Origin of the sequence: Sphingobacterium yanglingense, assembly GCF_004363245.1 — a bacterium.
Taxonomy (GTDB): Bacteria; Bacteroidota; Bacteroidia; order Sphingobacteriales; family Sphingobacteriaceae; genus Sphingobacterium; species Sphingobacterium yanglingense.
Map to the genome: position 1 here is coordinate 115,344 of NZ_SNYV01000020.1, position 57,671 is coordinate 173,014.

A 57,671-nucleotide genomic window follows, 5' to 3' on the forward strand; every position below is an offset into this window, starting at 1 on the left:
AGGGTATAAATCTGTCGCTGCTGCTCGGGCAGGCTCGATATAGCCTGATCTAAGATGTTTTGGGTTTCTTTTAGAAACAGCCAATCATCGGTAGGGTTTTGTTCGTTGAGGACCAATAGTCTAATCTCGTCTTGAAGACGCTCATCGCGGGCCACCTTACGGTAAAAGTCATAGAGTATATGTTGAGCGATGCGGTAAAGATAGGATTTGAAAGATTGCTCGGGATCGATCAACGCTCTTTTGTCCCATATGCGTACAAATACATCCTGTGTCAGTTCTTCAGCGAGGTGTTTAATACGCACCATCTTGAGCAACTTGCGGTAAATGGGCAGTTTGAAGATGTCATAGAAATAAATAAAGGCGCGCTGGTCTCCGTTCCGAAGTCGGTGCAGGTAGTCTAATTCGCTATCGTTGTCCAGCAGGGTCATTTATCCAGTTCAATGTGCTAAAGAAGGCTATTTATAGGATACTATAAGTAGAATGGTTAGCTGTGAATAAGCAAATATAACATCTGCTGCGGTAAAACCAAAGGAGGGAATAAAAGTAAGGTTTGGGGATGGAAGTAAGTTAAGTAGGGCTAGAAAATGGTTTTGATATCGCGGTGCAATTATATTGCGCATAAAAGTGAATTTATGTAGGTTTGTGATTATCTATTCAGTTATAATATGGCTAAAGCAATGAGCGACCCTTCTTGGATTGAAAGGTTGGCGGCTGGTGATCAGCATGCTTTTGCCGATTTTTATGAATGCTATTGGCAGCAGGTATATAATAAGGTGTACCGTAAAATCCAACAAGTCGAGGCGACAGAGGATATTGTGCACGACCTATTCTTGAGTATATGGAAGAATAGAAGCCGAATCCACGAGGTGCTGAATATGTCTGCTTACCTAATGAGCGGTGCGCGATACCTGACCTTCAAATACCTTGATAAGGAAAAAGGCATCCATATGGATATGGAAAATATCGAGTTGATATTGCCAGACCCCCCACTGGAAGATCGGCTACACTACCGATACATACTCGATCTGGCACATGAAGAAATCGAAAATCTGCCCGAGAAATGCAAACTTATCTTTAAAGAGAGCCGATTCAATCACAAGACTATTGACGAAATAGCGATGGAATATGGCTTGTCTAAAAGCACGGTCGAGAACCAGATCAATAAGGCGATAAAAAGAATTCGATTGAAAACCAGTGGGTTTTATGCTTTTTTGTATTTATATCTCTAATTTTTGTGTTTCCGCGTAGGTGCTGGGTTTAATTTGAGGCACTATATAGTAAGTAACCCATATAATACCTGATATGCCTCTTTCAGAAAAGAATAAAAATATACGAAAGGCCTATTTTGATGGATTTGAAAATCCGGAAGAATTTAAAACGCTGAGCACTTGGTTCGATTCGGTGGAGGGGGAAGTTATACCCGATCCTCTACAACAGGAGCGGAGTAGAGCAAAAATACGTAAACGCTTACTGAAAAGTATAAAAAATGAATCTCCAAAATCTACCGTAACCTATCTAAGGCCACTACTACGTGTTGCAATGGTTATTGGGGTAGTGGGGATCGCTGCTTGGGGCTTCCGTTACTACACAAACAATAGCTATAAGGAACTGGATGCTGATGCTATTGCACAGATCATGCCTGTGCAGGATTCTATCCGATTGACATTTGAAGATGGTAAAGTGGTTCTGCTTTCGCCGGACAGTGGAACTAACCGCACTATAGGCGGTTCTCAGGCCATTATAGACGGGGAGCTGATCTATAATGCTTCATCGGATGCGGTTGTCAATAATATTGTGACTACCCCCAGAGGTAATATATTTAGAATAAACCTTCCTGATGGTACCAGGGTGTGGATGAATGCCAAAAGTGAGCTTTCCTTTCCATCTCGATTTGTGGGACCTGAGCGCAATGTGCGTTTGCAGGGAGAAGCATATTTTGAAGTCGCAGAAGACGATAAGCAACCTTTTGTGGTGGCATTTGCTGATCAGAAGGTGAGGGTGCTAGGGACGCATTTTAATATAGCAGCGTATGGGGATAGAACACAGCGGACGACATTGATGGAAGGTAGCGTACAGCTGGAGCGTGGAGCCGAAAAGATCTCTCTATTGCCTAATGAGCAGGTTATCGTCGTTGGCGATAGGCTGCAAAAGAAAACGGTAGACGCCTCGGAATATAGCGCGTGGAAGGATGGATATTTTGTATTCCATAATGCGACGCCCAACCAGATTATGGAAGAGCTCAGCCTCTGGTACGATTTGAAGATAAAGTCTGATGTAGGGGGCTCTAAAGAGCGCTTTAGTGGTAAGATAAGTCAACGAATGAACCTGGCAGAGATTCTGGAGGTACTCCAGGTGGCTGGAATTCACTTTAAAATAGGAGAGAATAAACTCAAGTATAAAGAAATCGAATTCCAGAAGTAGTCACTCTAAATTATATATTACTAACATAACTAATTAACCTAATGAAAAAGTACACTAAAGCTCGACCAAGAGAATTGGAGTCGACAGAGCCGTTGGCGACGAGGCGGGGACAAGAATGGTATTCGCAAGGGAATTTGTTAGGGGAAATCCAAAAGGTATATCCTGCAAAAGGGAGTTGGAAAACGCGACTTTCTGTTGTTCTGCTATCGACAGCCCTACTCCAAATGCCTATGCCGATTCAGGCTCAAAAGATAACCTTGAATCTCAAAGAGGCGTCTATTAAACAGATTTTCCAACAGATGGAGAAGCAGTCCGGTTACAGCTTTTTTTATAAAGATGTGGATGTGGCCGAATTCAAAAGGAGAGGTGTATCTTTTAACAATACTGACCTCAATCAAGCATTGGAGTCGATCTTGGCTCCGTATGGTCTGGAGTGCGAAATAGTGAATAAGACGGTGGTTATTAAGAGGGCAGCCCCAGTTAATACGGGTGCGGTATATCGTACTTCGCAACATCAACAACAGACCGGTAAGGTTGTTGACGAATCGAGAAATCCTATTCTCGGAGCGGTAGTTACGGTAAAAGGGGGGAAAGCAGTGGTATCGACCACGAGTGGTGGAGCTTTTTCCATCGATGCTAAAGAAGGGGACGAACTGATTATCTCCCATATTTCTTATTTCTCTAAAACCGTTAAAGTGGGAGGTGGAAATTTGAATATTGTATTACAGGCTAATGATAACCTCATTGAGCAGGTTGTTATAACCGGTTATACCGATTATAAAAAAGGTAAAAGCGCAAGTGCTACAGCTTCGGTACAAGCGAAAGATATTGGAGGGGTGCCTATGGGATCTTTGGACCAGGTGCTTCAAGGTAAAGTACCGGGTATGAGTGTGGTGTCGAGTTCTGGGCAACCGGGGCAGAGTGCTGCTGTAGTGATAAGGGGAATAGGGTCTATTCGGGGGACTACAACGCCATTATATGTAATGGATGGGGTGCCTATTGAAGGGAACGCGTTTCAGGCAATCAACCCGGAAGATATTGAAAACGTGAATGTTTTAAAGGATGCTTCGGCCAAAGCGCTCTACGGCTCCCGGGGATCAAATGGTGTGGTGGTAATAACGACGAAAAAGGGAAGAAAAGGAGGATTGAATGTTAACTATAGCTCGCAGTATGGCTTCTCCACATTGACGAGGACGGCTTTTGAAATGATGGATTCCAAAGAACGGCTCCGCTTTGAGGAAGAGGTCGGACTGGAGACAGGCCGGGATATAGGCCCTGGATGGAGACTCTCTCCAAGAAAGCCCAACTATAATACACAGTCTGCAGCATGGCAGAAGGATGCTATGCAAGCGTTGGATAGTTTGCGGATTATGGATACCGATTGGCGGGATTTGTTCTTTCAGGATGGACGTTTTATGGAGCAGCAGCTCAGCTTAAGTGGAGGTAACGAAAATGTGCAGACCTATAATTCGTTGAGCTTGTGGAATGAAGATGGTATTGTCAAAGAGACCGGAATGAACAGGTATACCTTGCGGAGCAATACCAATATGAATTATGGTAGGTTTACTGCTGGGATAAATCTAAGCTTAGGCTATTCGAACTCCCGTGCTACGTATAATGAGGGAGGGACAGGAGTCGGATCGCCTATGGCATCGGTTTATTATGCGCTTCCTTATGAGTATCCATATACGGCTGATGGGGTTTTTTATGCGACCGATACAGACCATCCGTTCTATGATACGCGCGAAGGTAGCAGAGGGGTTGATGTGTTGTATGGGACCTCCGACAAAACGAATCAATTTAAAACGATATTGGGCCTGAATATGGCATATGAAATCATGCCTGGCTTGAAAGTGTCTACCCGTGCGGGTGTTGATTTTAGAAATTCTGAGTTGCAGGGATTCGTTAATCCACTTTCTTATATCGGACAGAATCAATTTGGGAAGAAAGGTTCGTTTGGCGAAGGGTACAATAGGAATTTTAATCTGGTGTCTACGTCTGGTCTGACCTACAACAAAACGATTGATTTGCACGATTTTGAAGTATCGGGATTCTTCGAATATATCCAGAGTAATTATAAAGCATTTGGTTATACAGGCTATGGGTTGGATGATCGTCTTCCGGAATCACCGAAAGCGATTACGGTAAGCCCCGCTTTTCTTCCTGACTTGAATGGAAGTCGGGATGCGACCGCTCTATTATCTTATATGGGGGTCGGGCGTTATACTTATGATAATAAATATACTGTGACAGGAAGCTACCGCTATGATGGAGCTTCTCTGGCTTCCGTGCCGAGTAAAAATCGCTGGCATGGATTTTATTCCTTTGGATCTGCCTGGGATGCAAAACAAGAGGATTTCTTACGTGACAATGAATTCATACCGGTACTAAGGTTGCGGGCCAGCTACGGGCAGACAGCAAGTCCACTAGTCTCTAGTTTTGGCCATATGTCGTTGTTCTCTGTGAATACATCCTACGGAGGTCAACAAGGAATTCGTCCTGCAAATCTGGCAAATCCCGATTCGGATTGGGAATATGTCAATGAGTTTAATACCGGATTTGATATCGGGCTTTTTCGTGGTCAACGATTAAACCTGACGGTCGATTATTATAATAAAATAACCCAGAATATGTTCTTAGATCTGCAACCCTCTGCGACAGCTGGGATGGGTGCAGGGGTTACGATTCCGTTGAGTTCAGGAAGAATGGGAAACAAGGGGATCGAATTTGCGTTGAATGGAGATATTATAAAGAATAAGGACATCACTTGGAATGTAGGCGTAAATGGTGCGTATAACCAGAATAAGATATTGCGGGTTAGTGATGTCTCGGACGTGTTGATGGATGGTGATACCCGAATTATACAGGTCGGACTCCCTTATGGCACGTATTACGGACCGCAATGGGCAGGGGTGAATCCTGAAAATGGAGATGCACAATATTACAATAGGGATGGCTCGATCACGAATGTCTACGATTCGGATGGGCAATCTGTGCCGTTGTCTGCAAGTCGGTTTCCTAAATTTACGGGAGGGATTACAACGAACTTCCGTTGGAAGGATTTAACCCTGAGTGCATTGTTGTCTTTTGTGTCAAATGTTGATCGCTGGAATAATATCGATTTCTATATCGAGAATCAGGCGTACATGACGAGTAATCAGAGTAAACGGATGTTGTACGACCGTTGGAAAAAACCTGGCGATGTTGCAGTACTACAGCGGGTAGATGTTCCTCGTAATTTTACGTCCAAGGATATTCAGGATGCGTCCTTTATGCGTTTGCGGAATCTGCAGTTGAATTATAGCATTCCGGTTTCGTTATTTGGGAAAACTATCTTTAAAACAGCCAATATTTTCGTGCAGGGACAGAATCTCTTTACCTGGACGACATGGCGAGGGCTGGATCCTGAAAATAATCGACAATATGGGCGGTTTGAGTACCCGAATGCCCGAAAGTATACAGCAGGTATCAATGTTAATTTTTAACCGGACTTGAACGAGTTCATGAGATAATTTAGAGCGTTATGAATATCAAAAATATAGTTGTTTTACTCGCATTGTCAGGTACTGTTTTGCAGTCATGTAGCAAGTTGGATCTACCTCCGGTAGATCAGATCGATGCCAGTAAAGCATTCCGTAATCTGGAAGATGTAAATATGGGAGTTTTGGGGGCTTATGCTGTACTAAACTCGGGCTGGATTGATGCAGTCGCTGTTGTGGCTGATGAAGCAATGCTCCCTACAGAGAATACAGTCTCTAATACCTCCTCACACCGATGGATTTATGACTCATCGTCGGGGTCTGTCACGTCTGCTTTTTATGACTTGTATATGCCTGTTGGTAGAGCCAATTTAGTATTAGAAGCCATTCCAAAACTTAGTATTGGCTCGGGCGAACAGAATCTTTTGAATCAATATCAGGCTGAACTACTCGCTTTGAGGGCTTACAGTCATTTTGAACTCCTAAGGGGTTATGCGTCCTCTTATGCACCGGATGGAATGGGTGTCCCTTACATGAAAAAATATGAGGTCACTTATCCCGGAAGGCCTACAGTACAGTCTAATTTTGACGATATTTTTGCCGATCTGAAAGCGGCAAAGGAGCTGATGCCGGATGGATTTAGTGATAATAGCCGTATCACGAAAACGGCAATATCAGCGATTCAGGCACGGGTAGCATTATATGCCAAAAAATGGGACGAAGCATCGAGTTTTGCCACAGAAGTAATTGCGAAGGAACCGTTGGCTCCGAAGAATGATTTTGGGAAGATATGGAAGGATGAAAGCCAAGCAGAACTGGTGTGGAGGTTGCCCCGCTTGATCGGAGAATCCCGGGTTGGCGCTGCTTTTTATCGGGAGACAGGGGATATTGTACTATATGCTCCATCCTTCAAACTAATCAATCTATTTGGAACTACGGTACAGCGTAATGATGATGTCCGCTTTGTGAGCTATATCAAATATGATGCAAATCGGCCTACTGGAAAATCCCAATATTCGGTTGAAAAGTATACCGGAGGTAAGGCGGGTTACCGTGGCCTGGCCGATATCAAGCTCTTTCGCACCGCTGAGATGTATCTAATACGTGCCGAGGCAGAGTTGGAGAAGGGTAATGGTGCGACAGCTCTTTCTGCAGGAGCTAAAGACCTCAATGATCTGCGGGCTGCGCGTATCTATAATTATATAGCTCAGAATTTCGTGGACAAACAAAGCTTGTTAAATGCTATTTATAATGAGCGATTTAAGGAGCTTGCTTTTGAAGGACATCGATTTTTTGATCTGAAGCGAAGAGGTCTTCCTGTAGAGCGTACGGCACAGGATGCTATTAATACGGTGGGAGCGATAAAATTGGAGCCTACGGCTGCTCAATATTGCTTCCCGATCCCAGCAGAGGAGATGAAGGTTAATAAGAGTATGGAACAGAATCCAAATTACGGTGGTAAATAGAAGGGGGATTATGAAAAATATTGGTTTTCTTGTTGTATTTGGTGCAATGTCGCTGTTTACTTCTTGTCGGAAGGACAATACACCTAACCCGTTTGATCCGAATGCACCAAAGCCGACTAAACCTGTGGCGCGCCCAGCTTCTATAGGTATTGTCGGAGATACCGCTGATGTGACTACCTCAACACAAGCGGGAGTCGTCATCATGGGTGGGGGAGCTGATGTGGATGCAGCCCTAAAGTGGATGATCGCCCGTAGTGGTGGTGGGGATGTTGTCGTGATTCGAGCGACAGGTACGGATGCTTATAACGCTTATATTAAGGGATTGGGTACAGTCAATTCGGTGGAAACATTAAAAATAGACTCGCGCAAACTCGCTGATGATGCGGGGGTGGCACATATCATCCGGAATGCGGAGATGCTCTTTATCGCAGGTGGGGATCAGGCGGATTATGTGGGGTACTGGAAAGGAACGAAAACGATGGCGGCTATTAATTATCTGCTGACAGAGAAAAAGGTGCCGGTCGGAGGGACGAGTGCTGGTGCGGCTATTCTAGGTAACTACTATTTCAGTGCGGAAAGAGGTGGTGTGGAATCGGCTGATGCGTTGGTGAATCCTTATGGACCAAGAATTAGTATAGGAAGAGATGATCTGCTGAAAGCTCCTTTCTTACAAAACGTAATCACGGATCAGCATTTTACCCAACGTGACCGGCAAGGACGATCTGCCGTGTTCTTAGGGCGTATCATGAAGGATTGGAATAAGGCACCTTATGGTATTGCGGTAGATGAAAAGACTGCGGTCTGTATTGATGCGAACGGAATGGCTGAAGTGTTAGGTACTAACAGGGCTTTTTTCTTAAAAACTGATGGTAGTAAGAAGGCGGAGGTATTTGAGGATGGTAAGCCAGTAACTTGGAATAATGGAGGAAAGGCCATAGAAGTGACTGCAATCGCTGGAACAGCAACAAATAATAAGTTCAATATGACCACATTTGAACCTGCTAGTACGGCAGGTTGGGAAAAATACTGGTGGTCAGTTGTAAATGGAAACTGGAGTCAGTCGGCTCGTTAAATAATAGGATCTGAGATGAAGAATATTTTTAGAATTTTTTGTTTGGTGGGGGCGGCTAGTGCGGTATTGTCCTGTACTGATCAGGCGGTGAAGACAGACGAAACCAAGTATGTAATGGTGATTCACGGTGGGGCAGGTACAATTGAAAAGCAGCATATGACACCTGAAAAGGAGGCAGCTTATACGGCTGCGCTGACGGAGGCGCTACAAAGTGGTTATGATTTATTAAAAGAAGGTAAATCGTCTATGGATGCGGTGCAGGCTGCTGTCAATGTAATGGAAAACTCGCCCCTCTTTAATGCTGGAAAAGGTGCGGTATTTACCAATGAGGGTAAGAATGAATTGGATGCCTCTATCATGGATGGTAAAACGCTAAAGGCAGGTGCGGTAGCTGGTGTCACGAATATAAAGAATCCGATCAATGCGGCTAGAGCTGTCATGGATAAGTCTGAGCACGTGATGATGGTCGGAAAGGGGGCAGAATTGTTTGCGGCATCCAATGGATGTGACACGGTGCCGGCTTCTTATTTCTTTACGCAAGAACGTTGGGATCAGTTGCAACGGACCAAACGCGAGGAAGAAACGGGGCGGGCAGCTTTTAATGACGCTGACATCCGTAAGAGCCGAATCTCTGGTGTAGCGGATGCGGACAAAAAGTTTGGTACGGTCGGAGCTGTTGCGTTGGATAAAGATGGAAATCTTGCTGCAGGAACGTCTACAGGTGGTATGACCAACAAACGATACGGTCGTGTGGGCGATTCGCCGATTATTGGAGCGGGTACATATTGTAATAACTTGACTGCTGGTATATCCAGTACCGGCTGGGGCGAGTATTATATTCGAGAAGTTGCGGCCAATAGGGTGTCAGCACTTATTGAACTGAAGAAACTGTCGATTGAGGATGCAACAAAGCAAGTGATCGATGAAATCGGTAAAATGGGAGGTGACGGGGGGATCATCGGCCTAGATAAATCGGGTAAGGTGGCTATGACATTTAATACCTCTGGTATGTATCGCGGTACGGTGGATGAAAATGGTAAAATATCGGTTTATATCTATAAGTAATGAAAGGAAATTTTAATATAAAATATAGTATGATGGTTGCTTTCCTGTTGCTGACAGGATGCATCTTTGGACAGTCTAAAGGGAGTCTCTTTATTATTGGAGGAGGGGACCGTTCGGACGCTCTGGTAAATACATTGGTGAAGACGGCTAATCTTAAGGCATCCGATTACATCGTCATCCTGCCTATGGCAACGAGTATTCCGGAAGAGTCTGTGGAGTTCATCAGTGGACAGTTGTTACAGCACTGCCAGAATCCAATTGCAAGTTTCAACTTTACACGGGCAGAAGCGAATGAAAGACAATCTTGGATAGATTCGGTGCAGCACGCACGGTTGATTTATATAACAGGTGGTGACCAAAATAAGTTTATGAATGTGGTCAAAGGGACGAAGCTTTATGATGCGTTGCATAAAGCCTATGCGCAGGGAGCGACTATTTCAGGGACAAGTGCAGGAGCGGCAGTAATGTCTGCGATTATGTTTACCGGAGAGGAGAAAGCCGGTGGAAGTTTTAAGGAGGTCAAAAAAAATAATGCAGAGACGGCTCAAGGGATGGGCTATCTGACGGAGGCAATTATTGATCAGCATTTTATCATAAGGAGCCGCTATAACAGGCTGCTTAGTGTCTTGGCGGATCACCCAGACAAGATGTTGATCGGAATAGATGAAGCGACTGCGATTATTGTGAAGGGGAAAAAAGCGACTGTAGCAGGAGATAGTCAGGTGGTCGTGGTGTCGGCTCCTAAAAAATTGAAGGTATTTGGTAAGGATAAGGTTTCTTTTGAAAACGCAGCATTCTCCCTTTTTTCAGAGGGACAGAGCTTTAATATAAGATAGGATATCACGGTTGAACTAATAATATAACTTAAATATTATGAACATGTTGAAAAGAGTATTGCCTACGCTGTTGGTTGTGCTGGTCACAATGGTAGGCTGTAAAGACAAAAAATACAACTTTGACGATCTAGGAGAGCCAGTGAAAAGTTTTTTTACTGTCAAGGGAACAGAGTTTAAAATTAACGAGGCTATTGAATTTGCTAATGGTTCCGAGAGCGCGGAAACCTATCTTTGGGATTTTGGTGACGGAACGAACTCTACGGAGAAAGCACCTTTAAAGACGTATACGGCTCCGGGAGTATATACTGTTAAATTGAAAGCAGTAGGGGCAGGAGGAACGGGAAACTATTCGGTGGACTTAGCAGTAATTGATCCAGATGCGGTCATCGATACGGATAAGGAACTCTATTTTATAGAATATGGAAGCAAATTGATACGTAAGGTGTCGCTTGTGCCGGGGTCTGCAGCCGAAACGGTTATTAATATGACCGGTAAGGAAGGGCATGGCATGGCTTACGATGCGGTAAATGAAAAAATTTACTACTGTGATTTCCAAAATTCAGGATCGGGCAAGGTGTGGCGTATGAATGCGGATGGCAGCAATGTGGAAGAGCTTCTCTCGGGATTAGGTGCTCCTTATGGGGTGGCGATCAATCTTGCTGATAATAAGATGTATATAGCAGATGGTGCAAATGTGTCACGCGCGAATCTGGATGGTAGTGGATATGAGAAGGAGTTTATCAAAGTAGTGGGTGGATCAATGCGGGCGATTGGTTTCAACAGCAAAACCGGATTTATCTACTATTATGATGTGAATGAAGAAAATCTACATGTAGCGAAGGCTGATGGAACAGGAGGAAGTATACTCATCGCAGGAGCCTATGGCTATGGTATGTATGTCGATGAGATCAATGAAAAGATCTATTATGATGATCGGAATGCAGGAGGGCTTATGCGGGCTGATCTGAATGGCTCAGGCATTGTGAAAATAGCTACATTCTCCGGTAATAGAGGAGGCTCAGGTATGACAGTAGATCATACCGCGAATAAAATATATTGGGCGGAAACGAATAACGGAATTATCAAGAAGGCAAATCTAGACGGTACAGAAATCGAAACGGTGCTGTCGGGAGTCAATAATCCGAGAGGAATGTTTGTTAAATAATAAACGGTCGTAGTGCGTAGGTTTTACGAACGCACGTCACTGTTGATCTAAGGATAACGGAAACCTTTTAGGTTTTTGTTATCCTTATTTTTTTTATCTAGTATCTGTAAAGTCGTCTGTTCTCTGGAGCTGTATTCCTGTGATAGCTATAGAATTGAAATAATATTGTACTTTTGCGTAACTAACAAATACTTACCCTTAAGTTTTTCTCTCGGATGCATTTAGTGGATCGTGATATTGTACAGGACTTAATTGCTGGAAATCGACTAGCGTTTAAAACGGTGTATGATAGATTGGGGGGAGGGGTGTATAGTGTGGCGGTGCAGATTACAAAGGAACCGTTTTTGGCGGAAGAGGTGGTGCAGGAGGTGTTTACAAGATTGTGGCTGCATCGTGATAAAGTTGATGCGGAAGGCAATTTGTGGGTTTTTCTCTATGTTGTTGCCAAACGTCTTAGTATAAATAAATTAAGGTCTGCAAAAAGAGCCAAGATAGCACATGATGGTCTTGCGGAGCAGGTTACGGATGTAGCAGACTCTTTTGAGGAACATATATTTTACCAGGAGCTGGTCAATCTGTTGAATCTGACTATTGCTGATCTGCCTGAAAAGCAGCGGCAGGTTATCGAAATGAGCCGTAATGAGGGATTGACGCACCAACAGATCGCAGAAAGGTTGGGGATCTCTCCAAATACGGTCAATAATCATATAACCCGTGCTTTAAAGCAACTAAAAACGAAGCTTAAAGGAAAGAACGGGGATCTCTATATGGCTTTTGTAACTTTCTTTTTCTAAATATTCTTTTTTCTGCAAAAAAAATCGCGAGGAGTAGTTATGCTCTTTTTTTGCGGTGTTCTTCTAATAAAAGCAATCTGAATTTTGGGTACAACAAGGTTTAAAGAATTATGGGTAAAGTATAATGCGGGAACTCTTCTGGACGAAGAGCGTATTGTATTTGAGGAGTTATTGTTGTCTTTGAGTGAAGCGGAGATCAGTAAGGCGATCGATGAAATGATTGAGGTCGATATGGGAATTCACTATGCAAGTGATGCTGTGTTCGAGCAGATTGAAGCGCGTGTTGGCAAGGAGGAACCGCGGAATACGCGTCGGTTTGCTTGGGTGCGTTATGCTGCTGCGGTCTTAATTGCAGGAGTACTGTCTGTCGGTATTATGAAATTGGATTTTTGGAAAGCGGAAAGTACCCTAGATGTGACGACAATTCCAGTGGATATCACTTTGCCAGATGACAAGGCTTTGGTCAAACTGGGGGATGGCTCTGTATTTGTCGTCAACGATTCGCTAGATAGGCTGGAAACAAAAGATGTCGCTGTACAGCGAATAGGTGAAGGGGTATATCGTTTTGATGTGTTGGCTGAGCCGGGGGCAAAGGAGGAATTTTTATCTTTCTCTACGCCTAAGGGAGTGTCTAACCAAGTTATTCTGTCGGATGGTACAAAAATATGGCTTAATTCATCATCGCAGCTTTTGGTTTCCTCAAATTATAAACGAGGTACACGTAAGGTAAAATTAGTTGGTGAAGCATATTTTGATGTCGCTAAGCAGCCGAATTCTCCTTTTGAAGTGGAGTCAAAAGAAACTAAAATTTGGGTTTTAGGGACGGTGTTTAATATTAGATCTCTTGCAGATCAGTCAGAAACTAAAACGACACTATCTGAGGGTTCTGTTCGGGTGTCGCATAAGAATAAGCAGTTGGTGTTGAAACCTGGGCAGCAGGCTATCACCTTGGAGGCCGACGATAGTATAACCATCTTGCAGGTTGATGTGGATCAGGAAGTGGGATGGAAAGAGGGATATTTCCGTTTTTCTGAACAGCCTCTCGAGGTGATATTGAGCGAGTTAGCGAGATGGTACGATATTGACGAAGTGGTATGGAAAAAACGAGTGCGGTCGAATATTACGTTAAGTTTTGGGCGTACGAGGAGTTTGTCGGATATATTGAAACGAATAGAGCGTGTAGCGAAAGTCCAAATTGAGGTAGAAGAAAGGAGGATCATCGTGAAATAAGGGCCTAAATGATATGAAATAGGTCAGCTCGTTAACAGAAAACGGAAGTGCGCTAACACTTCCGTAAAAAGGGTGTTAATCAGCTGATTGTAGCGAACAATAACTAACTTTTTTAACAACCACATTATTTCAAATGTATAAATTATTGACCACAAATGCGGGCATTATTTTGTCGCGCATGAAGAAATTTATTTTCATCATGAAACTTGTCTTTACGGGATGGCTACTAATGCTTCTCCAGGTTAGTGCATCGACTTATGCACAAAAAGTATCAATCCGAGTCAAGAATGCAAGCTTGAAAGAGGTGCTGAGCCAAATTCAAAAACAGACAAAGTATGATTTTATTTATGATGCCGAGCACATCAAGGCGCTGAAGCCAATTAATATGCAGGTGTCTGATGTAGACTTGAAGGATGTGCTCCATGAGTGTTTGAAAGGACAAGGCTTTGCTTTTTCTTTGGATAACCAGGTTGTAGCTATCGAACGAATAGCGGTGAAACCAGTTCTGGAACAGCAGCAATCGATAAAGGGAATCGTAATGGATGAGTCAGGGAAGCCATTGGCGGGTGTTTCCATACGGTTGAAGGCAACAAATATAAACTTGGCACAAACAAATGCTCAAGGAGAGTTTGAGCTGCCAAGCACTGCTTTTAATCAGGTAGTTGCTTTTAGTTTTTTAGGCTATAAAGTTAAAGTGCAGCGTTTGAGCCCTCGAGCAAATGCATACTCGATTCGAATGGAAACAGATGAGGGGGAACTTGAAGAAGTAGTGATATCTACAGGGATATTTAAAAAAGTCGATAAGAGCTTCACTGGTGCCTCGACTACAGTTACAGCTAAGGAACTACAGCAATTTGGAACTCGAAATCTAGTGACTTCGTTACGTAATATTGATCCTTCCTTCAATATTTTGGAAAGCAATCTTTATGGTTCGGATCCCAATAGGATGCCCGAGATCCAGATCCGTGGAAACTCCAGTATTCCAAATGTAGGGGATCTGCAGAATGAATCGCGGGCAGGGTTGAATACACCATTGGTGGTTTTAGACGGTTTTCAGTCTTCTCTAAAGAAGCTGCTCGATATCAATGAAAATGATGTGGAATCGATCACGATTCTTAAAGACGCTGCAGCGACTGCCATGTACGGATCGCGTGGAGCCAATGGGGTAATTGTGATTACAACAAAACAACCTATCGCAGGTAAGCTTCGGGTTAGTTTTGGTTCTAACTTTAATATCGAAAACCCAGATTTGACAGACTATAACTTGTTAAGTTCGAGAGATAAATTGGCATTAGAGAAGATGGTCGGATATTATGACGTGCCAAACGGACCTGCTGCGGATATCTCTCGAAAAAAATATTATAATTATATTCTTAATGAAGTAAACAGAGGCGTAGAGACAGATTGGTTGTCTATCCCACTACATACAAGTATGGGGCAACGTCACCGCCTAAGGTTGGAAGGGGGGGATAACGAATTACGTTATTCTGCATCGGCTCAATACAATAATATCTCTGGTGTAATGAAGGGTTCCAGCCGGAATATCTTTAATGGAGATATTATGTTATCGTACCAATTGAGCAATTTTAGGTTTAGGAATAATACACAGATTGCACAGGGGAAATCCAAAGAATCTCCTTACGGCAAGTTTGGTGATTATACTAAACTAAATCCCTATTGGACGCCTTATGATCAAAATGGTAAAGTATTAAAACGATTAGGGGATCCGGGAAATGGAACCTATACGGGAATCTGGGCGCAGCTTCCTACAAATCCGTTATATGATGCATCGCTCAATACCTATGATAAAAGTGAGTATTCTGAAATAATTAACAATACATCTGTGGAGTGGGATATTACCTCTGATGTTGTATTACGGACGCAGTTTGGATTGACTAAACGTATTACGCAAAGTGATAAGTTTCGTCCCGCAGATCATACAGCTTTTGCAGATTATGGCCCTGACGACTTATTTAGACGTGGTGATTATACGTATGGTGTAGGTAATAACCTTAACTATGACGGAAGTGTAAATTTAGCTTATAACAAAGTCTTTAATGATAAGCATAATATTTATGCGGCGGGGGATTTTAATATACGTCAGATCCGAACGGTGGATTATAGTGTGTTGGCGGAAGGCTATACGAATGCGCAGCTTGATTTCTTTGGTTCGGCTTTGCAATATGCAAAAGGAAAAGCTCCAGAGGGGTTCGAGGATTTTAATAGGGCTTTGGGCTTTAGTGGTAATATAAGTTATAGCTATAGCGATAAATACTTTACTGATTTCTTATTTCGGAGGGATGGCTCTTCTCAGTTTGGTTCCAAAAGGAGGTTTGCTCCATTTTGGTCTTTTGGACTTGGGTGGAATATTCATGAAGAAAATTTCATGAAAGATATCTCTTGGGTAAATAGGTTGAAAGTTCGAGGTTCTACAGGTATTGTTGGAGCGCAGAACTTTAATGCATACCAAGCGATGACCGCTTATAAATATTATTCGGGGGAAAGTTATTTTTCTTGGCCTGGTGTTTACCTTTTAGGTTTAGGGAATGATGAATTGAGTTGGCAACAAACGAAAAAAGATAACTTTGGTATTGATTTAGAACTATGGAATAGACGTTTAAAAATAAGGACGGATATCTACCAGGAAACTACCGAGGATTTAGTGTCATCAATTGATTTGCCAGCTTCAAATGGCTTCCCGAGTTATGTGGAGAATGTTGGTCGGATGAGAAATCGTGGTTTTGAAAGTCAGTTGACCTTTGTTGTGCTGAATAATACAGATGGGGTTTATTGGTCCGTAACGGGGAATCTCTTACGGAATAAGAATAAGGTGCTAGAGACATCGCAGGCCCTAAAGGATGCATTAACAGCTGTAAAGAACAATTCAACTTTGCCAGGAACGGTATACGAAGAAGGATATTCATCCAATACGATATGGGTAGTACCATCGCTAGGGATAGATCCAAGTAATGGAAAAGAAGTATACCTAGATAGAAATGGAAACCCTACAAACAACTGGGACGGGAATGATGTCGTAGCAGCGGGATCGACGGAGGCAAAGCTCTTTGGGAACTTTAGCACCATGGTCCGCTATAAAAACTTTACGATGAATGCTGTTTTCCGTTATACTTTGGGTGGACAACAGTACAATAGTACGCTGGCCAATAAAGTAGAGGCTTCTGACTATAAATATCAGATGGATGAACGTGTGTTCTTAGACCGTTGGAAACAACCTGGAGATAATGCTTTTTTTAGAGGGGTGCAGGTAACTACGCCAATCTATAAGACTTCTCGGTTTGTGCAAAAAGAAAATACACTGGTTTTATCCAATGTAAACCTGCAATACGATTTTAGGGCGCAGGCGTGGATGAATCGTATGGGACTATCGCATCTGAATATCGCAGGAAATATATCAGAACCGATGTATCTCTCGACGGTAAAAAGAGAGCGTGGAACAAACTATCCATTCTCTAGGCAATTTTCGTTAAGTTTTAGTGCTACATTTTAAAATATAAATAGATGAAAAATTTAATCTATACTCTTCTTATCGCATCTCTTCTATATACGTCGTGTGATAAATACCTGGATGTAGAACCTCGTAGTCAGATTGAACTGGATAAGTTATATAAAGAAGAAAAGGGATTTCAGGATGCCCTCTCAGGAATATATATTCTGATGAAGCATGAGGATTCTTATGGAGCTCGTATGACGCAGACAACGGTTGAAAATCTAATCTCCAACTGGGATGTAACAGCAGGAACGGTGGAACAAAAGTTGGGTCTTTTTTCGTATACGGATGCGGATGTAGACAAGGCCCTTTCTGCTATTTTCTCAAAGCAATATGCTACAATAGCAAGTGTAAATGCTTTGTTGAACAACATTGATGAAAGAAAGTCTGTTTTCAAAACAGAGGGCTTATATAATCTGATAAAAGGAGAAGCCCTCGCAATAAGGGCTTATGTTCACCTCGATATCTTACGGCTCTTTGGTCCTATCCCAACAAGTCCGGCAGAAGGAAGTAGATTGGCTTATGTGACTCAGTTTTCAAAAGCAATCAATGCGCATGTAGAGTTTGAAGAGTACAAAAAGATGCTGTTAAAGGATATAGAAGAGGCTACAGCGCTATTGAAAGAAGTAGACCCTATCCTCCATTACTCGGTCTCCGAACTGAGGGAGCCGAATAGAGTAGGTGGGGGCGGCTATAGAGCAGAGAATGATTTTTTTGCCTATCGTACACTTCGTATGAATTACTATGCGGTAAGAGCACTTGAGGCGAGAGCACAGCTCTGGTTTGGGAATAAAGAACAGGCTTATATCGCTTCAAAAGAGGTGATAGGTGCCGTTAATAACAATAATAGTCCCAAATTCAGACTAGGCAGCAGTTCAGATATGAATGCAGGTGATTATGTCTTGAGAGAGGAACATATTTTCGGATTATATGACAGAGCAATGTTTGACTGGTTTGGAATGCGTTATTCAAATGGCGTATTGAAGAAGGGGACAACCGTGACATTGATTAAGAATACACTATTTGGCAATACAAATACAGATATCAGAGAACAGTCTTTGTGGATTCTCAATACACTCTCTAATGGAGCTAAAGCACATGTCATTAGGAAATATGAAGCCAAGGATCCAAAAACAGTGTCGATGAATACGGACTATAAACAGATCCCGATGTTGCGCATGAGTGAAATGTATTTGATTGCTGCAGAAACAACCTCTTTTACAGAAGGTATTACTTTACTGAAGGAGTTTCGGGATACTCGTAGTCTTAAATTGACCAATCCAAGCAATGATTTAGAACTAAAACGAGAAATCATTAAGGAATATCGGAAAGAATTTTATGCCGAAGGGCAGGGGTTCTTTAACTATAAGCGAAATAATGTAGCAAAGGCCGATTTTCTTTTTATACCCAATGCTGCTACAATAAATTACGTACTTCCGCTACCAAAGGTAGAGCCTGTAAAATAATAATTGTATAAACACTAAAAACATGAAGATGAAAGTCATACAGAATATATTTCTTTTGGGCGTTTTGTGCTCCCTCTTTTCTTGTAAAGAGGCGGAGTTTATGCCCTATAAGGATGTAGATCGCATACAGTTTGGACCGATGGATCCAGCAAAAATTTATTGGAGTGATTATGAGAAAATATGGAAGCTAAGCGATACAGCAAAAGCGTACTCTTTCTATACCGAGGAGGCTACCAAATTAGTGGATACAGTCTATTTTCGTATTTATACCTTGGGTAAGGTACAGAATTATGATAGGGCATTTAAGCTCATGCAGAGTCTAGTAAAAGATGTGGATAATGCGGTGCCAAATAAACACTATCAGGCCTTCGACGATTCGAAGGGAGAGCAGCTTTATGTGGTGAAAGCAGGACAATCGTACATGAGGGTTCCTGTGGTATTATTAAGAGATGCTTCTCTTAAATCTAAGCCTTATACCTTACAGTTTGAAGTGGTAGCGAACGAGCATTTTCAACAAGGAGCTCCAACAAACACATGGCGCAGAGTACTGGTAGGTGATCTTTTGTTACAGCCAGCTGCTTGGGATGACTATGCTACAAAGTACTTCTGGGGAAAATATAGTAGGGTGAAACATGAGTTTATGATCGAGGTTACGGGATTGAAATGGGATCAGGAGATGATGTCTAAGCTGGAGTTTGACCAATCGAAGCACTTTGGTACGGAATTGAAAAAAGAGTTGGCGCTTTATAATAATGCGCATCTAGGCGAACCCAAAGTAGATGAATTCGGAGATTTGATTGTATTTCCATAATAAACTGAAAGTAGACATGAAAAGAATAAATATAATAGGTGCTCTCGTCGTGTTGCTGACGTTTGGGCTAATGGGATGTGATAAAGATACGAACAGCAATGACCTTGCTGAGGCAGAAGTCATCAAAGTAGAAGGACTGCAGTCAAGCTATAGTGTGATTACGGATGTCGATGTGTTGGATATTAAATTGGATGTAACCTCAAACCTTCCTGATGCTCAATTTGAGTATGTATGGGCTATCTACCCCACGAGTGCTGAGGGTGCACTATATCGATTGGACACGATTGCAAGGACAAAAGATTTGAATTATGCCGTTAAATTGGCTGCTCAGGAATATCAATTGGTGAGCATCGTGAAAAATCAGAAGACTGGACTGGCAAAGTATACGGATGTCCCTCTGGTGGTCAATACGGAATATACCCGAGGATGGTATGTGTTGAAAGATGATGGCATCAATTCGGATTTGGATCAGTTTTTTACAGAAGGAAGTATTGTACCTAGTGGTAAGAAGAATGAGAATGTTTTCAGTAGTGTAAATGGACGGCCTATTGAAGGAAAAGGATTGAGACTTACTTATTTTTCAGATTACCGATCAACAGTTGTAACAGAAACCCCTGCGAATACCAAAACACTGTTTGCAGGAACAGAAAAGAATATTTCTGCGATTCATATTAATACACTGAAAGAGTTTAGGGATAAGAATACTGTTTTTTGGGGCGCCAATGCTGTAAACAAGGATATGGTAACCTTTATGGCTTCGTCAACATGGTATATGATGAATAATAACCATATACATGGTATTTCAGGACCAAATTCAGGTTTTTTTGGAAGTTCGTCTATGCGCGATGATAGCAATACACCACATGAGCTATCACCTTATTTTTTAACTTCTGGGAATACTACTCCTTTTTTATTTGATAATACAAGCAGTTCATTTGTCTTTGCGCTGAATGCACCTGCAGTATTGTCGAGTATGACTGATAAGGCCGATACAAAACTCTCTGCAAAGAACAATAATCAAAGAATGTTGTACATGTCGTATCAAGATAGATTGTACGATGGCAACCTGTATAAATGGTTTGCGCGAGGATGGGCTTTGTTTGAGGATAAGACGACTTTGAAGAAGACTTTGGGGTATTTGGAACCTAGAGATGCACAGATGTCTATAACGACCTATCCAGTGGATGTAAATGCGAAGTTGAACAATTCTTCAAAACATACTCTCCTTATCGAGTCGGAAGGCTTTATGTATTTCGTGCACAATGGTAGGGATGTGTATAGCCATGCGTTGACGAGCGGAAATGAGGTGCTTCAGTTTTCGGTGCCAGGCAATGAGGAGGTTACTTTTATACGGCATCGTAAGTATAGTGAAACAAACTACGGTTACGACTATGTGATGATCGGAACAAAGGTTGGACCTAATTATAAGGTACGTATGTTTCAAAAGCAGGCAGGTAATCTGTTGTCTACTCCTGTTTTTGTATTGGAAGGAAAAGGGGCTGTTAGAGACGTCATGTATATATCTCCAACAGTAAGTACATCTACGTATCCAACGGGTTATTAAATTGGAGCTAAGTGCTTTTGTGAATATAAAATAATGTTAAACAGATTGCCCCAGACATAAACTGCGTTTGGGGCAATGTTTTTTAGAAAATGAAGAGAATATATAACTGGTTAATGGTGTGGTACTGTGTTTTTCTTATGCCACACTTGTCTATCGCGCAGCGGGATAGTTTGTCTGTCAAGTTACACCTATCGGGGGAATCAGATAATACACCATCGGAAGCAGTACTCGTTTTTACTGATGATAATGGGAATAGGTATCGCTTTTCAACAGTTGGGAAGGAGAATCGTTACGAGATAAGGGTGCCTAAGCAACAGCGTTGTACAGAAGCTGTGTTACAGTTGGAATCGAAGAATGGAAAGCATAATCTGGCAATGGCTAGACCATTGTCTTTGTTGATAGATAGCATTGATGTTTGTGTGGATGCTTTGGCTACTGAATTGGAATTTGCGATAGTCTCTGGAGGCAAAGAAAATGAAAGTTATAGTGCACTGAGGATGTCGACAGCAGAAATAAACCGAAAAATGCAAGAACTGTATTTGCCTTTGAGCAGACAAGAGGTGAAAGCGAGCTCTGCTGAAGGGGAGTTTATTTTTAAAGAGATAGCTGCCCTAGCTCAAAGAGAGGCAGAGTTACAAAAGGCTTTTATTCGAGATAACCCATCGCTTTACGTCAGTATGATGTTATTGTATAGGATGAAAAATAGATATACTTCTGGCGATTATGCTAGTGCATTTGAGGCATTGGATAGGCATTATAAGGAGACAAAGATGGCCGTTGAAATGGCGGCAATGATTCAGAACGAAGCTGTAACATCAGTTGGTACACCGGCTATTGGATTGAAAGGACTACATCGCAGGGAATTAATTTCAAGCTGGAAGATTTGAGAGGACAGGTGGTGTTGATTGATTTTTGGGGTAGTTGGTGTGGTCCTTGTAAGGTTAGTATGCCACACTTGAAAGGTTTGTACAGTAAGTATAAAGAGAATGGATTTGAAATCGTTGGGATAGCGCAAGAACACGGTAAGACTCTTGAGGTATCTAAAAATAGTTGGAATAATGCAATTGGCGAATTAGGGTTGGAGTGGATTAATGTGCTGAATAATGATGGAAAGGAGCAGTTTGATATTGTCAAAGCTTATCATGTAAGAGGATTTCCTACTAAGATTCTTTTAGATGAAGAGGGAAAAGTGCTTTTGCGCGTAACTGCTTCGGCAACGAATGATATAGACCGAGCCCTACAGGATATTTATGGTTTTTAGGGGAATATTAGAGAAGCAGTATCGGGATAGCTGCATGGAGCACTCTTCTTTTTTGGTAAGATACTTTGAGCAAATTTCTTATTTTTAAAATAAGAATATAAAAATCATGATTTTATCCCAAAGGAGACTCGCGGCATTGATTGCCATTCTTGCATGGTTTGCGGTGATTGTACAGTTCGTGATGGGGATTGGTAATAGCTCCTTGACTGTAGGCACCTATTTGGTGCGTTTTTTTAGTTATTTCACGATATTAACGAATCTAATGGTTGCTGTGGGATATACAGGTCTATTGCTGATGTCAGGAAATTGTATTGGTGTTTTTTTTAGAAAAAGTACAACATTGACGGCACTAACGTTGTACATCCTATTGGTCGGACTTGTATATAATGTGGCACTGCGTTCTTTGTGGCATCCGGAGGGGATTGCTAGGCTTACGGATGAGCTCTTGCATTCGGTAATACCTTTGCTGGTTTTGGGTTACTGGTGGCGTACCCGCGCTGAAGGTAATCTGCAAGGGAGGAATCTGTGGTCATGGCTTATTTATCCCCTTATTTATCTGTTTTATACACTATGGCATGGGGCTATTTCGGGGTTCTACCCATATCCATTTGTGGATGTTGATGCGTTGGGGATGACTAAGGTGTTAATGAATTGTGGAGTCGTGGCGGTGATAATCGGCTTACTTGGGACGCTATTGATAGGCATTGTGCGTTGGCAAGCTAAGAAGCCTAAAAATAGGCTTTAGTGGCATTCTGAATATGCCGTAACGTAATTGATACGCGTATTTGTAGCAGGCAAAATTGAAAATATCTAATTTAGCCCCTGGTTACGATGTAATCAATTACTAAATTTTAAAATGAAAAAAACAGTATTAACAATGGTGCTTGCATTACCACTAGCGGTATGGGCACAGCAAGGAGCTTTTAAAATCGAAGCTCAGGTAAAAAAATCAAATGATAATGCGAAAGCATATTTATCATACCGCACGGGCAATGGTATGTCGCAAGATAGCGCTGTCGTGAAGAAAGGTAAGTTTTCTTTTGAAGGAACAGTAGAGGGACCTACACAGATGACGATTACTTATGCGCCAACAGGTGTGTTGGATCGCCGTGCAGCGCAAGGGGCAGACTCTTATAGCTTATATATTGATAAAGGAACTGCTAAGCTAGTGGCTACAGACTCTATAAAGAATGCGGTTATTTCGGGAGCACCATTAAGTGTTGAATATGCTCAATATGCGAAATCTCTAGAGCGCTCTACGCAAGGTTTGGCGGCTTTGGATAAAGAGTGGTATGGCGCTACTGATGAGCAACGTAAAGACGGCAAGTTGGCTGAAAAATTGAGAGGTATGGCTGGACCATTGATGGAGGAGAAAGAGCGTGCGCAGAAAGATTATTTAACGAAAAATCCGACCTCTTATTTTGCATTGTTAGCATTGCAGGATCTTTCAGGTTCGCAGCTTGATGTTGCTTTTGCAGAACCGGCCTATAATAAATTGAGCGCAGAGGTGAAAAGTACTCCTGCAGGAACGGCTTTTAATAAACGTATTATCGCTGCAAAAGCTACAGCTGTAGGAGCGATGGCACCAGACTTTACACAAAATGATGTAAATGATAAGCCTGTAAAATTGTCTGATTTCAGAGGTAAATATGTGCTTCTTGATTTTTGGGCTTCTTGGTGTGGTCCATGCCGGATGGAGAATCCAAATGTAGTAGAGGCATACCATAAGTTTAAAGATAAAAACTTTACGGTATTAGGCGTTTCTCTAGATAATCCAGGAAAGAAAGATAACTGGTTGAAAGCTATTGCTGATGATAAGCTAGAGTGGACAAATGTAAGTGATCTACAGGGATGGAAGAATGCGGCTTCGACATTATATGGTGTACGTGGTATTCCTCAAAACTACTTGATAGGTCCTGATGGGAAAATCGTTGCGAGCAACTTGAGAGGAGAAGAATTACATCAGAAATTGGCAGAGCTGTTAAATTAAGGATAGCCTGTATACGATGAAATAATAGGGGGAGGTGTCGCAAAACACTTCCCCCTATTGTTTTTGCAATAGTATGCTAATGGAAGTAGGGTGTCAGCGAAGTCGATTGTTTGATTCTTATCAGATCGTGCAATTGTATGGGTTTGACCATGAAATCGATAACCATAGGATAACTCTCTGCTCTTTTCCTATCTTTAGGATCAATAGAAGAGGTGATGATTACTACAAAGAGGTTCTTTGCATTTTCAGCTTTCAGCTTGTCTAGCACTTGCCATCCATCTACTAAAGGCATGTTGAGGTCTAGAAATATAAGGGAATTTTGGGAGACGCTTTTTTGTGTATGCCACCATTGGAGAAACTGTTCTCCTTCTTGAAGGCATACTGGGGTGCTAGAGATCTGGGTCTCTTTGAGCATGATTGTCATTAGAAAATGAAAAATCTTATCGTCGTCAACAATAGCGGTATTCAGTTTCATAAGGTTTATTCTTTATCGTCAACAATTAACCGTTTTTCTCCAACAGTTTTATTTATAATTTCATGAATAACAGCATCTAGCTCCTGGGCAGAATGATTTAGAGCATCAAATAGCTGTGGCTCTATACTCCCTTCGTTAAATCTTTGTTTCAGATGTACGACTAATGCGAGAATACGTGCTAGCGGTGCTCGTACTAGGTGAGACTGCGCAAAGGCGATATATTTTAAGCTGTTGTGCTGGTTCTCTACCTTGTCCATATAGGCAAGCTTTTCGGAGACATCCTTTGCTACACCACGTACCCCGATACAGATACCTTCAACAAAATCTGGTTGTCCGATCAATAAGAGCCAGCGCTTATTCCCTTTGGCCGTAACGATACGGAGTAGCTTCTTGAACATCTTCTTTTCGATTACAGCTCTGTTTACAGCTTTATAGAAGCTCTTCACTTCTTCCTCGCTGCAATAGAATCTTTTGGTAGATTGTAAGTCCGGTTTAAAAGAGTCCGGTACTTCCAAGATGTCTTTAACTCCAGAAGACAGTTCGATGGTCTGATGTTGGGTGTTGACCCACCAATTGCCATACTGAACTGATTTTTGGGAATCATTATAGAGTTCTTCTAAAATGACTCGTTGTGTTACGTTGGAGAGGGTGCGGATGATATATATGACTTCTTCCCGGTCGTCTAGAATCGGAATATGATGTATTTCGTAATAGCGTACATCCAAAAAGGTGGTCTCTGTGTTGAGAGGATACACCAGTTTGTGGACTCCTAGGTTTACTTCTGTCTTTTGCGTTAATACGGACTCAAAGCAAGTGAACCAATCATCGTCAGAGATGTAAGGATTAATAGGGTAAAGGGAAAAGAAGTTTTTGCCCTGTATGTCTTTTAAATCCAATGCACCTAGGGCGAGATACCCATCGTTTGCGTTAACGATATCGAATCCGTGTTCAGTTACCTTAAGTATAACAGAAGGACACCTCATCGATTTAAAAAACTGGATGTATTCAAACGCTCTCACCATTATAACTTATAATTAAAAATTACGATGTGCCCAGAGACCGTTCGATTTATCCTAAATCTGCCATAAGGGAGACATCGTCAAAAGCAGACAAGGCCTATGGGCTGGTCGGCTTTATGTTTTTTCATAGATAATTCAGATTTGTGAACCTGCGGAAGTTGCACAAACAGAGAATCTTAATGTCTATTCTCCTGAAAAATTATAGCTAAATATACTTGAATAAAATGAAAACAAAGGATTCTTTTTAGTTATGTGTACAAAAAATAGAAAATCAGGGCGTATATGTCATTTTTCCAATGCGTATTCGAACGAAGATGTTGGAGATATTTATTATCTTAGTATATATATTTACCTATGTAGTTAAGTGTTTTTTTGTCGTACGGAATGTTGTACGATTGTTTGCTAAAGCTCTACCAAAGAAGCTGTATATGGATAAAGCATATGAAAAATTGCACGATACGTTGATGTTTTATGGCGTCGACTGTGTGCTACCATACTATATCTCGTCTGGTAATCCCATACCGGAATTTCCTGAAACATCTTTTCGGGTCGATTATTATGCTGTCTGTGTCTGTGTAGAAGGGCAGATAGAAATAGAAATCGATAATTTGCAGTACCATTTGTCAGAAAATGAGTTTTTGGTGCTTGCTCCTTCGACGGTACTTCGGTTTGTACAGACCAGTGGGGAGTTAAGAATGAGGCTCCTTCTTTTTGATAAGAATTTTTTACTGAAGAATATAGCGGATCCTTTCTTTTTGGATAAAATGGGACTGTTTACAGGACGGTCATTTTGTGTGATTCGTTCAAATGGAGATGACGCGAACCGGATATTTTCACTGATGGAGTATCTGAAGGAAGTCAGTGAGCGTAATGGAAGATATACATTGGATCTGGTACGAACGCTTATATTTAATGTGCTGTTGGAGGTTGCCGAAATAGTTGTTAATGAAAAGCAGACTTCAGATAAAACTTTGGAAGAGGGCAATTGTTTGTTTTTCCGGTTTATGGAATTGGTCTGTAAGCATGTGGGACAGCATAAGGATGTGGCTTATTATGCTGACTGTCTATCTGTGTCCAATAAGTATCTTATAGCCATGGTGAAACGGGGAGCAGGAAAGACTCCTCATCAAATTATTGATGAATATATATTAAAAGAGGCGCTAGCACTGTTAGGAAATCCAGAAAAGACGGTGTCTGATGTGGCGTATGCAATAGGTTTTAATTCTGTTTCGGCTTTTGGACGCTTTTTTAAGAAGCACAGTTATGTGTCACCTTCTGAATATAGGCGGGCCCAGCTCAGTGGTCAGGAAATCTAGTATAGCATTCGCGAATTTGGGGATAGCAAGAGCGACTTATAATGCTGTAATTTTACGTAAACGTTAAAATAGTAGGTACTTATGAAAACAATCACTTCAAAATTTGACAAAGTATTGCAAGCTTCTTCAAGCAATGGCAATGTGCAGCATCAGCCTGATGCGAGTCAGGAGAGACAGCGGAACATCCCGGAGAAGTCGTTTCCTTTTTCGGATCAAATCGGAAACTATCAACGGAATAAGGGAATTCCCTCCAAGTCTTATCAAGATAGTAAGGTGTATATTATAGGTAGTGGTATTGCGGGGATGGCTGCTGCATATTATTTTATCAGAGATGGACATGTTCCGGCAAAGAATATCGTTTTTTTGGAGCAGCTGGCTGTAGAGGGAGGGTCTCTAGATGGGGCTGGTAATGCAAAAGAAGGATATATCATTAGAGGTGGACGTGAGATGGATATGACTTATGAAAACCTATGGGACATGTTTCAGGATATTCCAGCATTGGAAATGCCAGCTCCTTATAGTGTTTTGGATGAATACCGTTTAATTAATGATAACGACCCGAACTTCTCGAAGGCTCGCCTAATTCATAACAAGGGAAAGGTTCAGGATTTCAGTAAGTTTGGGCTCAATAAGAAAGATCAGCTAACGCTGATTAAGCTTCTATTGAAAAGGAAAGAGGAGCTGGATGATATTTCTATCGAAGAGTTTTTTGGAGAATCTTTCTTGTCCAGCAATTTTTGGACATTTTGGCGTACGATGTTTGCCTTCGAAAACTGGCATAGTTTATTAGAGTTTAAACTGTACATGCACCGTTTTTTGCATGCTATCGATGGCCTAAATGACCTGTCTGCCTTGGTATTCCCGAAATACAATCAATATGACACATTTGTAACGCCACTGGGACGGTTTCTGAAAGATAAGGGGGTAGAGATACAGTTCAATAATCTGGTAAAGGATCTCGATATCCATATCAATACAGAAGGGAAAACGGTAAAGGCAATTATCACGGAGCAGAAAGGTAAGGATGTGATCATCCCTTTACGTGAACAGGATTATGTCATTGTGACTACGGGGTCGATGACAGAGGATACCTCTTATGGGGATAATACGAAGGCCCCTATTGTTGAAATTGATAATACAACCAGTGGGCAGAGTGCGGGATGGAAAATATGGAAAAATCTTGCAGCTAAATCGAGTATTTTCGGTAACCCGGATAAGTTTTGTAGTAATATTGAAAAGTCTTCTTGGGAGTCTGCGACGCTCACTTGTAAGCCATCAGCACTTATTGATAAATTAAAGGAATATGCTGTCAATGACCCGTATTCGGGAAAAACGGTGACCGGTGGAATCATTACGATAACGGATTCGAATTGGCTAATGAGTTTTACTTGTAATAGGCAGCCGCATTTTCCGGAGCAGCCAGATGATGTTCTGGTGCTGTGGGTATATGCACTCTTTATGGATAAAAATGGGGATTATGTGAAGAAGACAATGCCCGAATGTACAGGTAATGAGATCTTGGCGGAATTGTGTCATCATTTGGGTATCGTGGATCAGTTGGATGATGTCATCGCAAATACTATCGTGCGTACGGCATTCATGCCTTACATTACATCGATGTTTATGCCTAGGGCTAAGGGGGATAGACCTGCGGTGGTGCCGGAGGGCTGTAAGAACCTTGGCTTGGTCGGACAGTTTGTCGAAACGAATAATGATGTTGTTTTTACAATGGAAAGCTCTGTTCGTACAGCCCGGATTGCAGTATATGAGTTATTGAACCTGAATAAACAGGTGCCCGATGTGAGCCCGCTTCAGTATGATATAAGGCACCTGTTAAAGGCTGCAAAAACACTTAACGATGATAAGCCATTTGTTGGAGAAGGACTGCTTCGTAGAGTATTAAAAGGAACTTATTTTGATCATATTCTTCCATGGGAAGAGAAGGATGAGCAAGAACAAGAGTCTTTTATTGGAGAGCATCTTGCTAAATTTAAGGACTGGCTTAAGACTATCCGAGGTTAATCTCGGATGGTATAATGATTTAAAAAAACGGATAAACTATGGATATAAAAAATGTAACAGTAGCTGGTAGCGGAGTACTGGGCTATCAAATAGCTTTTCAATGTGCCTTTCATGGATACAATGTAACGGTATATGACATCAATGATGAGGTGCTGGCTAATGCAAAAGCCAAGTTTGATATTTTAGCAGAGGCATTTAAGCGGGATCTGAATGCATCACAGAGCCAACTGGAAGAGACGAAGGCTAGATTAGCGTATAGCGCTGATCTAGCTGTAGCAACCAAGGACGCGGACTTAATGATTGAGGCAGTGCCGGAAAGCCCACAGATAAAAATTGATTTTTACCATAAGCTCGCGAAGGTGGCTCCGGAGAAAACAATCTTCGTGACCAACTCGTCGACATTATTGCCTAGTCAGTTCGCGAATGAGACGGGACGCCCTGCTAAGTTCCTTGCTCTTCACTTTGCCAACGAAATCTGGAAGCATAATACGGCTGAGGTCATGGGGCATCCTGCGACGGACAAACAGGTTTTTGATACCATAGTGTCTTTTGCAAAGACGATAGGTATGGTGGCACTACCGCTGCATAAAGAACAGCCGGGTTATATCGTCAATTCGCTGTTGGTGCCTCTGCTGACAGCAGCTACGAACCTGTTGGTGGGCGGAGTGTCTGATGCGGAAACGATAGATAGGACTTGGATGGTGGCAACCGGCGCTCCATTGGGACCTTTTGCGATATTGGATGTCGTAGGGATTACAACGGCGTATAATATTAATAAGATGGCTGCGGAGGCGACAAATGACCCATTGAAGGTGAAAACGGTGGCTTATCTAAAAGAGAATTTTATTGATAAGAATAAGCTTGGGGTATCGACAGGGGAAGGGTTCTATACTTATCCTAATCCAGCGTACAAGGATAAGGACTTCTTGAAGTAGGGTATCATAAAGTCAGCGTATGAATAGCCACAACGGGTTGTCTGTTGTGGCTATTTTTTATAAAGGTGGTTCTGACTACCCGGTGGGGATGTCTTCTTTTTTAAGAAGATACCGGTATATAGTTCCTCCGGCAATAGCGCCCAATATCGGTGCAAGCCAGAATAACCATAATTGTGACAGTGCCGCTCCCCCGACAAATAGAGCCTGTGATGTACTGCGGGCAGGATTGACCGAGGTGTTTGTTATTGGTATGGATATTAGATGGATGAGTGTTAAAGCAAGGCCTATGCTAAGACCTGCAAATTTTCCATTAGCCCATTTGTCAGTAGCGCCTAGGATAATGATTAAGAAGAAGGTCGTGAGTAGAAATTCGGCCAGGAATGCGGCTCCGACACTATAGCTACGCTCGTGATAACCTGGCATCTCATAAAAATTGGTGGCGAATGCTCCTGGCCCCTCAGTAGAAAAAGACCCCGAACCGTTAAGTATGGTGTAAAGACAACCTGCGGCAGCGATAGCTCCTAATAGCTGGGAGATAATGTACGGTGCCAGATCTTTTGCGGAAAAACGCCCTCCGATAAGTAAACCTACGGAGACAGCGGGATTAAAGTGACCTCCGGAGATATGGCCTACAGCATAAGCCATCGTGAGCACGGTGAGACCAAAGGCTAAGGAAACGCCCAGTAAGCCAATTCCTATGTCGGGAACGCCTGCCGCAAAAACAGCGCTGCCACAGCCTCCGAAGACTAACCAGAATGTGCCGAAAAATTCGGCGAATAGTTTTTTTGTCATGACTTTAAAAATTTATACCTGTTATTTAAGAATATGTTGGTGTTGAAATATTTCTTTTGATGAAATATTTTAATGTTAAATGTAGGTAAAAATAAGTAAAGAAAAAGTAGGTTTTTGTCTACAGATAGAATGTGTTGTGTGAATCAAAAAATCCCGCTGGGTTTTAGCCAGCGGGATGAACAAAAGAGTATGTAGTTTATTTATTGTAAACGATTGGATATGGCGTCAACTACCGCTTGGTCGGTTGGGAATTCGCCAGCAACGGATCCGGTAGATCGTTTATTGCTAGGCGGTTCTTCGCCATATAGTGTATCCCGTGCTACCACAACCTTGTTGCCCATATCAAAGTAGCTGATGATATAATTCCGCTGATAAGCTTTATCTTTTTGGCCGAGTTTGCTGATGTACTCACCACGTTCTAACATATCTTGAGCAATGACGACCAGTCCTTTGACATCTTCTCCTGGATAGTTGGCGGCAGTACCTAGCTTTTCGTTCCACTTCGCTTTATAAGTTATTCCCAGTTCATCATGACCGCCATTTTCAATAACAAGATAATCCTTTTGCCAGGTAGGTTTTGCGGGCTCTACAGGATATTTGTATATGGATAGGTGATCCGGAAAGTATTCTAAAATACGTTTAGAGAGGTTTAATGTCTGCTCTTTATCGTTTTCTATGTTATTCAGGACACTGTAACCCCAGATGGTAATACCGGCTGCCGCAATCACGATCAAGCTGATCAGGATATAAATGGATTTTTTATTGTTCATAGCTTTTTTTCGATATTAATCTAGATAAGGAACCTGAACTTTCATATTTGGATATTTCTCTCCCAGCTTTAAAAGAAAGTCATTTGCTATAGTATTCTCTTGTATTAGTTTTTGGGTATTCATCGAAAACATGCTGGCAGTCGTGGTGGCATAGGTGAAAACTAAGGCTGAGAAAAGTACAAGCTCGATAGGTTGCCCATCCGTTGGCAAAGTTATTCTATAGGCTTTTACATTATCACCTTTTTGTTTGGCGAAAGCCTGCATGGTGCCTTTTTGGGGGATTTCTTCGAGTGTAGCTTGCGTTAGTCTTTCCTTGTCGAATACCAGATGATTGCTGATGTCGCCCTCTGTATCTGTGTCTAAAAGATGAAGATCGTCGCCGCTCAAAAGTAAATATTTAGGAGTCTGCACGGTCTGGTATCTTACGGTGCCGAGCGTTGCAGCACTTCTTAAAGAGTCTTTTAAGCCGTCTTTTATCGCTGACTTATTACTGTAGTCTAAGTTGGCAAAATTGAATGCGTCGATTGGAAGATTGCCCATTTGTTTCTGAAGATAACTATACTCTCCACCCAGAAAATTGTCTCGATAAGTTGTTGCTTTTTGCAGCTCAGCCTTGAAGTCTGTATTTTGTAGTGCTTCTTTTAGTTTTTTCTTTTTGGCATAGGTAAAATACATAATCCCTCCGTAGACAAGGACAAAAGCAGCAATGATTAATATTACTTGGATACTCATGATTTTTGTTGTTTAATGGTTAAATATTTTTTGGTTCTATTTTCTTTTTCTTTGAAGGGATGAATCCCCAGATGATAAAGGCTATGAGCGCTAAACCGACTAGTTTTCCACCATATTGGGTGTAAAACGGCAACTTATTGAGGTTGCTCGATTTCAATTTCTGCTCAATTAATAAGGCTTCTAATTCCTTGGCAGGGATATCATAATACTCCTTTGTTTTTTCATCATAACCAACAAGCTTTGGTGCTACAGTGATGTACAATGGAAGTAGATATGCGATATTAAACTCCGTGTGCAGTGTTGCTAGATCCAGATAACTACCGTTTTCAAGTTTGAACTCATCGGTATCAGGTAGGTCATGGACTTTGTTAAGTACTTCTCTTTCTCCGAGAGGAATTTTAACTCTTGCTAGTGAAATACTTGAGATCCCCATAAGCATAGCTAATACAAGGATGATTTGTTTTAATGATGCCATATCTTGATTTGATTTCAAACAAAATTAGAAAGTACTATTTAGAAAAGGTAAATGGTTTACAATTCGTCAATAGCGTTTTATGAAACGTCTGTTGAAAGCAGAAAGGATAAAGCGGGGCGAAAAGGCTGTCTAAAAAGAAGCCAAGCTGGGAGGTTGGTCTTTTCAGACAGCTAATGATAGGCGTCTAAAGCTCGTCTTCTTTTAATTCGTCGAGAATAGCTTTGACCTGTTTAGTATAAGGAGTATAGAAGTATCTCGTCCAGGCTACGATAGCTGCGGGAACAAAGAATGAAGTAATCAATATAACAATTAGAAAGAGCTGTTTGTTGGAATCTGGTATAGTACTAAGGTCTTTTCCCTGCTCGACGAGACGACTATAGGTGTATACGGCTGTCCAGACCATTAAAAATGGGATGAGTAGAAATCCAAAGGAATGATAGCGTTCAATATTCAACTTGAACTCATAATATATTTCACTCAAGTTGTCTTTGGTGTCATTTGTATAGTGACAGACACGCTGGTAGAAATGGCGAAATATGTTTAGGTAATATATCGAGATAATAACAACGATGGCATAGCTCGTATAATATATTAAGTAGGTGTTGGTGGCAATAGTGAACAGCTGTGGAGCGAAAGCCATAAATATAATAGCTACAATCTGCATGTACCCCTCGTTTTTCATGTTTCGTTTGAGTTTGTCCAAGGGGTGTTGTGCTTTACGTAGTTGTTGGATCCGTGTTGGAATATGTACTTCTTGTGTAGATTCTGCATTCCAGGTCGATTTTAGTTCATCAAAATTCATGGTGGAGTTTCTTTATAATGTTTTGTAATTTTTCTTTTGTGCGGTTCAGTTTTACTCTGACATTGCCTTCGGTGATTCCTAATAGGACTCCTGTATCGCGATGTGAAAGGCCTTCCATAAAATAGAAAACTAACGCTTTTTCAATTCTGTTGAGATCTTGTACAGCAAGGTAGAATAGCTCTAGTTGTTTTTCTTTTTCGGTATCATACTGTTCGTGCAGAGGCTCGTGGTTGGTATCATAAGTGTAACGGTCGCTTCTGCGTTTGTCTTTCTTGAAGTAGGTAATCGCTGTATTGATTGCGACACGGTACATCCAGGTCGAGAACGCTGCGTCTCCCTTAAACTTGGAATAGGATTTCCAAAGCTGTACTATGATCTCCTGTTGTAGATCCTCGCGGTCCTCCTTATTGTCCATATACATACGGGCGACCTTATGTAAGATGCCTTTATGCTCCTCTAGGTGGTTTAAGAATAATTTTTCGTTCAGTTGGTTCACAGCGCTATCGGTTGTTGTAATACGTTTGAATTATCAAGTTATTTAAATTTATACAGTAAGTCTACACACTATGGAATTCGTTACAAAATATTCTTCCAATTATGAAATATCCATGTAATACGGACTGTATAGGCACTGGTGCACATAATTATTTCGTGAGCTCGTTGGACTCGGTTTGAATATTCCATCCCGAGAAGTCGGAACAAGTTATGGTGATTTGAAAAAAACTATTTACACCTGAAAAGTATTAAAATTTGATGTCTACGAAAAAATCGTATATTTACTATCAAACCGTAATTAGATGAAAAGAACACTATTTTTTGGACTGTTGCTTCTAGGGGGAGTATCGTCCTATGCGCAGGAAAAGCCTTTGGCTAAAGTGCATTACAATTTTAAGCATGTCAATGATACAACACAGCGTGACAATTTTCTAATGGATGAAGTGGTGACGTATCTCGGAGAGCATGGAAGTTATTATACGAGTTATTCTATGACTAGGATGCAGGAGAATATCAAAAAGCAGATGGATGATCCTGCATTTGATGGAAACTTGATTATTTCACAGCGTACCTCCCCGGTCAGTGAGGCCTATATTATAGAACCAGCACAGCAGAAGATCACAGAGATTGCTAAGGTGGCTTCGGACGAATTTGTATTATCAGGAACTTACCCACAACAGAATTGGGATATATTGGACGAGTCGAAGGAGATTGGTGGATACAGCTGTCAAAAAGCAACAACGGATTTTAAGGGACGTCATTACATTGTATGGTTCACGACGGACATTCCTTTTCCTGCGGGACCATGGAAGTTGCACGGTCTGCCTGGTTTGATTCTATCAGTGAAAGATAGCAAAGGAGAGGTGGAGTTTGAATACGCGGGATTCGATAAAATGGATACAGAGACAGCAATCCGGATAGCAGCATCTGAAAAGGCAATTGTGTCGACAGAATCAGAGGTCAAAAAACTAGAAAGAGCTTTCAAAGCAAATCCTAGTGCTTATCTAAATTCGCGGAGCAACGTGACTACAGGACCTTCGGGAAGCATGGTTGTTCGGTCTTCTTCTGGAAGTTCAAGCGCTTCGACTTTGGATACCTCAAAAATAAAATCGATGCATGTTAAGAAGGATGATAGCTATAAGCCTTCGAAGACAACTAATAATCCGATAGAATTGACACCTTAGTATATGTACATTAGGCTTCTTTTTTTTCTACTTTTTCTAGCGTCAGGAGGAATTGTTATGGCTCAGCGTGTGACTATCGAAGGTATACTCGTTGATAAGGCTACGAAGGATCCCTTAAATGCGATTACCATACTGCTTAAGTCAGTGGACGGTAAGGTGATAACGTACAAGGCTTCTGATAAGAACGGTTATTTCGCACTGTCTACGGAAAGGGATCTAAATGGAGCCTATGTGGAGATAAACCATCTGGGGTATAAGAAGAAATCTTTTGTGCCGACTGTAGGTGCTAAGATGCAAATTGAACTGGAACAATCTGTCATCCGCTTAGAAGAGGTGGATATCAAAAGCAAGCCTCGTATACAGCGGGTTGGTGATACACTAGCCTATGATGTGTCGTCCTTTGCTAAAGAGGAGGATCGATCTATTGGAGATGTGTTAAAACGTATGCCTGGGATGGAGGTGAATGAGTCTGGGCAGATTAAATATCAAGGTAAAGCCATTTCTAATTTTTATATCGATGGAGACGATTTACTGGACGACCGTTATGCAATCGGGTCGAAGACGATTCCTCATAAGATGGTGCAGGATGTACAAGTCCTGAATAATCATGAGCATAAGAAAGTGCTCAAAAATAAGCGATATACCGATGAGGTTGCGCTTAATCTTGTTATCAAAGACGAGGCCAAGTTAAAGCTCACGGGACAGATAAAGCTGGGAGGAGGTTTGCCAAAACAGTATGATGGAGAACTCAATACCATTTTGTTCAATAAGAAGTATAAACTGCTCAATGTGTTGCAGGGCAATAATGTAGGCCGCGACCTGAGTGGAGCTTTCACCGGATTTAACAAACAGACTGTATTGTCCAGTATGGGCTCTTCACCTGTCAATAATCTGTTGGGACTAGGGACCGTGGGGGCGCCTCCAGTAAACAAGGATAATTATTTTATGAATAATTCGGTCGCATTGGATGTTAATAATCTGATCAATACAAAAGGGGCATGGCAGTATAAATCAAATGTGCAACTGCTGGTAGATCGAAATACATTCGATTATGCGGGCAGTACTACTTTCAATACTAACGGAGAGGTATACGGCTTTGATGAAAAACAACATACTGTAATCAAGCAATGGATGGGGGCATTTAGATTTACGGCGGCCAAAAATCAAGAAAAGAACTATATCAGTAATGCGTTGTCGCTGGAGTACCAAAAGGAAAACGGATCAGCTGATATTTATAGCAATGGGGAGTCGATACGCGTAGCAAGAGAGTTTACAGTTGAAGGTTTTTCAAATCAGTTAGAATATATCCCCGCACTTAAAAACGGAGATATTATTCAGGTCAATTGGTTTATGAATTATGGAAAGAAGCCTCAGACGCTGGCGCTTTCTCCAGGTATTTTTCCGGATCTGATGAATGCTGGGCTTCCTTATGAGGAAACCGGCCAGTATATGGAGGTACCTTCATTTTTTAGCCGTGCTTCTGTTGGCTATCGCTTGCCCAATAAAAAGGTCGGGCAGTATTATAGCGCAGGTATATCGGTGGAAGATCAAAAGTTAAACTCTAGCATTGATCGGTTCTCGATAGGAATGGCCTTGCCTGTCACGCTGGACTCTTCCTTCAACGATACCGATTGGCTTCGGACATCACTCTTTGTTCAGGGTGAATATGAATGGAAGACTAGGCGATTTTCCTCACGTCTTACATTGCCGCTTTCATTACAACAGACCCATTACGAAGATTCTTACTTTGCCTTAGATCATACACAGAATAGATTCCTTTTTAATCCAGTATTGAATGCTAAGTATGTCGTCGGGGTCGAAGATGAACTGAGCTTCTCGTATCGTCGGGAGAATAGCTTTGGCAATATAGAGGGAGTGTATCGCGGGCTTATCATCCAGAATTATAGAACGCTGAATCGTAATAGAGGAGGGATTAATGAAAGCCGTAGCAATGATTTTGGACTGAATTATAAGCTGTCTAAGACGATACAGCTATTGTTTGTCAATATTGAATTGAATTATAATCAGTCTATCGCGAGTGCGATGTTATCCAACGTTGTAGATAATGATATCACCCAGACGCAGCTGGTATCCCGAGAGAATAGAGTAAACTCCTATAGGGCGAGCCTTGGTGTTGATAAGTACATTTTTCCATTGGCTAGTACCGTAAAGCTGGAGGTCAGTTGGACGCTAACAGATTATAATCAGTTGTTTAATAATGAACTATTACCTTTTCAGAATATAAGCTATAGCCTGACTCCTGCTGTAGAAGCTAAAATATGGGAATCCCTCAACTTATCCTATCGCGGACAGTTATCCTGGAGTTCGACTAGACAGGGGCAAGGAGGAAACGGATTGGGAAGAAATGCTTTTAATATGTCTCAGAGCCTCGGGTTACCACTCAGTTTGTTCAAGTTGGTCCATCTCCAGACGAGCGCCCGGCATCTATATAGTAGTCAGCAGGGATTGGAGCGTATCAGTTATGTGTTTTTTGATACTTTCGCACGTTATAGACATAAGAAGTGGAATACGGACTTTGAGTTAAGTCTTTCAAATATAGCGAATGTCAAAAAATTTGAAACGTATACTATATCTGCGAATATGCAGGGGCAGAATAGCTATGAGTTGCGTGGACGGATGGCTATTCTGCGCGCAGTATTTAATTTTAAGTAAGGAAGCGTCTACCCAATCAGGTCTACAAAGGTAGCGTTCGTCATAGAAGCGAGATCTGTGGGCTGTAGGATGACCTGTAGTCCACGCTTACCAGCACTGACTGATATTGCTTCTTCGAGTTGGGCAGCTTCTTCAATGAAGGTCGGAAACTCTTTCTTCATGCCAACAGGAGAGCACCCTCCACGGATATACCCCGTAACCTGTAGCAAGTCCTTCATCGGCAACATTTCACAGTTTTTATTCCCTGATACCTTTGCCAGTTTCTTGAAGTCCAGGTGACTGCTGCCAGGGACGATTGCGACGAGATAAGGGTCTTTTGTTCCTTTGAGCACTAGAGTTTTGTAGAGGAGGTCTGGATCTATTCCGATAGAATGGGCTACATGCTCGGCGCTAACATCCTCGTCATCCACTTCGTACTCCCGTAGCGTGTAGTTTATTTTAGCGGTATCCAATAGCCGCACCGCATTTGTTTTCTGTGCCATAGTTTTAGGCGTTGTATTGTTGTCTATTCTGTAAGATCTGCTGCATATGACGGTCTGCCCATTGGGTGATCGTATCGATCAGTGGCAGCAGCTCCTGTCCTAATGCTGTCAGTTTGTATTCGACCTTGGGCGGAATGACGGGATAGACTTCTCGCGAAATCAAACCATCTGCTTCCAGTTTGCGAAGCGATACGGTCAACATCTTTTCAGAGATGTCACCAATACGTTTATGTATTTCGTTAAACCGCATTTCCTTGCTTTCTCCAAGAACCAGAATGACCAACATGGTCCATTTATCGGATAGGCGATCCAGCACGTTGCGTACGGGACAAGCCTCTATATTGGAAAAATCGCTCATGTTTTAAAAAATTATTGTGTTGATAATCAGTAAGACTAACATGGAGGTAAGTCTATTACAAAGTGTTAAGTTCTTGTCTTACTATAGCTTACTTTTTATCTTTGACTTACCAAAAGTAAGTATAAAAGTTTAAAAATTTAAGAATATGTATTTAATAACAGGAGTAACAGGACATTTGGGCGGTTTGGCTGCCAACGCTTTCTTACAGCATGAAGAAGCAAGTCAATTAAGTGTATTGAGCCGTAGTGCAGATAAAGTAAAAATGCTAGCTGAACGGGGCGTATCCGTTAAAATAGGGGATTATGACAATTATTCCTCCTTGGTTGAGGCTTTTAAAGGTGTTGATAAGTTGCTTTTTATCTCGTCTAATGATTTGATGAATAGAGAGACACATCATCGTAATGTGATTGCAGCAGCCAAAGAAGCAAAAGTGAAGCATGTGGTATTTACCAGCTTTCAATATCAATCTACAGCGGCCGATTCCCCTAACGGGTTGATGCCTGTATATAAGCTAACTGAAGACTTGTTGGTGGATAGTGGATTGAAATATACTATTTTGCGAAATGGTATTTATATGGATATGTTAGCGGATATTATCGGTCCAACTATCCGGGACAGCAAGACGCTTTTTGCGGCAGCAGGAGCTACTCCCGTAGCTTTTACCTCTAGAGGAGATCTTGCTGAGGCAGCTGCTAAGGTCTTATTGAGTACCGATTTTGATAATGAGGTGGTGGATTTGGTCAATGTAAATAGCTTAGGATTTCCTGAAATCGCCAGGCAATTGGGAGATGTACTCCAGTTGGAAGTCACTTATGTCGATGCAACCGAGGAAGCGTATCGCAATGCGCTATCTCAGGCTGGCCTGCCGCCTGTAGTGGTTGATCTTTTTGCAGGTGTGCTGAATAGCATCAAGGCCGGAGAATTTAATAGAACGGGTGAGGCATTGAAGGATATTCTGGGTAGAACGCCATTACAGGTAAAAGATTTTTTTGAAGCGTATTACAGCGAAAAATAGAAAAGAAAGTAAAAGTGGCTTCTAATTTCTTGTAAATTTTGAGGAGATGTCTTTCATTTGGGTGATAAAGGGTACCTTTGGCGAAAATTTTTAATATGCAGGTACGCAAAAATCTGATTTTAGTATTAGCCTCAGTTGCAACTTTTGTCGAGGCATTGGATATTGCCATCATTAATCTTACCATTCCCTCTATACAGGAACAGTTTCATATAGGCGTCGAACAGGCACAGTGGTTACAGACCTTGTATGTGCTGTTGTTTGGAGGATTTCTGATTATTGGTGGACGGATGTCGGACCAAAGGGGGCGTAAGAAAGTATTTCTTGCAGGGGGGGGGGTATTTATGTTGACCTCGCTTGGAGCAGGATTGTCGACCTCTTTTGAGTCTCTAGCCATATTTAGAGCGTTACAGGGGTTAGGGGCTGCTTTTATTATGCCTGCATCTTCTTCTATTATTAATAATACATTTACGGAGACACAAGAGCGTAACCGTGCGATAGGTATTTTTAGCTCTTTTGCAGCGATAGGCTCTGGAAGCGGACTGTCCATCGGTGGATTATTAAGTACTTACCTTAGCTGGCATTGGGTGTTTTTGATCAATGTGCCTATTCTGGCCGTGACGCTGGTTCTGGCTTACATTTATTTCCCGAAAGATGAACCGAGGAAGGAAGCCCAACGGGTGGATATGGCTTCGGCTATTCTCTTGGTATTAGGTCTTCTGTGTTTTACCTATGGTACGCACGAGCTACCTAGTGTAAGTAGTGCTCCGGTCATGATTATCAGTTCTATTCTAGTAGGTGTGCTACTTTTGGGAACAGTTATTTATAGATTGAAGACGGTGGATGAACCATTGATTAAACTTAGTTTATTTGATCAGCCATCGGTATTGGTCTCCAATGGCATCTTTTTTATACAGGGCGCCTTTTTCATTGGTTTTCTGTTTTTGATTTCGTTGATGCTACAGAGCGATATGGGACATACTGCCGCTGCTGCTGGTCTTTTGCTGGTCCCTTTCAGTATACTTTCTGCGTTGATTGCAAAGTTTGCCTTACCGATGGTTTCTAAGCGTCTACAATCCGCACAGATGGGCGTGTTTGGATGGTCGTTTCTACTGTTAGGAGCAGTGGTACTTTGGACTGCGATTCATTTGGGACATCCATTGCCATTGGTATTGATTGGAGTTGCCTGTATTTCCGGTATAGGGATTACCTTCTGCTTTACCAGTATGGCGGTATTGAGTATCCGTGATGTTGAATCTACGAATTACGGGGTAATATCAAGTTTGACGAGTACGAGTTATTTCTTAGGAGGAGGAATTGGCTTGGCTTTTATGACGGTTTTGAATCAGCTCCTGCCGTCCGAATGGGCTGTCGGAAATCTGAGCTTAGGTCTATTGTTCGTGTATGCTTTGGCGAGTGTATTAATCTTATCTAAGATGGCTAGAGGAGAGCGTGCCGCATCTAAGATCGGATAGGGTTAGACAGAAAAGCAAAAACGGCTGTGAAATGTATTGTTTCACAGCCGTTTTTGTTTATACTTTTCGTTTGATATTGGGTAGAAATCCGGTCACGATACCGATCAAAGGTAAAAACGCACAGATGGAGAATACATACTCGATGCTGGTGCGATCGGCAAGCCACCCTAAAACTGCCGAACCAATGCCTCCCATACCGAAAGCAAACCCAAAGAATAGTCCTGCAATCATCCCTACTTTACCCGGGATAAGATCTGTCGCATAAACTAGAATCGCAGAAAAAGCAGAAGAAATAATCAGACCGATAATTCCGGCCAGTATAACTGTGGCTGTGAGCCCTACGTGAGGAAGCAATAGCGTAAACGGTGCAGCACCTAGGATGGATATCCAGATGATCAGTTTACGACCATATCTGTCGCCTAATGGGCCACCTAAAATTGTTCCTGCAGCAACGGATGCTAAGAATACAAATAAGTATATCTGGGACTGTTGTACTGTAACACCAAATTTTTCGATAAGGAAAAAAGTGAAATAACTTGTCATCGACGCCATATAGAAATACTTGGAAAAGATAAGTACCAGAAGTATGATTATGGATATCGTGACAGTTCTTTTGGACAGTGTTTGTTGTTGCGTATTGATTGCACTTCCTGCTGTTGCGGTTTTGGCAACCATATTCTGTTGGTACCAATTGCCGACAATTGTCAGAATGAACATTCCTAATATAGCTAAAGTACCGAACCAGCCGATGTAATTCTGTCCCATAGGAATGACGATGAGGGCCGCTAATAGAGGGCCGATGGCGCTACCGGCATTGCCTCCCACCTGAAATATGGATTGTGCGAGTCCTTTACGTCCACCAGAAGCCAAGTGGGCAACACGAGAAGCTTCGGGGTGGAACACAGATGAACCTATCCCCAAGAGACTGACTGATGTTAAAATAAGATAGAAATTGGATGCAAAAGCGAGGCATAGTAATCCAGAGAGCGAAAAAATCATTCCGATGGCCAAAGATCTAGGGTTGGGCTTCTTGTCGGTATAAGACCCAACAAAAGGCTGGAGAACGGAGGCCGTCAATTGAAAGATGAGTGTTATAATTCCGATCTGTGTAAAGGTCAGTCCGTAATTCTCTTTTAGTAGAGGGTATACGGATGGGACAACAGATTGCATCAAATCGTTGAGTAGATGCGAAAAGCTAATGGCGAAGAGTATAGGGTATACTGTTCTGTTTGCTGATATAGAGGACATAAATATGTATTGACAAACATCAGGTCATCTGATGATTTGGTTTAAAAAATTAAATTCTTCCAATTATTTTAGCCGCGATCTTTGACGCTTTTTCTGCGTTTTTATCACTGATGGCCTGTAATAGATCTTCGTGAATGTCTTGTGATTCGGTAAAGGTACTTGTGTCTTTGTAGAGGGTTGAAAAAAACTTGCTTACGTGTGCAGACATGGTTTTGTAAAGTTGATAGAGAATGGCATTGCCGCAGCTTTCTGCAACCAAGATATGAAAGTCTATGTCGGCAGTGATACAGCGTAACATATCACCGCTTTCGCCATATTGCTTACGTTCGGCCAATTTCTTCTTCATCTTCTTGAGATGAGTCGTTGTCCTATTGGATGCCGCTTTTTCAACAATTTTTAATTCTAAGAGTTGTCTTACCTCAAAGATATCGGCGAAATCTGCACGTTCAATTTTTTCGTCTAGAATACTATTGCTGCTGTGACTGATAATAAAGGTGCCAACTCCTTGTTGTACATTAACGAAACCTAGTTGAGATAAATACTTGATTGCTTCACGTATTGTAGAGCGACCTACGCCGAATTTTTGCATTAATTCTGGTTCAGTAGGAAGCTTTTCATTGATCGCAAAAACACCACGCTCGATACTGTGCTGCAGCGTGTCTGCAACTTCTTGGGCTAGTGATTTTTTTTGTATAATCATTTTCATCATATCATCTGACGACTGCAAATGTAGAAAAATAATTGATATGTGAAGTACTGTTATTTTAAATTTTATAGATAGAGACTATATCGTTTTCGTGATTAAGGCAATCGTTTGCATTTCCTGAACATTCTCCCAAATTAAATTCTCTCTTTACTTTAGATTGTTGGATATGGAATCTATAGTAAACGATTTCATCAAAGACTACTGGTTTTACCGTACCTGAATTAACAATTATAACCCGATGAGTTAATGACATATTTAGAAGGATTTGGATAGCGATTTTGAGGCATAAAAACTTTTGGAAACCATTATACACAGGCTATTGGTTTCCAGTTTAAAGCAGTGGATGTCACAGATGCCGATTAGCTTCTTTAATAATATCGTTAGCAAATATTTCTGGGAAGCAGAAGGTCGATTATGAATAAGAAGATACAATTAACTAATAAACATATGAACAGAAAATTACACAGTACCGGCCTACATAAAATAGGATGGAAATCGGTTATGTTGTGTACGGTGGTCACTTTTTCAGCAGTCCACCTACGTGCTGAAAATCGAGAAAGCAATAGCTATGTTGTTCTGATGCAACAAACGATATCTGGTAAAGTCACTGATATGGATGGGAGACCATTAGCCGGAGTAACTGTTGGCGAAAAGGGGAGCAAGAACTCCACACAGACCAATAGAGATGGGAGATATACGATTTCGGTCGTGGGATCAAGTAAGACATTGACTTTTTCATACATTGGATTTGAGGCGAAAGAGGCGACTGCAATCGATGGACTTACGGTACAACTCGCGCAAGTTGATGGGGCGTTGGATGAAGTTGTTGTTGTTGGGTATGGGCGGCAGAAAAAAACTAATCTTACGACGGCGGTTTCTCAGGTTAGTAAAGAGACACTTGAAAACAGGCCTTCTCCGACAGTTGCGAATATGTTACAAGGGGCGGCCCCAGGGTTGGTTATTTCCCGTAATTCGGGAAGACCTGGGGCACAAGGCTTGAACTTGCAGGTGCGCGGGGCGACTTCTGCAAACGGGGCGGTCGATCCATTGTATGTTATTGATGGCGTGGTGAGTACCGCCGCTAGTTTTTTAGCGATAAATCCTAACGATATCGAGAATATAAGCATACTAAAAGATGGTGGAGCTACGGCCATATATGGAGCACAGTCCGCCGGCGGGGTACTTCTTGTAACGACCAAAGGAGGGTCCTCAGGAAAGACGCGTATTGCTTTTTCTAATAACACGGCTTTTCAACGACCAGCCAATATCCCCAATAGGTTGGCTTTGATAGACGAGATGAACTATATGAATCTGGCCCGTGCGAATGCAGGTATGGGACCCGAATACTCAGACATAGACCTCGATCGGGCGGTTAATGGACCTGCTTTTGTTGAGGGAGCAGATGGACAATGGTTGACCTACAACCAAGAGAATATTCTAGATTATGTAATCCGAGACTCCTATGGTATGTACAATAATAACCTACAGATGAGTGGTGGTACAGAAGATATAACCTATATGACCTCCATTGGAAACATGACACAAGACGGTGTTTTTAAGGTAGGGGAAGATAGATTCAGTAGGTGGAATGCGAGAGCTAATATATCCGCTAAGCTAAACAAATATTTGAAAATGGATCTCAGAAGCTCTTATATCAACGAGGCTAACGATAACCCGACTACAGGTGGCTATGGTCTTGATGGTGGAGGTAATAGTATATTGAGACAGTTTTTTTCCTCACGGGGGCGATTCCCTTTGCTGAATGAAGACGGAACCTACTATAGGTCGGGGACTTCGTCTGCGTTGGGTTATGCGTTGCTGCGTGATGGAGGCTTTGATCGTAACCGAAAGAGTAATTTTTCCAATAATGTGACTGCGACCATCGCTAATTTTGTAGATGGGCTTCAGGTTCGTTTGATGTATAGTCGTGAGGATATTCGGGAGCAGAAACGTAATTTCCGTCGGATGGTAACTTACTACTCTGGACCGAACAAGACTTTTCCGAGTTATCAGAATAATCCAAATAACTATTCTATCATAAACTATAAAACCCTTCAGGAAAACTATCAGGCTGTTGTAGATTATAATTTTAAGGTCGCAGATAGTCATAACTTTCAAGTCATGGGTGGATATCAATTTTTGGACTATCGTTATGAGTCTATATCGGCCTCTACAAGTAATCTCTATGTCAATGATAATCCAAGTCTTAATTTTACTTCAAATCCAATTAATAAATCTCATAGTCAGGCAGATGCTTCTGAGGCTATGCAATCTTACTTTGGCCGGTTGAATTACGATTATAAAGGGAAATATCTGTTTGAGGCTACTGTACGTAATGATGAGAGCTCGAGGTTGTCAAAATCCACGAGAAGAAAGACGTTTCCTTCATTCTCGGCGGGTTGGAATGTAGCTAGTGAAGATTGGTTCAATGTGCCTTCTGGTATCTTGAGCGAACTGAAACCTCGTGTGTCTTGGGGTAAGGTGGGATCCCAACTAGGGATAGGTTATTATGATCACCTAAGTTTGTTGTATCCACAGCGCTCCAGCACATCGACAGTCAATCTTCTCTTGAATGATATGCAACAGGTCTATCTTTATCAAAGATCTATACCAGCAACAGAATTAAGCTGGGAGACTGTCGAAACCCGTAATATAGGTCTCGATTTTTCAATGTTGAATCGGAAGCTATCCGGAAGCTTTGATTACTATAACAAGTTCAATAATAATATGTTGGTCAGTGTTAGTCTACCTGCCACCATAGGGATTAATGTACCTAAATCCAATGATGGTCGCCTGAAAACCTGGGGCTGGGAATTCTCGTTGAACTATAAAGATAAAATTGGATCGGATTTTACATATAGTGTTACTGCAAATGTGGCAGATAATCAGAACAAGCTTATCAATTTTGGGGGGGCTAGCAATATTATCAATGCGGGAGTTAATGGAAAAGTAGAAGGTTATGCGCTTAATTCGATTTGGGCTTATAAGACCGATGGTTATTTTCAGACTGCTGCGGATTTGTCAGCTGCCCCGAACTATGAGAAGCTTGTCAATGTAACCAACGTGCCTGGATTAGGGGATGTACGTTATGTGGATGTTAGTGGAGACGGAATGATTGGTCCAGGAAAAGGTACTTTAGAAGATTCTGGTGATTTGGTCTACCTCGGTGATGTCAATCCTCGCTACCAATATGGGGTTAATATCAATCTAGGTTATAAGAACTTCGACTTTAGCATGTTTGTACAAGGGATAGGGAAACGCAAGTTTAAGCCCAGTAATGAGTTGATCCAACCTGCATTGTATTCTTGGTATTTACCAATGAGTTTTCATACCGATTATTGGACGGAGGATAATAGAGATGCAGCTTTTCCGCGACCTTACTTGTCGGGTAATCATAATTTTGTGGCGTCTGATAAGTGGTTTCTTAATGGAGCTTATGCGCGCTTGAAAAATGTTCAACTGGGCTACACGCTTAGAAAGGAAACGTTTGCTAAACTACCGTTTTCTAGGGTTAGATTTTACCTCTCGGGCGAAGATTTATTTACAGTTTCTGCAATGGGTATTTTTAAAGGTGTTGTTGATCCAGAGATGAAACCAGAGGATGATAAAATATCGCCTTATCCATTTGCAAAAACATATTCATTTGGTTTAAATATTGATTTTTAAAAAGAAAGTAATGAAAAATATAAGTATACAATTGTTGCTAGGTCTGGCCTTGGTGACGCAGTTGGTATCCTGTGACGTAGATAGGTATCCTGAAAATACGGTCAATGATGCTAATTTTTGGAACTCCGCTGAAGATGTCCGTCTTGTTGCCAATTATTTTTATACAACACTGCCTGGGTTAGCGACAGCCGATGTAGAAATGGATAACTGGGGAGTGGATGGCTATCAGAATGACAAGGGGAATCCGACAAGCGATGGTTCTAGAATTGCACCGGCGACGTCTACAGACTATGATTACAGTAATATTTATCAGGCCAATAAACTGATAGAAAAGGCGTCAGAGGTGATCGCTAAGGGGGCAGAAGAGAAAGTGGTAAATTGGTATGTGGCGGAGGCCCGCTTTTTTAGAGCCTGGTACTATTTTGAAATGTTTAAGCGATTTGGTGGAGTACCGATTATTACAAAAACGATGGGGGTGTCAGATCCGGATATTTTTAAGGCTAGGGCGACAAGAGAGGAAGTTCTTCAATTGATTTATGACGATCTTGATTATGCAATTGCGACATTGAGATCAGCAGATCAGCTGTCTTCAGCGAAAGATTATGGCCGGATTTCTAGGACCGCTGCTCTGGCATTTAAATCTAGAGTAGGGCTGTTTGAAGGTACACGTGCCAAGTTTCATGGCTATGGTGATGCTAAGAAGCACCTTACCATAGCAAAGGATGCTGCACAACAAGTTATCGAGTCGAAGGAGCACGCTATTTTCAGTACGCCTGTAAAGGATGGAAATGGCAAAGTGAATAATGAGGCCTATTATAATTTGTTTCAGGAAGCGGGAGAGGGTAGAGCAAATAAAGAGAACATTATTGTAAAGCAGTATGGTGTTAATTTAGAGAATAGCATATTAATTACTCCTATTCAACGATATTACGAAGGAGGAAATATTGGTGCTACGCAAAATTTCGTTGACAATTATCTTATGATAGATGGTCTTCCGGTCCAGAAGTCTTCATACTATATTGCGCCAAATGCGCAGATGAAACATGTAGAATACTTCTCCAAGAGGGATCCTAGAATGAGCTTCACACTCTTCAAAGCAGGAGATGAGTTTAAGGGATCAGGAAAGTATTCAATCCCGAATGCGACATTGCAGCGTACAGGATTTAATATTAGGAAGTATGCCAGTGCACAGTCTTTTGATGTGCAACGTTCCTATATTGATCGGCCAGTACTGAGGTATGCAGAGGTGTTGCTGAATTATGCAGAGGCGGTATATGAGTTGGATGGAGTGATCACGGATGAACAATTGAATGCAACGATTAATGTGTTGCGTAAACGTCTCCCAGAGGTGAATGTCGGTACTTTGGAGGCGCCAAAATATACCTCTATGCCATCATTGAGTAATGCATTCGTCAATGACAATGGGTTGAAGATGCAGAATGAGATACGGAGAGAGCGAAGGGTTGAGCTCGCTTATGAAGGTGGTATGGGGTATTGGGACTTGATACGCTGGAAGACTGCTGAACACGAAATGATAAAACCATTATTAGGTAGTTATTTCTTTTCGGAGTATAGTACTGCCAATTGGTCCGATAAAACTCCAGTTAATACGGATAAATATATTGTTTTACAGCCGGCTAATTTGCGGAAATTCGATCCAGAGAAAGATTATTTATGGCCCTTGCCGACGAATGAGATTGCAAAGAATAAGGACGTGTTAACGCAAAACCCTAAATGGTAGCGAAAGAAATTGTATAATCTTAGATTTGTTCAAGTAAAACTGAAGATGTTCAATCATCTTCAGTTTTTTTGTCATTATCTGTTTCTTTCTGAGGGGAAAGTTTATGGCCTTCCTTTAAGCCTAGGCCCAAAGTGTCCCAATTTTGACGGAATAAGACTTGCAGAAAAGCAAAAACCATGGCGGTAGACCAGCCAATCAACATGATTCCATTAATACCCTCTAGGCCGGCGAGGATTCGCCATTCTGAATCGATCGTAACATCACCATAGCCGATGGTCGTAAAGGTGATCAGGGAAAAGTAGATGGCTTGCTCGAAACTATCGAGATCCGAAATAGAAGGATCGAAGTAGTAAGTGGCAGCCCATAGCGTGCACTGGGAGGCGTGTAGTAAAGTAAGAAAGGAAACAAGGTAGACTAGCATCCATAGTGAGGGGTATATTGTTTTTGTCCGTTCAGCTTTCCGTTGGTATTGCGGGATAAATATCCGGAAAAAGTAGATTGTAGAAAAGGCTTGTACAATAACATTTATAGTGATAATCATTAAGCCTGTCAAGATTGCTGTAAGCATAAGCTGTGCTTCTAATGGTAAGTGAGGTTGTTTGTGCCTCTGGATATAGTGCTATTTAATGAATAGTACAAACCTACATAAATTCGCCTTTATACATAATATAATTGCATCATAATATAAAAGCGAATTTTGTAGCTCTTCTCATCCATTTAGATTCTTTAATAGAGGAAATATAAGGAAGTGAAAAGTTTTGTGTATAAAAAAAGCGACTTCACAAGAAGTCGCTTTTCGTAGCCCGTAGGGGAATCGAACCCCTGTTTCCAGAATGAAAATCTGGCGTCCTAACCCCTAGACGAACGGGCCCTTTTGCTTTGGTGATGCAAATATAGACGCTTTTATCTATTATCCAAAATAATTTTTACTCAAACGTCTTAATGTGCTGAAAGCTAAAATATTATTTTTTAAATCAAGTCAAATCCAATGTCAGTGCGGAAGTATTTACCTTGAAAAAAGATACGTCCAGCATCTGCTGTTGCTTGCTGCAGGGCTGTAAATAGGTCATCTTGAAGTGTGGTGACTGCGATAACGCGGCCTCCTGCGGTTACAACATCTCCATTTACCAGCTTCGTGCCTGCATGAAACACGATCGACTCTTTTACATTTTCGATGTTGCTGATTACTTTTCCGTTCTCGTAGTCGCCTGGGTAGCCTCCAGAAACTAACATGACGGTTACCGCGGTCTTTGGACTTAACGTGTAAGAGCGAGAGGAAAGGTTGCCTTGTGCCACACCTTCTAGTAGGTCTACGAGGTCGGATTCGATACGTGGAAGTACGGATTCGGTCTCTGGATCCCCCATACGGACATTGTATTCGATGACATAAGGTTCGCCATCTACGTTCATAAGGCCGATAAAAATAAAACCTTTGTAAGGGATATTGTCTTTTTTCAGACCATCAACTGTCGGCTTGATGATGCGTTCCTCTACTTTGTTTAAAAAGGTCTCATCCGCAAAAGGAACAGGGGATATTGATCCCATGCCGCCAGTATTTAGGCCGGTATCACCTTCACCGATTCGTTTGTAATCTTTGGCTGATGGTAAAACCTTGTAAGAGTCGCCATCTGTCAAAACAAAAACGGAAAGCTCAATGCCTTTCAAGAATTCTTCAATAACTACTACGGAGCTTGCTTGCCCAAATTTAGCTTCCGCAAGCATGGCTGTAAGTTCTGTTTTGGCATCTTCCAATGTCTCGCAGATCAAAACACCTTTGCCCGCAGCTAGACCATCCGCTTTAAGTACAATAGGTAGTTTCTGTGTTTCGAGATATGCTAAGCCTTCTTCAAGGTTAGACAATTCGAAGGATTTATAGGCCGCTGTTGGGATTTGGTGCCGAAACATAAACTCTTTTGAAAAGTCTTTTGAGCCTTCAAGTTGAGCGCCTAGTCTTTGCGGACCAACAACTGCTATATGTTTTAAATCGTCTCTTTCTAGAAAGAAATCGTGGATTCCTTTGACCAAAGGCTCTTCTGGGCCCACGAGAATAAGGCTAATGGTATTTGCTAAGGCAAAAGCCGCTATCCCTTCAAAGTCTGTTACCTTGAGGTCTACGTTTTGGCCATATTGTTCTGTTCCTGCATTGCCTGGGGCAATGTAAAGATTGGTAAGTTTAGGGCTTTGTGCAATTTTATAAGCAAAGGCAGATTCGCGTCCGCCTGATCCAACGATTAAGATATTCATGTCACAAACTTAGAGAAATATGCTTTAATTTTTGTTATCTTTCCTTAACATTTTATAAATCAATAGAAACGAATATGAGATTCCTTCTTGTTTTTTTTGTGCTGTTACTAAGCAATAGTGTCTATTCTCAAGATATCCAAAAGGTTTTGGATAATATGGAGGCCTATCGAGACAGAAATCCTCAGGAAAAGCTTTATCTGCACTTGGACAAATATGCCTATACGGCAGGGGAAACAATTTGGTTTAAAGCGTACGCGACTATTGGGCTACACAATTTATTCTCAAATCATAGCGGGATCGCTTATGTAGAATTGATTGATGGGGCAAAAAAAACGGTTAGCTCAATGACCATTCCTTTGGTGATGGGATTGGGTATGGGAGATTTTAAACTCCAGGATACCATAACAGAAGGTTCTTACCGACTGAGAGCGTATACCAATTGGATGCGAAATGCTGATGAGAAGTATTTTTATGACCGCACGATACAGATTTCCAACGGGCGTACGGATAATGTGATGACAAAGACCTCTGTGCGTGCAGAGGGTAAGGATAATATCTATACGGTCCAATTAAAGAGTTTGTCGGGACTCCCACTGGCGAAAAAACAGGTGAGGTATGAGATATTATCGGGAGGAGGGACTGTGGAGCGAAAACGAGGGAATACCGACGAAGAAGGGAATCTGTTGGTTTCTCTTTCTAAAAAATATGGAGAGGCACAACTTAAGTTGCGCTTTGATAACTTAGAAATGCTACCTGTAAACAAGCTTTTGCGGATGGTTCCGCCAGATCTAGCAAACAGCGTGCAGTTGCTCCCTGAAGGAGGGAAGCTATTGGGGGATAAAATAAATAATATCGCTGTAAAGGCGATAACGCCCAAGGGAATGGGAATCAAAGCCAAAGTCATCTTTACAGTAGGTAGGGATACAGCCGGAGTGGTAGAGACAAACACCTTGGGGATGGGGGCTGGATACATTTTTATTCAGCCTAATACTCCTATTGTGGCTCGTGCTGAGTTTGAAGACGGTTCTGTAGTAGATGTGGCTATGCCTGAAGTCTATACCTCAGGATATGCAATTACTGTAAATAATCAGAACGGGAGTAAAGTCTTTGCCCAGCTCAACGTTTCTAATGACTTGGTGAATCAAAAAGAAGTATACTTTGTGTTGCATCATTTGAGTGAGGTTATTTTTGTGTCAAAACAGAAGGTGAATAAAGATGAGCTTGTTTTTTCTGTGGATAAGAAGATGATGCCTACTGGGGTGCTTACAATCAGTATTTTGGACGAGGGTTTTCAGCCTATTGCGGAACGTCCTTTTTTTAATTACAATTCGAATACTGTATTGCCCGTTGCAGTACATTTGAATAAGGAGCATTTTGCTGCCCGTGAGCGTGTAAAAGTGGATATGCGTGTCGGAGATGAATCTGATTCTATTCGGTTCGGTGCTTTTTCGGCATCTGTCATTGATCTGTCTAAGATTAAAGACAGCGTTTCTCTCGCCCCGAACATTATGTCTACACTGTTGTTGAATTCGGATCTCAACGGATATATTGAAAATCCAGGATATTATTTTGATCTGAAAGGAGTCAAATCGCGTGATCTGGATCTGTTAATGTTGACGCAGGGGTGGCGGAATGTCGATTGGAGAGAGTTGGAAGGAGATGTTAAGCCAAAGTATGATGTGGAAAAGGCCTTGAAAATAAGCGGATATACGAAGAAGTTGGGGCGAACAAAACCTGAGGTTGGAGCAAAAGTACAACTCATTTCGACCAAGAATTATATGGATTTTGTTGATACCACTTCCAATGAGGAGGGGTATTTTGAGTTTGGTAATCTTCTGTTCCCGGATAGCGTCAAGTTTCTCATTTCGGCGAGGGATGCCAATAAAGGAAAAAACAATATAGATATCGTAATAGATAAGGAGGAGAAACCCTTGGTTGGGAATAATAGGAATAGGGGGGATGAACTAGCGGATGTTAATGCTGTGTATATCGATCAGATCAATCAATCCAAGCAATTTTTTTCAGAACTTGAAGGAAAAGGACTAATGGAAAAATCGATTGCTATAGAAGAGGTGGTTGTAAGGGCTAGTACGAAAAAGAAAGTGGCAGAAAACTCCAGTAATCTAAACGGGCCAGGAAATGCAGATCAGGTATTGACGAGTGAGGAGCTTTCTACCTGTCCTACATTGGATATGTGTTTGGCGGGGCGATTGATGGGAGTTACTTTTGTTGGAGGGGTTCCTTATAATACGCGGGGAAATGTACCTATGCAGATTGTTTTGGACGGGATGTATTTAGAGGGGGATCAGCTGTCTATGATTAATGTGAATGATATAGAGAGTATTGAGGTGCTTAGGAATGCGAACTATACCTCCATATATGGTGTAAATGGGGGCAATGGGCTGTTGATTATTACTTCAAAAACAGGACTGTCGGCTATGCGGAGTTATGTTCCTAAGGGAATCATGACGGTGCAGCCGCAAGGGCTTCATGTCAATCGGGAATTTTATAAACCAGTATATGATGTTGAGGGAGGAAACAAATTGAATAGGGATCTGCGGACAACTATACATTGGGAGCCGAATATCGTAGCGGATAAAAGTGGAAAGGCATCGTTTGAGTTTTTTACTGCGGATGGTAAAGGGCGGTACGTGATGATTATCGAAGGGTTGGACTTGTCGGGCAGGATATTACGAAAGCTTGTGGAGCTTGACGTACGTTAGTTTTTCGTTTCCAATCACCAAGACGAAAGCCTTGGTGATTGGAAAAGTGTTTATGGCGCTGTAAAACCTAAAAATTGCTCTTCTGGTGGGGAAATCTTACTTATCATATAGCGCTCGATAGCTGTTATCTTCATCTCGTCAAGGGTTTGAATAAGGTCGGCAGTACGCGCATGGGTACTGGGTTTGATAAGCACAATCATATCCTTTCCTTTAGTGAGAGTAGATACTTGTTTCTTCATCTCTAATAGGGTTTGACGTAGTTCGCTCGTGTTTAGATCTATATTTTTAGGGGCAATAAGAGGATGTTGGAAGTCGCCATGATACCAAAATACGCTTCCTTCTCCGATAAGTAGAGATACTATGCGGTTTTCATCCATTTCTGTTTTGTTGCCCTGTGTTTGGTCAGGCATGGCGATGTCGACTTGATGAGGTTTGTTCAATGAGGTGGTCAACATAAAGAAAGTGATGAGTAAAAAAGCTAAGTCCACCATCGCTGTCAAATCTACGCCAGGAGCCTGTTTGCGGACACGAATTTTTCTCTTAGAATCAATCGTTGTTTTTGTGTTTAATTCTGCCATGTCTAGGTAGATTTTAGAAGTGAAATAAAAAGTTTGTTTCTATTCATATGATGAGGTCGGTTGAATTATTCCATAAGCCTAGAATATTTTCTTATCTTGTAATATCATTTAAACGAGTAATTATGGATTATATACGCACAAAGAAGGAAGATCATATCCTACATGTTTTGTTAGATCGGGGTCGGTCCAATGCAATGGATATAAAGGTGGTAGAGGAGCTGATTCAGACGCTGGAGGGGGCGGAAGTAGATCCGTCGATTGAGGGGGTTGTATTATCCGGTAAGGAAGGTTTCTTTTCTTCGGGATTAGATCTGATTACATTGTTTGAGTATGATGAAGTGCAGATGCGAGCGTTTTGGACGAGGTTTATGGATCTTCTTAAGGTGTTTGTCGCTTTTGGGAAGCCTTCGGTAGCGGCGATAACAGGGCATAGTCCGGCCGGTGGCTGTGTGATGGCCTTGTGCTGTGATTACAGGGTGATGGCAGAAGGGGATTATATTTTGGGATTGAATGAGGTTCCTGTAGGTATAGTCGTTCCAGAGGCTATATTTACGCTTTATAGTTTTTGGATAGGACGGGGAGCCGCTTATCGAGGCTTGTTGGAAGGACGTTTATTCAAACCGGAAGAGGCGTGTCAGGTGGGCTTGGTCGATGAGGTCGTTCCGTTTGACCGTGTGCAGACGGCAGCAATAAGACGATTGAAGTCGGTGATGCAGTTTGAAAAAAATGCCTGGAGGAGAACGAAGCTGAACCTAAGGGGGGAGCTCATTCGTGCAATGGAGCAAGGGCAAGAGGTTGCGATAGAACAGGTATTGGAACAATGGTGGAAGCCAAGTACAAGAGGGATACTGAAAACAATTATTGATAATCTGACACAGAAAAAATAAACGGAGCTATTGAACTGAAAAATAACAGGTATCATGATAAAAGGAGCATTAAGAGACGGAGCCCTGCGGGGGAAGACTATAGTGGTGACCGGAGGAGGAACTGGACTGGGTAAAGCTATGTCGAGCTATTTTTCGGAATTAGGAGCTAATTTAGTGATCGCTAGCCGGAAGATAGATGTATTGGAAGAAACTGCGCGTGAAATAGAAACTAAAACGGGCAACCAAGTGTTGGCGGTAGCTTGTGATATCCGTGAGATCAGCCAGGTCGAACAATTATTAGAGCGGAGTGTCTCGAAGTTTGGACAGGTCGATGTACTAGTCAATAATGCTGCCGGCAATTTTATATCGCCTACAGAGCGACTCTCTGCAAATGCTTTCTCGACGGTGATTGATATTGTGTTGAAAGGAACGGCCAATTGTACGCTGACATTTGGGAAGTATTGGATTGGCCAGAAGCTGTCGGCAAGCGTGCTCAATATCGTGACAACTTATGCTTTTACGGGGTCAGGTTATGTCGTGCCTTCTGCTGTTGCTAAAGGTGGAGTGGTGACGATGACGAGGTCGCTGGCAGCAGAATGGGGGAAATATAATATCCGTCATAATGCGATTGCACCAGGGCCATTTCCAACAAAAGGGGCTTGGGACAGGCTTCTTCCTGGCGAATTGGCAGAGAAGTTTGATTTTAAGAACCGGGTTCCACTAAAAAGAGTGGGAGATCATCAGGAATTGGCTAACTTGGCCGCATTTTTGGTGTCAGACTTTGCGGGCTATATAAATGGTGAAGTGATTACGATAGATGGTGGTGAGTGGCTGCAAGGTGCCGGGCAGATGAACGGTATGGAGGCTGTGCCAGATGACATGTGGGATATGATAGAAAATACGATAAGAAAGAATAATAAGTAGTTTATGTATAGATTTTCGACTGTTGTAGTGTTGTTTGTCTTGTTTTTTGCTTCCTGTGGACAGGGAAACAAGAAACAGGAAGAGGAGAAAAAAGATAGTGTCGCGCAGGTTTTGCCTGTGACGGCAGAAGAAAGGAATGAGCTTTCTGAGGTAATAACAAGATTTGTGCGAGCTTACGAGAATAAGGATGGAGGTAAAGTGAACAAGCTTATTCATCCAGAATTAGGTTTTACCGTGATATATCGACCTGGAGCCTCTGATACTTTTGTTAAGGTGGATAGTGTTGACTTTGCGAAAGCTATCCCGGAGTACTATCCCTATCCCAGTATTAAAAATGAATACGCATTGACTTTCGCAAAGCTGCCTGAGTTTGACTGTGGTACAGAAAAGTGGACTAAACAGGGGTTTTTCTGTGATACTACCTCGCATCCCAATCAATTGTCTAATATTGTCGCGTTTGAGAAAGAATTTGATCAGCGCCTATTCTCAGAAAACCAGTTGGAGGAATTGGAAAAAAGTGAAGCAGAAAGTTTCCGTGTTATTGTAACTTTGGATGTGCCACTTGTGTTTCATGTACAGCGGTATAAAGGGAATTGGTATGTGACGGTGTTAGATCGTGCCTACGCAGGTTGTGACGCTTAGTCCTGCATTTCGCAGAAATAAAAAGATTTTAGAAAAATAATATATAATGGTTTTTGATAAAGAGACACAGGATCGCATTGATAGTTGGACATCTGCCGAGTATGATAAGGATACGGTTGCCGAAGTGCAGCGACTTATCGACGGTGGAGAGGAAACGGAGTTGGTGGATTCTTTCTATAAGAATTTAGAGTTTGGAACAGGAGGATTGCGTGGGATAATGGGAGTGGGGTCTAACCGAGTTAATAAGTATACGATTGGTAAGGCGACACAAGGGTTTGCGAACTATTTGAAAAAGCAGTTTGCAGGTCAGCAGATAAAAGTAGCAGTATCTTATGACAGTAGGAATAACTCCCAGGCTTTTGGTCATTTGGTGGCTGATGTTTTTTCTGCTAATGATATACATGTCTTCCTATTTGATGAATTAAGGCCGACGCCCGTATTGTCTTATGCGGTGCGATATTATGACTGTCAAGGCGGAGTTATGCTGACAGCTTCTCATAACCCTAAAGAATATAATGGCTATAAGGCCTATTGGAATGATGGTGGGCAGCTGGTTGCTCCACATGATAAGAATGTAATTGCAGAAGTAGATGCCATACATTCCGTGTCGGATATAAAATTCGAGCGTCGTAGCGAGAACGTGACTTTGGTGGGAGCTGAATTTGACGAATTGTATATAGGGGCAAATACCCGGTTGAGTATACACCCTGAGGCTGTAAAAGAGAATCAAGGGCTGAAAATTGTCTATTCATCCATTCACGGTACCGGGGTGACTGTTGTGCCAAAGATGTTGAGTTCGTGGGGTTTTAATAATGTACATGTTGTCGAAGAGCAGGCTAAACCGGACGGGAACTTCCCAACTGTCATATATCCGAATCCAGAGGAAGAAGAGGCGATGTCTATTGCAATGCGTAAGGGGGAGGAGCTTGATGCGGATGTCGTGATGGCTACAGATCCAGATGCTGATAGAGTTGGGGTCGCTGCGAAAAATCCTCAAGGGAAATTTCAGTTGTTGAATGGAAATCAAATCGGGAGCCTATTGGTTTATTACGTGTTGTCTTCCAAAAAGGATAAGTTGGAGTTGAAGGAGAATGACTATAGTGTGAAAACCATTGTGACCACAAACCTAATTCGCGAGATCAGCGATAGTTTTGGTGTTAAGTGCTATGAGACACTGACTGGATTTAA

At 41.8% G+C, this 57,671-nt stretch carries 48 protein-coding genes and 1 tRNA gene (2 of these 49 cut by a window edge); 32 read left to right on the forward strand and 17 right to left on the reverse strand.

The features are described from left to right. Positions 1-428, reverse strand: the 5' portion of a protein-coding gene (locus tag CLV99_RS22800) for an RNA polymerase sigma factor (RefSeq protein ID WP_133586838.1). The gene continues 169 nt to the left of window position 1, outside the view; the window shows 428 of its 597 coding nt (coding positions 1-428); it begins with the start codon at positions 426-428; its stop codon lies off the left edge, out of view. Between the two features lie 237 nt (positions 429-665). Between CLV99_RS22800 and CLV99_RS22805 the strand changes: the two genes are divergently transcribed. The 18 genes from CLV99_RS22805 to CLV99_RS22890 all read left to right on the forward strand — a co-directional run bounded on the left by CLV99_RS22805 (position 666) and on the right by CLV99_RS22890 (position 24,128). After that, on the forward strand, positions 666-1,229 hold the full coding sequence (locus CLV99_RS22805) for an RNA polymerase sigma factor (protein WP_133586839.1): 564 nt from the start codon (positions 666-668) through the stop codon (positions 1,227-1,229). 73 nt (positions 1,230-1,302) lie between these two features. Continuing rightward, complete coding sequence (locus tag CLV99_RS22810; protein WP_133586840.1) at positions 1,303-2,421, forward strand: FecR family protein; 1,119 nt, start codon at positions 1,303-1,305, stop codon at positions 2,419-2,421. Positions 2,422-2,462: 41 nt separating this feature from the next. After that, on the forward strand, positions 2,463-5,906 hold the full coding sequence (locus CLV99_RS22815; protein WP_133586841.1) for a SusC/RagA family TonB-linked outer membrane protein: 3,444 nt from the start codon (positions 2,463-2,465) through the stop codon (positions 5,904-5,906). Between the two features lie 38 nt (positions 5,907-5,944). Next, positions 5,945-7,366, forward strand: coding sequence for a RagB/SusD family nutrient uptake outer membrane protein (locus CLV99_RS22820; RefSeq protein ID WP_133586842.1), 1,422 nt, complete (start codon positions 5,945-5,947; stop codon positions 7,364-7,366). A gap of 10 nt (positions 7,367-7,376) precedes the next feature. Continuing rightward, complete coding sequence (locus CLV99_RS22825; protein WP_133586843.1) at positions 7,377-8,438, forward strand: cyanophycinase; 1,062 nt, start codon at positions 7,377-7,379, stop codon at positions 8,436-8,438. A 15-nt stretch (positions 8,439-8,453) separates the two neighbouring features. Then, complete coding sequence (locus CLV99_RS22830) at positions 8,454-9,503, forward strand: isoaspartyl peptidase/L-asparaginase family protein (protein ID WP_133586844.1); 1,050 nt, start codon at positions 8,454-8,456, stop codon at positions 9,501-9,503. Next, on the forward strand, positions 9,503-10,339 hold the full coding sequence (locus tag CLV99_RS22835) for a cyanophycinase (protein WP_246032837.1): 837 nt from the start codon (positions 9,503-9,505) through the stop codon (positions 10,337-10,339). The genes CLV99_RS22830 and CLV99_RS22835 overlap by 1 nt, the downstream gene beginning before the upstream one ends. 43 nt (positions 10,340-10,382) lie before the next feature. After that, positions 10,383-11,504: a PKD domain-containing protein gene (locus CLV99_RS22840; protein WP_211348632.1), complete on the forward strand. Its 1,122-nt coding sequence runs from the start codon at positions 10,383-10,385 to the stop codon at positions 11,502-11,504. A gap of 215 nt (positions 11,505-11,719) precedes the next feature. After that, positions 11,720-12,298 (forward strand): RNA polymerase sigma factor, encoded by a 579-nt coding sequence (locus CLV99_RS22845; RefSeq protein WP_133586846.1) that lies wholly within the window; start codon positions 11,720-11,722, stop codon positions 12,296-12,298. 84 nt (positions 12,299-12,382) lie between these two features. Beyond that, positions 12,383-13,528, forward strand: a complete 1,146-nt coding sequence (locus CLV99_RS22850) for a FecR family protein (RefSeq protein WP_133586847.1) — start codon at positions 12,383-12,385, stop codon at positions 13,526-13,528. 178 nt (positions 13,529-13,706) lie between these two features. Further along, on the forward strand, positions 13,707-17,036 hold the full coding sequence (locus CLV99_RS22855) for a SusC/RagA family TonB-linked outer membrane protein (RefSeq protein ID WP_162850199.1): 3,330 nt from the start codon (positions 13,707-13,709) through the stop codon (positions 17,034-17,036). An 11-nt stretch (positions 17,037-17,047) separates the two neighbouring features. After that, the gene (locus CLV99_RS22860; RefSeq protein WP_133586849.1) at positions 17,048-18,502 is read left to right on the forward strand and encodes a RagB/SusD family nutrient uptake outer membrane protein; all 1,455 of its coding nucleotides are present in this window, start codon (positions 17,048-17,050) and stop codon (positions 18,500-18,502) included. 22 nt (positions 18,503-18,524) lie between these two features. Then, positions 18,525-19,313, forward strand: a complete 789-nt coding sequence (locus CLV99_RS22865) for a DUF4843 domain-containing protein (protein ID WP_133586850.1) — start codon at positions 18,525-18,527, stop codon at positions 19,311-19,313. A 16-nt stretch (positions 19,314-19,329) separates the two neighbouring features. Then, positions 19,330-20,877, forward strand: coding sequence for a PKD-like family lipoprotein (locus CLV99_RS22870; RefSeq protein WP_133586851.1), 1,548 nt, complete (start codon positions 19,330-19,332; stop codon positions 20,875-20,877). Positions 20,878-20,966: 89 nt separating this feature from the next. After that, positions 20,967-21,764, forward strand: a complete 798-nt coding sequence (locus tag CLV99_RS22875) for a hypothetical protein (protein ID WP_133586852.1) — start codon at positions 20,967-20,969, stop codon at positions 21,762-21,764. Continuing rightward, positions 21,761-22,138, forward strand: coding sequence for a TlpA family protein disulfide reductase (locus CLV99_RS22880; protein ID WP_162850200.1), 378 nt, complete (start codon positions 21,761-21,763; stop codon positions 22,136-22,138). Before CLV99_RS22875 ends, CLV99_RS22880 begins: the two co-directional genes overlap by 4 nt. Before the next feature lie 106 nt (positions 22,139-22,244). Beyond that, complete coding sequence (locus CLV99_RS22885; RefSeq protein ID WP_133586854.1) at positions 22,245-22,883, forward strand: Pr6Pr family membrane protein; 639 nt, start codon at positions 22,245-22,247, stop codon at positions 22,881-22,883. 111 nt (positions 22,884-22,994) lie between these two features. Next, positions 22,995-24,128 carry a TlpA disulfide reductase family protein gene (locus CLV99_RS22890; protein ID WP_133586855.1) on the forward strand — a complete coding sequence of 378 codons (1,134 nt, stop codon included), beginning with the start codon at positions 22,995-22,997 and terminating at the stop codon, positions 24,126-24,128. 76 nt (positions 24,129-24,204) lie between these two features. Here the strand turns inward: CLV99_RS22890 and CLV99_RS22895 are convergent, their stop codons facing one another. Next, positions 24,205-24,603, reverse strand: a complete 399-nt coding sequence (locus tag CLV99_RS22895; protein WP_133586856.1) for a response regulator — start codon at positions 24,601-24,603, stop codon at positions 24,205-24,207. A gap of 5 nt (positions 24,604-24,608) precedes the next feature. Beyond that, on the reverse strand, positions 24,609-25,625 hold the full coding sequence (locus CLV99_RS22900) for a PAS domain-containing protein (protein ID WP_133586857.1): 1,017 nt from the start codon (positions 25,623-25,625) through the stop codon (positions 24,609-24,611). Between the two features lie 425 nt (positions 25,626-26,050). Between CLV99_RS22900 and CLV99_RS22905 the strand changes: the two genes are divergently transcribed. From CLV99_RS22905 to CLV99_RS22915, 3 genes are all read left to right on the forward strand, one after another. Beyond that, complete coding sequence (locus CLV99_RS22905) at positions 26,051-26,938, forward strand: helix-turn-helix domain-containing protein (protein ID WP_133586858.1); 888 nt, start codon at positions 26,051-26,053, stop codon at positions 26,936-26,938. An 81-nt stretch (positions 26,939-27,019) separates the two neighbouring features. Continuing rightward, positions 27,020-28,960: an oleate hydratase gene (locus tag CLV99_RS22910; RefSeq protein ID WP_133586859.1), complete on the forward strand. Its 1,941-nt coding sequence runs from the start codon at positions 27,020-27,022 to the stop codon at positions 28,958-28,960. Between the two features lie 38 nt (positions 28,961-28,998). Continuing rightward, positions 28,999-29,895, forward strand: a complete 897-nt coding sequence (locus CLV99_RS22915; RefSeq protein WP_133586860.1) for a 3-hydroxyacyl-CoA dehydrogenase — start codon at positions 28,999-29,001, stop codon at positions 29,893-29,895. 75 nt (positions 29,896-29,970) lie between these two features. Here CLV99_RS22915 and aqpZ read toward each other — a convergent pair whose 3' ends face one another. From aqpZ to CLV99_RS22945, 6 genes are all read right to left on the reverse strand, one after another. Next, complete coding sequence (aqpZ, locus tag CLV99_RS22920; protein WP_133586861.1) at positions 29,971-30,687, reverse strand: aquaporin Z; 717 nt, start codon at positions 30,685-30,687, stop codon at positions 29,971-29,973. A 200-nt stretch (positions 30,688-30,887) separates the two neighbouring features. After that, positions 30,888-31,457 (reverse strand): hypothetical protein, encoded by a 570-nt coding sequence (locus tag CLV99_RS22925; protein ID WP_133586862.1) that lies wholly within the window; start codon positions 31,455-31,457, stop codon positions 30,888-30,890. A gap of 15 nt (positions 31,458-31,472) precedes the next feature. Then, the gene (locus tag CLV99_RS22930) at positions 31,473-32,189 is read right to left on the reverse strand and encodes a hypothetical protein (RefSeq protein ID WP_133586863.1); all 717 of its coding nucleotides are present in this window, start codon (positions 32,187-32,189) and stop codon (positions 31,473-31,475) included. Positions 32,190-32,208: 19 nt separating this feature from the next. Continuing rightward, positions 32,209-32,664, reverse strand: coding sequence for a hypothetical protein (locus CLV99_RS22935; RefSeq protein WP_133586864.1), 456 nt, complete (start codon positions 32,662-32,664; stop codon positions 32,209-32,211). 184 nt (positions 32,665-32,848) lie between these two features. Continuing rightward, positions 32,849-33,466 (reverse strand): hypothetical protein, encoded by a 618-nt coding sequence (locus tag CLV99_RS22940; protein WP_133586865.1) that lies wholly within the window; start codon positions 33,464-33,466, stop codon positions 32,849-32,851. Next, a complete protein-coding gene (locus CLV99_RS22945; protein WP_133586866.1) occupies positions 33,456-33,962 on the reverse strand; it encodes an RNA polymerase sigma factor in 507 nt (168 codons plus the stop codon). Before CLV99_RS22945 ends, CLV99_RS22940 begins: the two co-directional genes overlap by 11 nt. Positions 33,963-34,263: 301 nt before the next feature. On the opposite strand from CLV99_RS22945, the gene CLV99_RS22950 reads away from it, so the two are divergent. After that, the gene (locus CLV99_RS22950; RefSeq protein ID WP_133586867.1) at positions 34,264-35,145 is read left to right on the forward strand and encodes a GLPGLI family protein; all 882 of its coding nucleotides are present in this window, start codon (positions 34,264-34,266) and stop codon (positions 35,143-35,145) included. A gap of 3 nt (positions 35,146-35,148) precedes the next feature. Beyond that, entirely contained in the window at positions 35,149-37,818 is a 2,670-nt protein-coding gene (locus CLV99_RS22955) for a TonB-dependent receptor (protein WP_133586868.1), read from the forward strand. A gap of 8 nt (positions 37,819-37,826) precedes the next feature. On the opposite strand, the gene ybaK is transcribed toward CLV99_RS22955, so the two are convergent. Both ybaK and CLV99_RS22965 read right to left on the reverse strand, forming a co-directional pair. Then, positions 37,827-38,300, reverse strand: coding sequence for a Cys-tRNA(Pro) deacylase (gene ybaK / locus CLV99_RS22960; RefSeq protein ID WP_133586869.1), 474 nt, complete (start codon positions 38,298-38,300; stop codon positions 37,827-37,829). 4 nt (positions 38,301-38,304) lie between these two features. After that, positions 38,305-38,658 (reverse strand): winged helix-turn-helix transcriptional regulator, encoded by a 354-nt coding sequence (locus CLV99_RS22965; protein ID WP_133586870.1) that lies wholly within the window; start codon positions 38,656-38,658, stop codon positions 38,305-38,307. A 145-nt stretch (positions 38,659-38,803) separates the two neighbouring features. Here CLV99_RS22965 and CLV99_RS22970 point away from each other — a divergent pair, with 145 nt between their 5' ends. Continuing rightward, positions 38,804-39,673 carry an SDR family oxidoreductase gene (locus CLV99_RS22970; RefSeq protein WP_133586871.1) on the forward strand — a complete coding sequence of 290 codons (870 nt, stop codon included), beginning with the start codon at positions 38,804-38,806 and terminating at the stop codon, positions 39,671-39,673. A gap of 95 nt (positions 39,674-39,768) precedes the next feature. Continuing rightward, complete coding sequence (locus tag CLV99_RS22975; RefSeq protein WP_133586872.1) at positions 39,769-41,145, forward strand: MFS transporter; 1,377 nt, start codon at positions 39,769-39,771, stop codon at positions 41,143-41,145. A gap of 57 nt (positions 41,146-41,202) precedes the next feature. Here CLV99_RS22975 and CLV99_RS22980 read toward each other — a convergent pair whose 3' ends face one another. Continuing rightward, complete coding sequence (locus CLV99_RS22980) at positions 41,203-42,393, reverse strand: MFS transporter (RefSeq protein WP_133586873.1); 1,191 nt, start codon at positions 42,391-42,393, stop codon at positions 41,203-41,205. Between the two features lie 49 nt (positions 42,394-42,442). Then, positions 42,443-43,102 carry a FadR/GntR family transcriptional regulator gene (locus CLV99_RS22985; RefSeq protein WP_133586874.1) on the reverse strand — a complete coding sequence of 220 codons (660 nt, stop codon included), beginning with the start codon at positions 43,100-43,102 and terminating at the stop codon, positions 42,443-42,445. A 444-nt stretch (positions 43,103-43,546) separates the two neighbouring features. Between CLV99_RS22985 and CLV99_RS22990 the strand changes: the two genes are divergently transcribed. Together CLV99_RS22990 and CLV99_RS22995 are read left to right on the forward strand one after the other, a co-directional pair. After that, positions 43,547-46,765, forward strand: a complete 3,219-nt coding sequence (locus tag CLV99_RS22990) for a SusC/RagA family TonB-linked outer membrane protein (protein ID WP_211348634.1) — start codon at positions 43,547-43,549, stop codon at positions 46,763-46,765. A gap of 10 nt (positions 46,766-46,775) precedes the next feature. Beyond that, complete coding sequence (locus tag CLV99_RS22995) at positions 46,776-48,506, forward strand: RagB/SusD family nutrient uptake outer membrane protein (RefSeq protein WP_133586875.1); 1,731 nt, start codon at positions 46,776-46,778, stop codon at positions 48,504-48,506. A gap of 49 nt (positions 48,507-48,555) precedes the next feature. Here the strand turns inward: CLV99_RS22995 and CLV99_RS23000 are convergent, their stop codons facing one another. From CLV99_RS23000 to purD, 3 genes are all read right to left on the reverse strand, one after another. Then, entirely contained in the window at positions 48,556-49,074 is a 519-nt protein-coding gene (locus tag CLV99_RS23000; RefSeq protein WP_133586876.1) for a potassium channel family protein, read from the reverse strand. Positions 49,075-49,305: 231 nt separating this feature from the next. After that, a tRNA-Glu gene (locus tag CLV99_RS23005) sits at positions 49,306-49,377 on the reverse strand. A 98-nt stretch (positions 49,378-49,475) separates the two neighbouring features. After that, positions 49,476-50,750, reverse strand: a complete 1,275-nt coding sequence (purD, locus tag CLV99_RS23010) for a phosphoribosylamine--glycine ligase (RefSeq protein ID WP_133586877.1) — start codon at positions 50,748-50,750, stop codon at positions 49,476-49,478. Positions 50,751-50,824: 74 nt separating this feature from the next. On the opposite strand from purD, the gene CLV99_RS23015 reads away from it, so the two are divergent. Further along, positions 50,825-53,473: a TonB-dependent receptor plug domain-containing protein gene (locus CLV99_RS23015; protein WP_133586878.1), complete on the forward strand. Its 2,649-nt coding sequence runs from the start codon at positions 50,825-50,827 to the stop codon at positions 53,471-53,473. 50 nt (positions 53,474-53,523) lie between these two features. On the opposite strand, the gene CLV99_RS23020 is transcribed toward CLV99_RS23015, so the two are convergent. Continuing rightward, positions 53,524-54,051, reverse strand: a complete 528-nt coding sequence (locus CLV99_RS23020) for an ExbD/TolR family protein (protein ID WP_133586879.1) — start codon at positions 54,049-54,051, stop codon at positions 53,524-53,526. A gap of 122 nt (positions 54,052-54,173) precedes the next feature. Between CLV99_RS23020 and CLV99_RS23025 the strand changes: the two genes are divergently transcribed. The 4 genes in view from CLV99_RS23025 to CLV99_RS23040 are tightly spaced (at most 46 nt apart) and all read left to right on the forward strand, a layout consistent with a single transcriptional unit that may run on beyond the window. Then, positions 54,174-54,938: an enoyl-CoA hydratase/isomerase family protein gene (locus CLV99_RS23025; RefSeq protein WP_133586880.1), complete on the forward strand. Its 765-nt coding sequence runs from the start codon at positions 54,174-54,176 to the stop codon at positions 54,936-54,938. A gap of 33 nt (positions 54,939-54,971) precedes the next feature. After that, a complete protein-coding gene (locus CLV99_RS23030; RefSeq protein WP_133586881.1) occupies positions 54,972-55,841 on the forward strand; it encodes an SDR family oxidoreductase in 870 nt (289 codons plus the stop codon). A gap of 3 nt (positions 55,842-55,844) precedes the next feature. Then, the gene (locus CLV99_RS23035) at positions 55,845-56,483 is read left to right on the forward strand and encodes a hypothetical protein (RefSeq protein ID WP_133586882.1); all 639 of its coding nucleotides are present in this window, start codon (positions 55,845-55,847) and stop codon (positions 56,481-56,483) included. Positions 56,484-56,529: 46 nt separating this feature from the next. After that, positions 56,530-57,671, forward strand: partial view of a phospho-sugar mutase gene (locus tag CLV99_RS23040; RefSeq protein ID WP_133586883.1) — the 5' portion only. It continues 595 nt past the right edge of the window; the window shows 1,142 of its 1,737 coding nt (coding positions 1-1,142); the start codon lies at positions 56,530-56,532; the stop codon falls past the right edge of the window.

What these genes read in the sequence shown, in the direction of transcription:
- aqpZ (WP_133586861.1), bottom strand. Translation starts at nt 30,687, where the DNA reads ATGACAAAAAAACTATTCGCCGAATTTTTCGGCACATTCTGGTTAGTC.
- CLV99_RS22835 (WP_246032837.1), top strand. Translation starts at nt 9,503, where the DNA reads ATGAAAGGAAATTTTAATATAAAATATAGTATGATGGTTGCTTTCCTG.
- CLV99_RS22855 (WP_162850199.1), top strand. Translation starts at nt 13,707, where the DNA reads ATGAAGAAATTTATTTTCATCATGAAACTTGTCTTTACGGGATGGCTA.
- CLV99_RS22915 (WP_133586860.1), top strand. Translation starts at nt 28,999, where the DNA reads ATGGATATAAAAAATGTAACAGTAGCTGGTAGCGGAGTACTGGGCTAT.
- CLV99_RS22895 (WP_133586856.1), bottom strand. Translation starts at nt 24,603, where the DNA reads ATGAAACTGAATACCGCTATTGTTGACGACGATAAGATTTTTCATTTT.
- CLV99_RS22810 (WP_133586840.1), top strand. Translation starts at nt 1,303, where the DNA reads ATGCCTCTTTCAGAAAAGAATAAAAATATACGAAAGGCCTATTTTGAT.
- CLV99_RS22980 (WP_133586873.1), bottom strand. Translation starts at nt 42,393, where the DNA reads ATGTCCTCTATATCAGCAAACAGAACAGTATACCCTATACTCTTCGCC.
- CLV99_RS22815 (WP_133586841.1), top strand. Translation starts at nt 2,463, where the DNA reads ATGAAAAAGTACACTAAAGCTCGACCAAGAGAATTGGAGTCGACAGAG.
- CLV99_RS22930 (WP_133586863.1), bottom strand. Translation starts at nt 32,189, where the DNA reads ATGAGTATCCAAGTAATATTAATCATTGCTGCTTTTGTCCTTGTCTAC.
- CLV99_RS23020 (WP_133586879.1), bottom strand. Translation starts at nt 54,051, where the DNA reads ATGGCAGAATTAAACACAAAAACAACGATTGATTCTAAGAGAAAAATT.
- CLV99_RS22985 (WP_133586874.1), bottom strand. Translation starts at nt 43,102, where the DNA reads ATGATGAAAATGATTATACAAAAAAAATCACTAGCCCAAGAAGTTGCA.
- CLV99_RS22865 (WP_133586850.1), top strand. Translation starts at nt 18,525, where the DNA reads ATGAAGATGAAAGTCATACAGAATATATTTCTTTTGGGCGTTTTGTGC.
- CLV99_RS22940 (WP_133586865.1), bottom strand. Translation starts at nt 33,466, where the DNA reads ATGAATTTTGATGAACTAAAATCGACCTGGAATGCAGAATCTACACAA.
- CLV99_RS22890 (WP_133586855.1), top strand. Translation starts at nt 22,995, where the DNA reads ATGAAAAAAACAGTATTAACAATGGTGCTTGCATTACCACTAGCGGTA.
- CLV99_RS22875 (WP_133586852.1), top strand. Translation starts at nt 20,967, where the DNA reads ATGAAGAGAATATATAACTGGTTAATGGTGTGGTACTGTGTTTTTCTT.
- CLV99_RS22955 (WP_133586868.1), top strand. Translation starts at nt 35,149, where the DNA reads ATGTACATTAGGCTTCTTTTTTTTCTACTTTTTCTAGCGTCAGGAGGA.
- CLV99_RS22820 (WP_133586842.1), top strand. Translation starts at nt 5,945, where the DNA reads ATGAATATCAAAAATATAGTTGTTTTACTCGCATTGTCAGGTACTGTT.
- ybaK (WP_133586869.1), bottom strand. Translation starts at nt 38,300, where the DNA reads ATGGCACAGAAAACAAATGCGGTGCGGCTATTGGATACCGCTAAAATA.
- CLV99_RS22830 (WP_133586844.1), top strand. Translation starts at nt 8,454, where the DNA reads ATGAAGAATATTTTTAGAATTTTTTGTTTGGTGGGGGCGGCTAGTGCG.
- CLV99_RS22990 (WP_211348634.1), top strand. Translation starts at nt 43,547, where the DNA reads ATGAACAGAAAATTACACAGTACCGGCCTACATAAAATAGGATGGAAA.
- CLV99_RS23035 (WP_133586882.1), top strand. Translation starts at nt 55,845, where the DNA reads ATGTATAGATTTTCGACTGTTGTAGTGTTGTTTGTCTTGTTTTTTGCT.
- CLV99_RS22860 (WP_133586849.1), top strand. Translation starts at nt 17,048, where the DNA reads ATGAAAAATTTAATCTATACTCTTCTTATCGCATCTCTTCTATATACG.
- CLV99_RS22905 (WP_133586858.1), top strand. Translation starts at nt 26,051, where the DNA reads ATGGATAAAGCATATGAAAAATTGCACGATACGTTGATGTTTTATGGC.
- CLV99_RS22900 (WP_133586857.1), bottom strand. Translation starts at nt 25,625, where the DNA reads ATGGTGAGAGCGTTTGAATACATCCAGTTTTTTAAATCGATGAGGTGT.
- CLV99_RS22935 (WP_133586864.1), bottom strand. Translation starts at nt 32,664, where the DNA reads ATGGCATCATTAAAACAAATCATCCTTGTATTAGCTATGCTTATGGGG.
- CLV99_RS22975 (WP_133586872.1), top strand. Translation starts at nt 39,769, where the DNA reads ATGCAGGTACGCAAAAATCTGATTTTAGTATTAGCCTCAGTTGCAACT.
- CLV99_RS22995 (WP_133586875.1), top strand. Translation starts at nt 46,776, where the DNA reads ATGAAAAATATAAGTATACAATTGTTGCTAGGTCTGGCCTTGGTGACG.
- CLV99_RS23000 (WP_133586876.1), bottom strand. Translation starts at nt 49,074, where the DNA reads ATGCTTACAGCAATCTTGACAGGCTTAATGATTATCACTATAAATGTT.
- CLV99_RS22845 (WP_133586846.1), top strand. Translation starts at nt 11,720, where the DNA reads ATGCATTTAGTGGATCGTGATATTGTACAGGACTTAATTGCTGGAAAT.
- CLV99_RS22910 (WP_133586859.1), top strand. Translation starts at nt 27,020, where the DNA reads ATGAAAACAATCACTTCAAAATTTGACAAAGTATTGCAAGCTTCTTCA.
- CLV99_RS22825 (WP_133586843.1), top strand. Translation starts at nt 7,377, where the DNA reads ATGAAAAATATTGGTTTTCTTGTTGTATTTGGTGCAATGTCGCTGTTT.
- CLV99_RS23015 (WP_133586878.1), top strand. Translation starts at nt 50,825, where the DNA reads ATGAGATTCCTTCTTGTTTTTTTTGTGCTGTTACTAAGCAATAGTGTC.
- CLV99_RS22965 (WP_133586870.1), bottom strand. Translation starts at nt 38,658, where the DNA reads ATGAGCGATTTTTCCAATATAGAGGCTTGTCCCGTACGCAACGTGCTG.
- CLV99_RS22885 (WP_133586854.1), top strand. Translation starts at nt 22,245, where the DNA reads ATGATTTTATCCCAAAGGAGACTCGCGGCATTGATTGCCATTCTTGCA.
- CLV99_RS22970 (WP_133586871.1), top strand. Translation starts at nt 38,804, where the DNA reads ATGTATTTAATAACAGGAGTAACAGGACATTTGGGCGGTTTGGCTGCC.
- CLV99_RS22840 (WP_211348632.1), top strand. Translation starts at nt 10,383, where the DNA reads ATGTTGAAAAGAGTATTGCCTACGCTGTTGGTTGTGCTGGTCACAATG.
- CLV99_RS22805 (WP_133586839.1), top strand. Translation starts at nt 666, where the DNA reads ATGGCTAAAGCAATGAGCGACCCTTCTTGGATTGAAAGGTTGGCGGCT.
- CLV99_RS23025 (WP_133586880.1), top strand. Translation starts at nt 54,174, where the DNA reads ATGGATTATATACGCACAAAGAAGGAAGATCATATCCTACATGTTTTG.
- CLV99_RS22925 (WP_133586862.1), bottom strand. Translation starts at nt 31,457, where the DNA reads ATGAACAATAAAAAATCCATTTATATCCTGATCAGCTTGATCGTGATT.
- CLV99_RS22870 (WP_133586851.1), top strand. Translation starts at nt 19,330, where the DNA reads ATGAAAAGAATAAATATAATAGGTGCTCTCGTCGTGTTGCTGACGTTT.
- CLV99_RS23030 (WP_133586881.1), top strand. Translation starts at nt 54,972, where the DNA reads ATGATAAAAGGAGCATTAAGAGACGGAGCCCTGCGGGGGAAGACTATA.
- CLV99_RS22950 (WP_133586867.1), top strand. Translation starts at nt 34,264, where the DNA reads ATGAAAAGAACACTATTTTTTGGACTGTTGCTTCTAGGGGGAGTATCG.
- purD (WP_133586877.1), bottom strand. Translation starts at nt 50,750, where the DNA reads ATGAATATCTTAATCGTTGGATCAGGCGGACGCGAATCTGCCTTTGCT.